General features: G+C 34.2%; 65 protein-coding genes and 1 pseudogene (1 of these 66 running past the window's edge). 46 read left to right on the forward strand and 20 right to left on the reverse strand.

Annotated features, from left to right (window positions below; translation table 11 throughout):
• Positions 1-86: 86 nt before the first annotated feature.
• Complete coding sequence (locus Q4P18_RS05565) at positions 87-1,559, forward strand: (R)-citramalate synthase (protein WP_303336597.1); 1,473 nt, start codon at positions 87-89, stop codon at positions 1,557-1,559.
• 9 nt (positions 1,560-1,568) lie between these two features.
• Positions 1,569-2,072, forward strand: coding sequence for a KEOPS complex subunit Cgi121 (cgi121, locus tag Q4P18_RS05570; RefSeq protein ID WP_303336598.1), 504 nt, complete (start codon positions 1,569-1,571; stop codon positions 2,070-2,072).
• Here cgi121 and Q4P18_RS05575 read toward each other — a convergent pair.
• From Q4P18_RS05575 to Q4P18_RS05595, 5 genes are all read right to left on the reverse strand, one after another.
• Positions 2,066-3,022 (reverse strand): DegT/DnrJ/EryC1/StrS family aminotransferase, encoded by a 957-nt coding sequence (locus Q4P18_RS05575; protein ID WP_303336599.1) that lies wholly within the window; start codon positions 3,020-3,022, stop codon positions 2,066-2,068. The two genes, cgi121 and Q4P18_RS05575, sit on opposite strands and share 7 nt — an antisense overlap.
• Before the next feature lie 5 nt (positions 3,023-3,027).
• The gene (locus Q4P18_RS05580) at positions 3,028-4,197 is read right to left on the reverse strand and encodes a hypothetical protein (RefSeq protein ID WP_303336600.1); all 1,170 of its coding nucleotides are present in this window, start codon (positions 4,195-4,197) and stop codon (positions 3,028-3,030) included.
• A 92-nt stretch (positions 4,198-4,289) separates the two neighbouring features.
• Positions 4,290-5,216 (reverse strand): glutamine-hydrolyzing GMP synthase, encoded by a 927-nt coding sequence (gene guaA / locus Q4P18_RS05585; RefSeq protein WP_303336601.1) that lies wholly within the window; start codon positions 5,214-5,216, stop codon positions 4,290-4,292.
• Between the two features lie 8 nt (positions 5,217-5,224).
• Entirely contained in the window at positions 5,225-5,494 is a 270-nt protein-coding gene (locus tag Q4P18_RS05590; protein WP_303336602.1) for a hypothetical protein, read from the reverse strand.
• Complete coding sequence (locus tag Q4P18_RS05595) at positions 5,494-6,060, reverse strand: GMP synthase subunit A (protein WP_303336603.1); 567 nt, start codon at positions 6,058-6,060, stop codon at positions 5,494-5,496. Before Q4P18_RS05595 ends, Q4P18_RS05590 begins: the two co-directional genes overlap by 1 nt.
• Before the next feature lie 163 nt (positions 6,061-6,223).
• Here Q4P18_RS05595 and Q4P18_RS05600 point away from each other — a divergent pair, with 163 nt between their 5' ends.
• Positions 6,224-6,376, forward strand: a complete 153-nt coding sequence (locus Q4P18_RS05600; protein ID WP_303336604.1) for a hypothetical protein — start codon at positions 6,224-6,226, stop codon at positions 6,374-6,376.
• Between the two features lie 36 nt (positions 6,377-6,412).
• Here Q4P18_RS05600 and Q4P18_RS05605 read toward each other — a convergent pair whose 3' ends face one another.
• From Q4P18_RS05605 to Q4P18_RS05640, 8 genes are all read right to left on the reverse strand, one after another.
• Positions 6,413-7,330 (reverse strand): NAD(P)/FAD-dependent oxidoreductase, encoded by a 918-nt coding sequence (locus tag Q4P18_RS05605; protein ID WP_303336605.1) that lies wholly within the window; start codon positions 7,328-7,330, stop codon positions 6,413-6,415.
• 131 nt (positions 7,331-7,461) lie between these two features.
• Complete coding sequence (gene gatE / locus Q4P18_RS05610; RefSeq protein ID WP_303336606.1) at positions 7,462-9,327, reverse strand: Glu-tRNA(Gln) amidotransferase subunit GatE; 1,866 nt, start codon at positions 9,325-9,327, stop codon at positions 7,462-7,464.
• A gap of 13 nt (positions 9,328-9,340) precedes the next feature.
• Complete coding sequence (gene gatD / locus Q4P18_RS05615) at positions 9,341-10,651, reverse strand: Glu-tRNA(Gln) amidotransferase subunit GatD (RefSeq protein WP_303336607.1); 1,311 nt, start codon at positions 10,649-10,651, stop codon at positions 9,341-9,343.
• Between the two features lie 9 nt (positions 10,652-10,660).
• On the reverse strand, positions 10,661-12,121 hold the full coding sequence (locus tag Q4P18_RS05620) for a 2-oxoacid:acceptor oxidoreductase family protein (protein WP_303336608.1): 1,461 nt from the start codon (positions 12,119-12,121) through the stop codon (positions 10,661-10,663).
• 12 nt (positions 12,122-12,133) lie between these two features.
• The gene (locus tag Q4P18_RS05625; RefSeq protein WP_303336610.1) at positions 12,134-13,261 is read right to left on the reverse strand and encodes a 3-methyl-2-oxobutanoate dehydrogenase subunit VorB; all 1,128 of its coding nucleotides are present in this window, start codon (positions 13,259-13,261) and stop codon (positions 12,134-12,136) included.
• Positions 13,258-13,548 carry a ferredoxin family protein gene (locus Q4P18_RS05630; RefSeq protein WP_303336612.1) on the reverse strand — a complete coding sequence of 97 codons (291 nt, stop codon included), beginning with the start codon at positions 13,546-13,548 and terminating at the stop codon, positions 13,258-13,260. The genes Q4P18_RS05625 and Q4P18_RS05630 overlap by 4 nt, the downstream gene beginning before the upstream one ends.
• Entirely contained in the window at positions 13,529-15,199 is a 1,671-nt protein-coding gene (locus tag Q4P18_RS05635; protein ID WP_303336614.1) for an AMP-binding protein, read from the reverse strand. Before Q4P18_RS05635 ends, Q4P18_RS05630 begins: the two co-directional genes overlap by 20 nt.
• Before the next feature lie 11 nt (positions 15,200-15,210).
• Positions 15,211-15,771: a helix-turn-helix domain-containing protein gene (locus tag Q4P18_RS05640; protein WP_303336617.1), complete on the reverse strand. Its 561-nt coding sequence runs from the start codon at positions 15,769-15,771 to the stop codon at positions 15,211-15,213.
• Positions 15,772-15,984: 213 nt separating this feature from the next.
• On the opposite strand from Q4P18_RS05640, the gene Q4P18_RS05645 reads away from it, so the two are divergent.
• Positions 15,985-16,356, forward strand: coding sequence for a hypothetical protein (locus Q4P18_RS05645; RefSeq protein ID WP_303336620.1), 372 nt, complete (start codon positions 15,985-15,987; stop codon positions 16,354-16,356).
• Positions 16,357-16,398: 42 nt separating this feature from the next.
• On the opposite strand, the gene Q4P18_RS05650 is transcribed toward Q4P18_RS05645, so the two are convergent.
• Complete coding sequence (locus tag Q4P18_RS05650) at positions 16,399-17,331, reverse strand: NAD-dependent epimerase/dehydratase family protein (protein WP_303336622.1); 933 nt, start codon at positions 17,329-17,331, stop codon at positions 16,399-16,401.
• A 100-nt stretch (positions 17,332-17,431) separates the two neighbouring features.
• Between Q4P18_RS05650 and ehaA the strand changes: the two genes are divergently transcribed.
• The 25 genes from ehaA to Q4P18_RS05775 all read left to right on the forward strand — a co-directional run bounded on the left by ehaA (position 17,432) and on the right by Q4P18_RS05775 (position 34,392).
• Positions 17,432-17,818 carry an energy-converting NiFe hydrogenase A subunit EhaA gene (gene ehaA, locus Q4P18_RS05655; protein ID WP_303336624.1) on the forward strand — a complete coding sequence of 129 codons (387 nt, stop codon included), beginning with the start codon at positions 17,432-17,434 and terminating at the stop codon, positions 17,816-17,818.
• Positions 17,815-18,312 carry a hypothetical protein gene (locus Q4P18_RS05660; protein WP_303336626.1) on the forward strand — a complete coding sequence of 166 codons (498 nt, stop codon included), beginning with the start codon at positions 17,815-17,817 and terminating at the stop codon, positions 18,310-18,312. The genes ehaA and Q4P18_RS05660 overlap by 4 nt, the downstream gene beginning before the upstream one ends.
• A gap of 5 nt (positions 18,313-18,317) precedes the next feature.
• Positions 18,318-18,566, forward strand: coding sequence for a DUF2109 family protein (locus Q4P18_RS05665; protein WP_303336629.1), 249 nt, complete (start codon positions 18,318-18,320; stop codon positions 18,564-18,566).
• Positions 18,567-18,578: 12 nt separating this feature from the next.
• Positions 18,579-18,851, forward strand: a complete 273-nt coding sequence (locus tag Q4P18_RS05670) for an EhaD family protein (RefSeq protein WP_303336631.1) — start codon at positions 18,579-18,581, stop codon at positions 18,849-18,851.
• Positions 18,844-19,104, forward strand: a complete 261-nt coding sequence (locus tag Q4P18_RS05675; RefSeq protein ID WP_303336633.1) for an EhaE family protein — start codon at positions 18,844-18,846, stop codon at positions 19,102-19,104. The genes Q4P18_RS05670 and Q4P18_RS05675 overlap by 8 nt, the downstream gene beginning before the upstream one ends.
• Positions 19,101-19,694: an EhaF family protein gene (locus tag Q4P18_RS05680; RefSeq protein ID WP_303336635.1), complete on the forward strand. Its 594-nt coding sequence runs from the start codon at positions 19,101-19,103 to the stop codon at positions 19,692-19,694. Before Q4P18_RS05675 ends, Q4P18_RS05680 begins: the two co-directional genes overlap by 4 nt.
• Positions 19,694-20,389 (forward strand): EhaG family protein, encoded by a 696-nt coding sequence (locus Q4P18_RS05685; RefSeq protein ID WP_303336637.1) that lies wholly within the window; start codon positions 19,694-19,696, stop codon positions 20,387-20,389. The genes Q4P18_RS05680 and Q4P18_RS05685 overlap by 1 nt, the downstream gene beginning before the upstream one ends.
• 16 nt (positions 20,390-20,405) lie before the next feature.
• Positions 20,406-21,077, forward strand: a complete 672-nt coding sequence (locus tag Q4P18_RS05690; RefSeq protein ID WP_303336639.1) for a hypothetical protein — start codon at positions 20,406-20,408, stop codon at positions 21,075-21,077.
• Positions 21,078-21,087: 10 nt separating this feature from the next.
• Positions 21,088-21,303 (forward strand): DUF788 domain-containing protein, encoded by a 216-nt coding sequence (locus Q4P18_RS05695; protein WP_303336641.1) that lies wholly within the window; start codon positions 21,088-21,090, stop codon positions 21,301-21,303.
• Between the two features lie 7 nt (positions 21,304-21,310).
• Positions 21,311-22,171: a respiratory chain complex I subunit 1 family protein gene (locus Q4P18_RS05700; protein WP_303336643.1), complete on the forward strand. Its 861-nt coding sequence runs from the start codon at positions 21,311-21,313 to the stop codon at positions 22,169-22,171.
• Between the two features lie 13 nt (positions 22,172-22,184).
• Complete coding sequence (locus Q4P18_RS05705; RefSeq protein WP_303336645.1) at positions 22,185-22,442, forward strand: hypothetical protein; 258 nt, start codon at positions 22,185-22,187, stop codon at positions 22,440-22,442.
• A gap of 12 nt (positions 22,443-22,454) precedes the next feature.
• The gene (locus Q4P18_RS05710; protein WP_303336647.1) at positions 22,455-22,763 is read left to right on the forward strand and encodes an energy-converting hydrogenase subunit EhaL family protein; all 309 of its coding nucleotides are present in this window, start codon (positions 22,455-22,457) and stop codon (positions 22,761-22,763) included.
• Positions 22,764-22,768: 5 nt separating this feature from the next.
• Positions 22,769-23,170: a DUF1959 family protein gene (locus Q4P18_RS05715; RefSeq protein WP_303336649.1), complete on the forward strand. Its 402-nt coding sequence runs from the start codon at positions 22,769-22,771 to the stop codon at positions 23,168-23,170.
• 5 nt (positions 23,171-23,175) lie between these two features.
• Positions 23,176-23,625, forward strand: coding sequence for an NADH-quinone oxidoreductase subunit B family protein (locus tag Q4P18_RS05720; RefSeq protein ID WP_303336651.1), 450 nt, complete (start codon positions 23,176-23,178; stop codon positions 23,623-23,625).
• Positions 23,622-24,746, forward strand: a complete 1,125-nt coding sequence (locus Q4P18_RS05725; protein ID WP_303336653.1) for a nickel-dependent hydrogenase large subunit — start codon at positions 23,622-23,624, stop codon at positions 24,744-24,746. Before Q4P18_RS05720 ends, Q4P18_RS05725 begins: the two co-directional genes overlap by 4 nt.
• Positions 24,747-25,787, forward strand: coding sequence for a 4Fe-4S binding protein (locus Q4P18_RS05730; protein ID WP_303336655.1), 1,041 nt, complete (start codon positions 24,747-24,749; stop codon positions 25,785-25,787).
• A complete protein-coding gene (locus tag Q4P18_RS05735) occupies positions 25,784-27,157 on the forward strand; it encodes a 4Fe-4S binding protein (protein WP_368660196.1) in 1,374 nt (457 codons plus the stop codon). The genes Q4P18_RS05730 and Q4P18_RS05735 overlap by 4 nt, the downstream gene beginning before the upstream one ends.
• A 15-nt stretch (positions 27,158-27,172) precedes the next feature.
• Positions 27,173-28,216, forward strand: coding sequence for an HAD hydrolase family protein (locus Q4P18_RS05740; protein ID WP_303336659.1), 1,044 nt, complete (start codon positions 27,173-27,175; stop codon positions 28,214-28,216).
• 12 nt (positions 28,217-28,228) lie between these two features.
• Positions 28,229-29,119 carry a formylmethanofuran--tetrahydromethanopterin N-formyltransferase gene (locus Q4P18_RS05745; RefSeq protein WP_303336661.1) on the forward strand — a complete coding sequence of 297 codons (891 nt, stop codon included), beginning with the start codon at positions 28,229-28,231 and terminating at the stop codon, positions 29,117-29,119.
• A 10-nt stretch (positions 29,120-29,129) separates the two neighbouring features.
• Positions 29,130-30,074: a carbohydrate kinase family protein gene (locus Q4P18_RS05750; RefSeq protein WP_303336664.1), complete on the forward strand. Its 945-nt coding sequence runs from the start codon at positions 29,130-29,132 to the stop codon at positions 30,072-30,074.
• Positions 30,075-30,078: 4 nt separating this feature from the next.
• Positions 30,079-30,912: a 4Fe-4S binding protein gene (locus Q4P18_RS05755; protein WP_303336666.1), complete on the forward strand. Its 834-nt coding sequence runs from the start codon at positions 30,079-30,081 to the stop codon at positions 30,910-30,912.
• A 1-nt stretch (position 30,913) separates the two neighbouring features.
• The gene (locus tag Q4P18_RS05760) at positions 30,914-31,549 is read left to right on the forward strand and encodes an HPP family protein (RefSeq protein WP_303337218.1); all 636 of its coding nucleotides are present in this window, start codon (positions 30,914-30,916) and stop codon (positions 31,547-31,549) included.
• A 28-nt stretch (positions 31,550-31,577) separates the two neighbouring features.
• Positions 31,578-32,702 (forward strand): DUF6398 domain-containing protein, encoded by a 1,125-nt coding sequence (locus Q4P18_RS05765; protein ID WP_303336668.1) that lies wholly within the window; start codon positions 31,578-31,580, stop codon positions 32,700-32,702.
• A 462-nt stretch (positions 32,703-33,164) separates the two neighbouring features.
• Complete coding sequence (locus Q4P18_RS05770) at positions 33,165-33,344, forward strand: hypothetical protein (protein WP_303336670.1); 180 nt, start codon at positions 33,165-33,167, stop codon at positions 33,342-33,344.
• Between the two features lie 121 nt (positions 33,345-33,465).
• Entirely contained in the window at positions 33,466-34,392 is a 927-nt protein-coding gene (locus Q4P18_RS05775; protein ID WP_303337220.1) for a transcription initiation factor IIB, read from the forward strand.
• 87 nt (positions 34,393-34,479) lie between these two features.
• Here Q4P18_RS05775 and Q4P18_RS05780 read toward each other — a convergent pair whose 3' ends face one another.
• Positions 34,480-34,866: a hypothetical protein gene (locus Q4P18_RS05780; protein WP_303336673.1), complete on the reverse strand. Its 387-nt coding sequence runs from the start codon at positions 34,864-34,866 to the stop codon at positions 34,480-34,482.
• Between the two features lie 104 nt (positions 34,867-34,970).
• Here Q4P18_RS05780 and Q4P18_RS05785 point away from each other — a divergent pair, with 104 nt between their 5' ends.
• Positions 34,971-35,804, forward strand: a complete 834-nt coding sequence (locus tag Q4P18_RS05785) for a DUF364 domain-containing protein (RefSeq protein ID WP_303336675.1) — start codon at positions 34,971-34,973, stop codon at positions 35,802-35,804.
• A 58-nt stretch (positions 35,805-35,862) separates the two neighbouring features.
• On the forward strand, positions 35,863-36,168 hold the full coding sequence (locus Q4P18_RS05790; protein ID WP_303336677.1) for a hypothetical protein: 306 nt from the start codon (positions 35,863-35,865) through the stop codon (positions 36,166-36,168).
• Here the strand turns inward: Q4P18_RS05790 and Q4P18_RS05795 are convergent.
• Genes Q4P18_RS05795 through Q4P18_RS05805 form a run of 3 tightly spaced genes read right to left on the reverse strand, consistent with a single transcriptional unit; the run spans position 36,165 to position 37,736 of the window.
• The gene (locus Q4P18_RS05795) at positions 36,165-36,497 is read right to left on the reverse strand and encodes a branched-chain amino acid transporter permease (RefSeq protein ID WP_303336679.1); all 333 of its coding nucleotides are present in this window, start codon (positions 36,495-36,497) and stop codon (positions 36,165-36,167) included. The two genes, Q4P18_RS05790 and Q4P18_RS05795, sit on opposite strands and share 4 nt — an antisense overlap.
• A complete protein-coding gene (locus tag Q4P18_RS05800) occupies positions 36,490-37,191 on the reverse strand; it encodes an AzlC family ABC transporter permease (RefSeq protein WP_303336681.1) in 702 nt (233 codons plus the stop codon). Before Q4P18_RS05800 ends, Q4P18_RS05795 begins: the two co-directional genes overlap by 8 nt.
• 47 nt (positions 37,192-37,238) lie before the next feature.
• Positions 37,239-37,736 (reverse strand): M48 family metallopeptidase, encoded by a 498-nt coding sequence (locus Q4P18_RS05805; RefSeq protein ID WP_303336683.1) that lies wholly within the window; start codon positions 37,734-37,736, stop codon positions 37,239-37,241.
• Between the two features lie 97 nt (positions 37,737-37,833).
• Here Q4P18_RS05805 and Q4P18_RS05810 point away from each other — a divergent pair, with 97 nt between their 5' ends.
• The 5 genes from Q4P18_RS05810 (at position 37,834) to Q4P18_RS05830 (ending at position 43,058) form a co-directional block, all read left to right on the forward strand.
• Positions 37,834-38,220: a hypothetical protein gene (locus tag Q4P18_RS05810; protein WP_303336685.1), complete on the forward strand. Its 387-nt coding sequence runs from the start codon at positions 37,834-37,836 to the stop codon at positions 38,218-38,220.
• Between the two features lie 140 nt (positions 38,221-38,360).
• Positions 38,361-38,915 (forward strand): 50S ribosomal protein L15e, encoded by a 555-nt coding sequence (locus Q4P18_RS05815; protein ID WP_303337222.1) that lies wholly within the window; start codon positions 38,361-38,363, stop codon positions 38,913-38,915.
• A 53-nt stretch (positions 38,916-38,968) separates the two neighbouring features.
• On the forward strand, positions 38,969-39,388 hold the full coding sequence (locus Q4P18_RS05820) for an RNA-binding protein (RefSeq protein ID WP_303336687.1): 420 nt from the start codon (positions 38,969-38,971) through the stop codon (positions 39,386-39,388).
• Positions 39,389-40,115: 727 nt separating this feature from the next.
• Positions 40,116-42,878 carry a magnesium-translocating P-type ATPase gene (mgtA, locus tag Q4P18_RS05825; RefSeq protein WP_303336689.1) on the forward strand — a complete coding sequence of 921 codons (2,763 nt, stop codon included), beginning with the start codon at positions 40,116-40,118 and terminating at the stop codon, positions 42,876-42,878.
• Positions 42,879-42,890: 12 nt separating this feature from the next.
• Entirely contained in the window at positions 42,891-43,058 is a 168-nt protein-coding gene (locus Q4P18_RS05830) for a hypothetical protein (RefSeq protein ID WP_303336691.1), read from the forward strand.
• On the opposite strand, the gene Q4P18_RS05835 is transcribed toward Q4P18_RS05830, so the two are convergent.
• Positions 43,055-43,267, reverse strand: a complete 213-nt coding sequence (locus Q4P18_RS05835) for a hypothetical protein (protein ID WP_303336693.1) — start codon at positions 43,265-43,267, stop codon at positions 43,055-43,057. The two genes, Q4P18_RS05830 and Q4P18_RS05835, sit on opposite strands and share 4 nt — an antisense overlap.
• Positions 43,268-43,683: 416 nt before the next feature.
• Between Q4P18_RS05835 and Q4P18_RS05840 the strand changes: the two genes are divergently transcribed.
• The 8 genes and pseudogenes from Q4P18_RS05840 (at position 43,684) to Q4P18_RS05875 (ending at position 54,693) form a co-directional block, all read left to right on the forward strand.
• Entirely contained in the window at positions 43,684-44,928 is a 1,245-nt protein-coding gene (locus tag Q4P18_RS05840; RefSeq protein WP_303336695.1) for an MFS transporter, read from the forward strand.
• Between the two features lie 80 nt (positions 44,929-45,008).
• Positions 45,009-45,323: pseudogene (locus Q4P18_RS05845) on the forward strand (carboxymuconolactone decarboxylase family protein).
• A gap of 298 nt (positions 45,324-45,621) precedes the next feature.
• Positions 45,622-46,239, forward strand: coding sequence for a 4Fe-4S binding protein (locus Q4P18_RS05850; protein ID WP_303336697.1), 618 nt, complete (start codon positions 45,622-45,624; stop codon positions 46,237-46,239).
• Positions 46,229-47,755: a glycine betaine ABC transporter substrate-binding protein gene (locus Q4P18_RS05855; protein WP_368660197.1), complete on the forward strand. Its 1,527-nt coding sequence runs from the start codon at positions 46,229-46,231 to the stop codon at positions 47,753-47,755. The genes Q4P18_RS05850 and Q4P18_RS05855 overlap by 11 nt, the downstream gene beginning before the upstream one ends.
• A complete protein-coding gene (locus Q4P18_RS05860; RefSeq protein ID WP_303336702.1) occupies positions 47,752-48,468 on the forward strand; it encodes an ABC transporter ATP-binding protein in 717 nt (238 codons plus the stop codon). The genes Q4P18_RS05855 and Q4P18_RS05860 overlap by 4 nt, the downstream gene beginning before the upstream one ends.
• The gene (locus tag Q4P18_RS05865; RefSeq protein ID WP_303336704.1) at positions 48,465-49,412 is read left to right on the forward strand and encodes a zinc-binding alcohol dehydrogenase family protein; all 948 of its coding nucleotides are present in this window, start codon (positions 48,465-48,467) and stop codon (positions 49,410-49,412) included. The genes Q4P18_RS05860 and Q4P18_RS05865 overlap by 4 nt, the downstream gene beginning before the upstream one ends.
• A 126-nt stretch (positions 49,413-49,538) precedes the next feature.
• The gene (locus Q4P18_RS05870) at positions 49,539-49,853 is read left to right on the forward strand and encodes a carboxymuconolactone decarboxylase family protein (RefSeq protein WP_303336706.1); all 315 of its coding nucleotides are present in this window, start codon (positions 49,539-49,541) and stop codon (positions 49,851-49,853) included.
• A 292-nt stretch (positions 49,854-50,145) separates the two neighbouring features.
• On the forward strand, positions 50,146-54,693 hold the full coding sequence (locus Q4P18_RS05875) for an Ig-like domain repeat protein (RefSeq protein WP_303336709.1): 4,548 nt from the start codon (positions 50,146-50,148) through the stop codon (positions 54,691-54,693).
• A 128-nt stretch (positions 54,694-54,821) separates the two neighbouring features.
• On the opposite strand, the gene Q4P18_RS05880 is transcribed toward Q4P18_RS05875, so the two are convergent.
• Positions 54,822-55,739, reverse strand: coding sequence for a CPBP family intramembrane glutamic endopeptidase (locus tag Q4P18_RS05880; RefSeq protein ID WP_303336713.1), 918 nt, complete (start codon positions 55,737-55,739; stop codon positions 54,822-54,824).
• A gap of 54 nt (positions 55,740-55,793) precedes the next feature.
• On the opposite strand from Q4P18_RS05880, the gene Q4P18_RS05885 reads away from it, so the two are divergent.
• Both Q4P18_RS05885 and Q4P18_RS05890 read left to right on the forward strand, forming a co-directional pair.
• Complete coding sequence (locus Q4P18_RS05885; RefSeq protein WP_303336715.1) at positions 55,794-56,855, forward strand: acyltransferase; 1,062 nt, start codon at positions 55,794-55,796, stop codon at positions 56,853-56,855.
• An 83-nt stretch (positions 56,856-56,938) separates the two neighbouring features.
• Positions 56,939-57,671, forward strand: partial view of an acyltransferase gene (locus Q4P18_RS05890; protein ID WP_303336717.1) — the 5' portion only. Its footprint extends 305 nt past the window's final position; the window shows 733 of its 1,038 coding nt (coding positions 1-733); its start codon is at positions 56,939-56,941; the stop codon falls past the right edge of the window.

Consider the following 57,671-nt stretch of genomic DNA (forward strand, 5'->3'; position numbering starts at 1 on the left):
TGGGAATTTCATTTCGCTGCGAGCTCATATTCTCTTTAATTACTTTACTTGTTTTTTTTTTTATTGCTATTTATTTGGTGATTTTATTGAATATTAAAGTATTGGATACTACTTTAAGAGATGGAGAACAAACTCCTGGTGTTTCACTAACTTCTTCTGAAAAATTAAGAATTGCAACTAAGTTGGAAGAGATTGGTGTAGATTATATTGAAGCTGGTTCTGCTATTACTTCAAGTGGAGAAAGAGATTCTATTAAAGAAATTACTAAACAAGGATTTGATACTGAGATTCTTAGTTTCTCAAGACCTTTGAACATTGACATTGATTTTTGTTTAGAGTGTGATGTCGACGCTGTTAATTTGGTTGTTCCAACTTCTGATTTGCATATTTTTGATAAATTAAATACTACTAAAGATCAACTTTTAGAAATGTCAAATGCCGCTGTTGAATATTGTAAAGATCATGGTTTAATTGTGGAATTATCTGCTGAGGATGCTTCTAGAACTGATATTGACTTTTTGAAAACTGTTTTTAAAAGCGCTATTGATGTTGGTGCAGATAGGGTTTGTGTATGTGATACTGTTGGTATTTTTACTCCAGAAACTTCTTATAATATGTTTAATAGCTTAAGGGAGATTGAAGTTCCTATTAGTTGTCATTGTCATAATGATTTTGGTCTTGCTGTTGCCAATACTTTAGCTGCAATTAAGGGTGGTGCTTGCGAGTTTCATTCTACTGTTAACGGTATTGGTGAGCGTGCAGGCAATACTTCCTTTGAGGAAACCGTTGTTAGTATTAATAGATTGCTTCCTGATTATGACACCAATGTTGACATTAGTCAAATTTATAATATTTCCAAGTTGGTTGCTAGGTTAACTGGTGTTTATATTCAGCCTAATAAGGCCATTGTTGGTGAGAATGCATTTGCTCATGAATCAGGAATTCATTCTGATGGTATTATTAAAAACGCTTCAACATATGAGCCTATGACTCCTGAACTTGTTGGAAGGTCTCGTAAATTTGTCATCGGAAAACATATGGGCACTCATGGTCTTGATAATAGGTTAAAGGAAATTGGTTTGTCTGTTAATAAGGTTCAACTTCAACAGATTTGTGATAATATTAAGGTTTTGGCTGACAAAGGAAAAACCGTTACCGATGTTGATTTGCAGGCTATCGCTGACGACGTTTTAAATGTTAATTTTGAGGATAGAATCAAGCTTAAAGAGGTTACTATTGTTTCAGGAAATACTGTTATGCCTACAGCTTCTGTCAAATTAACTATTGATGATGTTGAAGTTTTGGAAGCGGGTGTTGGTATTGGTCCTGTTGATGCTGCCATTAATGCGGTCAAGAAATCCATTGCTGAATTTGATGATATTGAATTGGTTGAATATCACGTAGATGCTATTACTGGCGGTACAGATGCTTTAATTGACGTTATAGTTAAGCTTCAAAAAGAGGATAAAATTATTTCTGCCAGGGGTACTGAGCCTGATATTATCAATGCTAGTGTTAAAGCTTATATTGCTGGTGTCAATAGACTTATTGAAATGTAGGTGTTTGTGTTGGTTATTGACGATTTTGATGTAAGGATTTTGGGTTTTACTGGTGTTGTGGATTCTGTTGATGATTTGTTATCTGATCTTGATGGTTTGTCTGGCAATGATGATTCTGTTGTTCAATTGCTGGATGCTGATGGGATCGCTGGTAAGAAACATGTTTTGCATGCCGTTAATCAATCTATTTTAGCCTTTGATCGTGGCGATAATTTTGCTAACGATTTGGGGGTTGAGGTCTGTTTAAGATGTTCTGCTCAAAGGCAGATTTCAAAAGCTTTCAGGCTACTTGGTTTAAAAAAAGGTAAAATGAACTTATGCGCAATATTGATTAATGGAAATAATAAAATTATTGATTATTTAAATGATAAGTTCGAAAGGAATGACGATGTTTTATTGCCTGTTAGTAGTAATTTAATAAATATATTTGATTTAATGCCTGAAGAATGTAACTCTTATGCATATGAAGATATTGTTATTGATAGAATTTCAAAACTTGCAGTTGATTATTGATTTTTAAATTTCTCAACCTTTTCTATAATCAAATCTAATTTTTCTTTTGTAAGGCAGCAGTAGTCAAGATTTTTAATTTCAATTGCCACTGCCTTTTCTTTTACTCTATTGTAGTTTGGGCATTTTGTTATGAATCCACTTTTATTTATCTCAAGTTCATGTTTCAGATTCCATGACAAATCCTTCGGTTTTTGATCTTTAATTATTACATTAAGGCCTCTTTTATCTTGATGGATTACATTGTCTAAGTTGTTTTTTAAATAGGAACATGCATTTATTGTATTCTCTAATTTTTTTTCAATATTATCCAACTCTACATCTATACCACTTAAAATAATTTCATTAGGTTTTACTATTTTTTGTTGGATCTTTGTATTTTCAAAAATTTCCCTATTGTTTGTTGAAATTATTCCACCACTTCCAGCATTTATTATTTTCGGAGAACCTGTTGAGGTTAGGATTATATCTGAATATTCTCCATTTCCCAATCTTTTCTTCCTATCTCCGATTCCTGCTGACGCGTCTTCAATTATTGTAATGCTCTTTTCTTTGCACGCTTCGGAAATTTCCTTCAAATTCTGCTCACCACTATAACCTGCAAAACTAGTCAATATCAATGAAGAATTGTTTTCAAGTTCTTCAATGTCTTCAGAATCTATTATTCCCTGTTCCGTTTTCAAGATAGTTATGTTTTTATTCAAAAGATTTGCAACTTGTTTAAATCCGTTCCATGCTCCCTGGTCAGGAATTATTATATTCTCTCCCACGCCTGACAATGCAATAAAAATGCTGGCATTTCCGCTGTTAGTCACTCTTACATTTTCATGACCAGTATGGCCTTTGATTTTTGAAACTATTGATTCCTCATAATTCTTTGAAGCTCCATTCAAAGCTACGTCAGCCATGGTTTCTTTTGTTTTCAGTGAGGGTTCTTTAAATTTAAATGTCATGTTAATCATTTTTTAAAATAAGCGTCAAGGGTTGTCTGTTTTGTATGTAGCATTTCATTTAGCAACTTTCCAGCTTTCACATATCTGCTAATAGGCAATTTCAATTTGGATCCGCAATAAGCTAAAGATTCTTTTAAGGTTTCAAATTCTTTATATGGTAGTTGCATGGCTTCCTTGATATTTTCACGAACATTAAATACGCCCAATGGGACGTATCCTTCATATGCTTCTCTCAAAACAATCAAACCTGCTTGTTTTCTTTCACGTCTAAGAGCATCCAACACAGTCATCTTGCAGGTATAGAAACATCCTCCCACTGTTGAATATTCTTTTTTACCGCTGTTCTTTTCATAATCTGTAAATAGCAATTCTTCTTTTCCTAGAAGTTTAATGAACGCTTCATACCATTCATATTGCCATTCCGTTGGAGTTAAAATAATTGTATAATAATTCTTAAGACTTCCATACTCATAAACCCTATAAGTGTCAATTTGTTCAAATTTTCTCACTTCTTTTAAAAACTCATCTGCAAGTGTGGAATCGCATGCTGTAATTGACCATCTTGTAGGCACTAGCTTTCTCCTGTTTTTGCTTCCGATAGCTCCAACTGAAAATGCTTTTTGCATAGCTGAAAATGGAACGTCCTTGTCATGAAGTTTTGTAACTGCATCGGCAGCCTTCAAATCAGTATCATAAAACGTTTTTTCCAGTTGCTTGTCCCATCTAACAGCATCTATATCAAACTTTTCAATTGCTGCGCTAGGTCCGTGAGGCATGGAATCCTCACTGAGGACGGCACCTCTTGGCCTTTTTTTAAATTGTGCTTCACTGTCAATAGACTTTGACGCAAGGGATATGTCTTGAAGCTTTTCAACAAATGGATTTTCGAGGTCATCTATCTTGATCAACTGCTTTCCTCGAACTAGATTCATTCTGTAATTGATGATGTCGTCCTGTGTTTTGTTTTCACCTATCCATGATTCCGGCGAATCCATTATATATGTATCTCCGGTTTGATTAACCATCATAGGGCCTGCATATACTTTAGGGTAAGACCATCGGCCAATAAAAACGGATGGGGGTGTGCTTCCTTCCAGGTCTTTTCCAACTTTCACTGACTTCATTTGAATGTTTTCAGTTAACTTTTTAAGATATGCGTTTTTACTTGTAATCATTTTCAATCATTAATAAGTTTGTATAAAAAAAGAAGAAATAAAAAAGGGTTAAACAAATAATTGTTTGTCCATAAAAAATATTATGAACTCATTTAAGCGAATTCAATGGTGCTTGGTGGTTTATCTGAAATAGATAATGATACATGTGTAATTTCAGAAACTTCTGAGGTGATTCTCTGGGATATCTTTTTAATTACTTCCCATGGAAGTTCCGGAACATATGCAGTCATCGCATCCACTGATTTTACAATTCTGATTACGGCTAGATAACCGAAGTCACGTTGATCACCTTTAACTCCAGTTACTTTAGTGTCTGTTAAAACAGCAAAGTATTGCCATACTTCTTTATCTATGCCTGCCGCTTCAATTTCTTCTCTAACAATCTTGTCCGCTTTTCTTTCAATATCTAATTTTTCTTTGGTTAAAGGTCCAATAACTCTAACAGCAAGTCCCGGACCTGGGAAAGGTTGTCTGTGAACAACTTTGTCAGGTAAATCTAAAAGCAGTCCAACTTCTCTTACTTCATCTTTGTAAAGATCCCTAATTGGTTCTACAATCTCTAAAACCATTCCGCTTGGAAGTGCAACATTATGGTGGGATTTGATTTCTCCATCGGTTTCAATCCAATCTGGTGCAATGGTTCCTTGAACTAAGAATTTAGCATCGGTTTTGTCAGCCTCTCTTTCAAATACATCAATGAATGTTTTTCCAATGATTTTTCTTTTTTCTTCAGGATCATCCACTCCTTCAAGAGCAGTTAAAAACTCTTCTGAAGCATCAATGTAATTAAAGTTGAGTCTGTCTTGGAAAGTATTTGTTACTTCTTCAACTTCTCCTTCTCTTAAAAGTCCATGGTCCACAAATATTGCAATCAAATTATCTCCAATAGCTTCCTGAACAAGCACGGAACATACGGAACTATCTACTCCACCTGAAAGTGCAATAATAGCTTTTTCATCACCAATTTCATCTTTTATCTTTTGGATTGAATCTTCAATAAATTCTTCTGGATTAAGCATATTTATCCCTATTCCTCATCATCTTCTTTTACTTCTGGTTCATATTCTTCAATAATGGTTTTTATCATTGCTTCCAGTCCTTCATCATGACCCTCTTCAATTGCTTCCATTATATCATCATATTTAACATATTTTTCAAGTTTTACAGCTTTAGCACCAATACCGGCAAGTCTAAATCCATATTCGTCATCACCAATTGGGATGTTTACATATTTTCTTCTTAATCCCATCTTGTTTGCCATAGCTTTATTTTTCAAATCTTCAGCGTTATCAATCATTATTCGCACCTTTTTTTGCAGATGTCATAGAAATTTTCAAAAATAATAGAACCTTTAGGAGTATGATGAACTTCAGGATGGAATTGGATTCCGTAAACATCCTTAGTTTTATGTTTAAATGATTCCACATCACAAAGATTGGATTTTGCTAAAATTTCGAAATCTTCGGGAACTATTTTAACTTCATCTTTGTGGGAAGACCAGACTTCCATTTTTGGAGCTAATTCATTAAATAAGTTTTCATCATTTAGTATATCTAATTCAACTTTAGCATAACTTTCAGTTTCGGATGTTGAAACTTCTCCACCGTATGCTTTTGCTATTAATTGATGTCCAAGACAAATTCCAAGAATTGGTATGTCAAAATGTTTAATATATTCCTCACTATTTCCTGCACCTTCAAGTGATGGTCCACCACCTAAAATCAATCCGATTGGATTTTCGGCTTCAATTTCTTCTATACTTAAAGTGTTTGGAACGAGTTTGGATGGTATTTTAAGATATTGTAAGCTACGTTGAATTCTATGGTTGTATTGTCCTTTATTATTAATAACTAGAATTGTCATTTTATACTCCTTAGTTTATATATTAATAATATTAGTTTTTATTATTATATTAATTTTTGTTTGCTGGCTTTGAATGAAACCATACATTTTATATATAATATTGCATAAACTTTAAGTTGACTTTGGTATTTAAAAAGTATTTAAAATAAAAAGGAGGAGTTTTATGGAACTTATACAATTGGTTTATGTGATTATTGCAATATTAATAGCATATGTGTTATTACAAATATTCTTCTGGTTATTGCCGGTAATAGTTGTATTGCTTATAGCATTCTTTATTTATGTTTTCCTCATGGGAAGAAAAGAAGGTTATTAAATATTTTTTTTTTTAAAATAAAAAAAGGAATGGATATTATATTTCAATGTCCTTGTAGGCGGAAGTTGCAGCTATTGCACCTTCTCCACAAGCAACTATCCATTGTTTTAAACCACCACATACGTCCCCTGCGGAGTATATGTATTTTTTATTGGTTTTTTGCCATTTGTCTGTTATGATGTGGCCTGTTTCGTCAAGTTCAATTCCTAATTCTTCCGCTATTTTTGTATGTGGCTTGTAACCGATACTGATGAAAACTGCATCTGTAGGATATTCGCTTAGATCTCCAGTTACTGTATTTTCAAGAGTTACGCTTTCAACCACTTGCTGTCCGTTAATGGAGGTGACGGTTGAGTCCATAATTGTTTTTATTCCTTTTTCTTTAATCTTTTTCTGTAATATTTTCTGAGCTCTAAATTCATCTCTTCTATGAACTACAGTTACCTTACATCCAAGATTGCTTAAAAATAGGGCTTCTTGTAATGCTGTATTTCCTCCCCCTACCATTACAACCTCCTTATCTTGGAAGAATAATCCATCACATGTTGCACAGTAGCTTACTCCCAATCCTTTGTACTCCAATTCTCCAGGAACATTCAAATGCATATGTTCACTTCCAGTAGCGATTATGATTGTTTTTGCAAGATAGCTGGCTTTATCGGTCTGAACTTCAAAGTGGTATTCCCCATCTTCTATATCTAAAACTGTGTTTACACCTTCAAATTCATGAATTTCAACGTTTTTCTCACATTGTCCCTTCATTTTTTCTATTAATGCCAAACCGGATATAAGGTCAAAGCCAGGGTAATTTTCCATTTCAGGAACTTCACGACCTACTCCACCAATGAATCCCTTATCTAACATTAGTGTTTTTGTCCCTTGACGTCCAGCATATATTCCGGCAGTTAATCCTCCAGGCCCTGCTCCAATAATTATGATATCATATTGTTCCATTTTTTCCACCTTCTATTTTCAATTATTAATTAATTAATTATTTGTTTTTATATTTAATAGTTTGAAAAATTCTTAAAAATGAGAAAGTATTCTTAATTTCAAATCAATCTTCAAAAGAAAAAAAAGTAAAATTAAAGAAGTTTTTGGATTTCTTCTTTAACTATTTTATTTACAACGCTTCCGTCTGCTTTTCCTTTAAGCTGTTTCATACTCATTCCCATTAAAGGACCCATAGCTCCCATTTGGCGTTGCTCTACCATTGAAGCATTGTTAACTACAATTTCAGCAATAATTTCCTGTACCTTTTCTTCACTAAGCAAAGTTAGGTTATTGCTTTCTGCTAAAGCTTCAATTTCAGTTTCAGGTTCTTCCATAACTGCGATTGTTAGTTTTGTAATGCTATCTTTTGCAATTTTTTCATCTTTAAGCAATGTGAAAATGCCGATAAGATGCTCATCACTTAAAACATCAATTTCCGCTCCGTCCCTTTTAAGATCTTTTAAATCATATGCAAGCAGTGAAGCAACAGGAGTGGCATCTACATCAACAGCTTCCAAAATAGTTTCAAACCTGTCAGCTACAAGATTTTTAACAAGTTGTGTTGCCAAATCATCACTTAATGAGTACTCTTCAATTATACGAGCCTTTTTCTCATCAGGAAGTTCCGGAAGGTTGTTTTTAATTTCTTCAACCATTTCCTTATCTATTTTAAATGAAGGAATATCTGTTTCAAGATACATTCTATTTGCAGTAGGTAAAGGACGCATATATTCGGTATTGCCGTCATCTAATGATTTACGGGTTTCCTCAACAACACCTTCAAATCCAAGATTTGCCCTTCTTTTAACCTCTTCAAGAGCGGAAACCGCAATGTCGTTATCATGAGCTACAATGATAAATGAATCCTGTTCTCCAATGTTCAAATGTTCTGCTACAGCATCCACTTCCTCTTGGGTTATGCCATATGCCGGAAGTTCGTCACTGTGGAAAATACCTGAAACTCCACGTTTTTTGGCATAGCTTGCAATTTCAGTTCCAAATCTTCTTCCAGGTTGGACTTCCTTTCCTATTAATCCGTCAAATCCTTTTAAGACAACAGCCTTTATAGATTCTGCTGATTTTAAGATTTTGGAATCTGTATTTTCGAATAATTCATCCAAATCGTGAATTTCTTCTAAAACTTCGGCGTTTCTGGCATTAAGTTCTTTTTTAATTTCAATCAATGCCAATTGTCTTTGAACTTCATTCTTTACGATTTCACTCATCAGATCAAGGTTTTGAACACCCTTAATTTCCACACGTGCTCCTTCAGCGATTGAAATATTTAAATCCTGTCTGATTGTACCTAGACCACGCTTTACATTGGTGCTTCTTAAAACCTGACCTATCATATATGCAACTTCACGGACTTGATCCGGATGGTGCATAGAAGGATCGGTGGTGATTTCTGCAAGCGGAATTCCAAGTCTGTCAAGTCTAAACTCTGTAAATTCATCGGTGGTTTCTATTCTTCTTGCAGCATCCTCTTCAAGACCCAAACTTTCAATTGCAACTTTTCCGTATGGTGTATCAAGATATCCGTCAGTAGCCACTAGTCCTGTTCTTTGGAATCCACCAGTGTTACTTCCGTCAATTACCTGCTTTCTCATTGTATGGAATTCGTCAACCACATGCATGTTCATCAAAGAAGCAATAATGATGGAAATCTCCAATGCTTCTTCATTCAAGTCATGTGGCGGTTCATCATCTGTTTCCACAAGGCAGGTATGATAATCATAAGCTTCATATTTAAAATTAAGCTTTCTTAAAGACTCTTGAAGAGCAGCCCTGTCAATCTGACCCAATTCACTTTGTGTAGGTCTTAAATTCCTTAGAATCAACTCATCATATTCATCATCAGTAAGCTCGGTTTTACAAGGACAGAATAATTTATGAGCAGTATTTAATTGCTGATGAATTTCAAGTCCCATTTTAAGTCCTAATTTTTCCCAATCCATATTTTACAACTCCTTAATTCAAGAAATATTTGATTGAAGATTTTTCATTAAATTCTCCAGCAACATTTGTGTTGATGATTTCTTCAACTTCTTCTTTATTCTCTGTTTGCCCTAGTGCCCAGCATAATTTAACATAGGCTGTTTCAGGTGTCATGTCCCTTCCAGATATGACTCCAGCATCTATAATTTGACGTCCTGTACTGTAAACATTCATATTTACCCTACCATAAAGGCATTGTGATGTCATTATTACAGGAATATTTTCTTCATTTGCTCTTGCTAAACTGCCAATCAAATTATCAGGGACATGTCCAAGTCCAGTTCCTTCTATAACAAGACCTTTATATCCTTTATCAATATGATATTCGATAAATTCATTGGAAATTCCCGGGAAGCTTTTAATGAAACCAACCTTTTCCTCAATGGCACTGTTTACCTTTAGCTCTTTCTCATTTCTTTTTATGTAGTCATGATGAGGATTTATTTCAATAGAATCATTTTCTATTTTAGCTATAGGTTCATAGTTTATGCTTCTAAAGGTGTCTCTTCTGGAAGTATGCATTTTCCTGACTTTTGTTCCTTTATGTAGGTAAGTATAGGAATCGTTTAAGCTGCCATGCATACAAACACTAACTTCCGCCAAATCGGATTTTGCAGCTATTACAGAATCAATAAGGTTCATATGAGCATCGCTGGATGGCCTATCTGAACTTCTTTGAGCACCAGTAATGATGATTGGAACTGGAGTTTCAAGCATAAAACTGAGTGCCGCTGCAGTATAGTGGAGAGTGTCGGTACCATGTGCGATTACAACACCGTCGCTACCATCAGAGATGTCATTTGCTATTGATTCAGCAGCTTCAACCCAATATTTTGGCCTCATATTTTCACTTAAAATGTTATATAATGCTTTTACATTGTAGTTTGCATATTCTAAAAGTTCAGGATTCGCTCTTAGAAGATCTTCTGCGGTAAATGCGGGATGCACAGCACCTGTTTTATAATCAATAATTGATGAAACGGTACCTCCTGTGGATATGATTGAAATATCCATTTTCGATGGGTCCTTTTCAATTTCATTACCACTATAACCAATATTTGGCTTATCTCCAGTTTCTATTAACTCGACAGTTGTCCCTTCGATAGCCACACCAATATTATAACCGCTGGAAAGTTTTAGTACTAAATATCCGTCTTCACTATCTTCTGATCTGTCAAGCAAGATACCTTCATAAGAAATGTTCTCTTTATTAATTTTAATGGTATCTCCGATACTTATTCCATTATTATCTAAATAGTTCTTAGCTATTTCTTTATAAGTCATAAAATCACTTTAGGAATTATTTTTTAACCATTCTGCACCAGCTCTTAAAACATCAATATTCACATCAATCACTTTTGGCTTTGATGCAAACATTTGTTTTATGGCATTTTCATAGGATTCCTGGGATAAACTATTTTGAAGCTCCATTAAAACTCCGATAAGAGCGGTATTTGCAGTTCTAGCATTTCCATGTTCTTCAGCTATTTCTACAGAAGGAACGGCAATTATATTAACATCACGGTCTGTAGTGAATTCACCGATACGTGAATCGTAGATTATGGTTCCTCCTTCTTTAACGTCTTCAGCGAATTTTTCAAGAGAAGGTTTGTTTAAAGCTATTAGAATGTCCATTTCATCTACAACAGGAGTTCCAATGGTTGTTCCGGATATTACAATTGAACAATTTGAGCTTCCTCCTCTTTGTTCTGGACCGTAGCTAGGATACCATGAAACATGTTTGCCTTCACTACATGCGGCTTGTGCTATTGTAAGGCCAGCACTTAAAACTCCCTGACCTCCGAATCCGGTAATCTTAATTGAAAGAGGTTTCAAATCCGGTTCATCAACATATCCTGAATCGTCACTTCTGTCAACATTAAAGATTTCATCTAATTTTTCAATTGAAAAATCATTTTCAGGTCTGATGATAGGTTCGGCATCTCCGTAGTTGTTCCTGAAGTTTCCAAGAGGGAATTCCTTTTCCATCTGTTTTTCTATAAATTCCTGTGCACCTAATGCATTTTGTTTAAGGTTGGTTGGACAAGGTGCAAGGACTTCTACAAACGCATATCCCTTTTGTTCTTTTTGTATTGTTAATGCATTTTTAACAGCCACTTTTGCACGTTTGATTTTTTCTGGAGTAGCTAGGGAAACACGCTCGATGTAGACAGGAGCCTTTAATGTATTGATTAGTTCACACATGTGGATCGGATAGCCGGCATATGCAGGATCTCTTCCTTCCTGACAGGTGATTGTTTTTTCACCAACCAATGTGGTAGGAGCCATTTGTCCGCCTGTCATTCCATAAACGGTATTGTTTACAAAGAAAACAACGATTTTTTCTCCTCTATTGGCAGCCTGCAATGTTTCATTTAATCCTATTGATGCTAAGTCTCCATCTCCTTGATAGCTCATTACAATAGCATCATCTTCAGCTCTTGAAATTCCAGTAGCTACTGCAGGAGCTCTACCATGTGCGGTTTGAACGTTTCCACAGTTAAAATAGTAATATGCAAATACTGCACATCCTACTGGTGAAATCATAACGCATCTGTCTTGAATTTCAAGCTCATCCATTGCTTCTCCAATCAATTTGTGTAAAATACCATGCCCACATCCTGCACAATAATGGGTTGAGGTCTGATTTGTTTCTCCTTTTCTAGGATATGAGTCATAAAGTGAATCTGGATGTTTTAAAATTCTTAAATCTAAGTCTTTGTTGTTATTTGGTTCAAAACTTTTCTTACTCAATTTAACACATCCTTAATTAACTAAGCTTGGGTCTGGTATTGACGGTTCTTTAGCCTTTTTAGTTTCTTTTTTAGATATTTCTTCATCTTCAATGCCGCCCACTTCATAAATTTTAGCTAAAACGTCTTTTAATTCAAGAAGATTTCCACCCATTCTGCTTACGATATAAGTGTCTTCAGTTCTTTCAATCATACGTTGAACATCTTCTAGCAGTTGGCCTTCGCTCATTTCTACAGAGATTATGCTTACTCCTTTATCGCCCAATGCTTTGATTTCTTTTTCAGGGAATGGGAATAGTGTTATTGGTCTGAATAATCCTACTTTAAGGCCTTTTTCTCTTGCTTTATCTACTGCAGTTCTAGCTATTCTACTACTGATTCCATAAGAAACGAGGATAATGTCTGCATCTTCAGTCATGTATTCGTCAACTATAGCTTCATTTTCAGCTATTTCCGCATATTTTTCCATTAACTCGTAATTAAAATCTTCCAGTTGGTCAAAGTCAAGATAAATTGAAGTTACAAGATTTTCCATAGTTTCTTCGTTTCCACGAACAGCCCAACTGTTGTCTATTGTTGGTTCAATAGCTTCTTTTGGGAATTGTAACGGTTCAGCCATCTGTCCTAAGGTTCCATCTGCAAGAACTACAACGGGATTTCTATATTTGTCGGCCAATTCAAATGCCTTGATTGTTAAATCACACATTTCCTGAACGCCATTTGGAGCTAAAACAATATTTTTATAGTTTCCATGACCTCCTCCTTTGACAATCTGGTTATAATCAGCTTGTTCCGGTCCAATGTTTCCAAGGCCAGGTCCTGCTCTCATAATATCTACAATAACTGCAGGCAATTGTGCTCCAGCCAAATATGTAAATCCTTCCTGCATCAAACTAATTCCAGGTCCTGATGATGCGGTCATTACTCTATGTCCTGTAGCCGCTCCCCCATAGACCATGTTGATTGAAGCTTCTTCACTTTCGGCTTGTACAAAATTTCTGTTGGCTTTCGGGAAGTATTTTGATGCTTCATGAAGAACTTCACTTGCAGGAGTAATTGGATATCCAAAGAAACAGTCACAGCCAGCATACATAGCTCCAATAATAACTGCAGTATTTCCTTTTACCATTTGATTACTCATTTGTTCTGCCTCCTTACTTTTGATTTAATAAGTACGCTCATTGGATTGCTTTTTCTTTTAAAACTATGAATCTCCAGTGCAATCGGTTCAGGACAAGTATAGTAACAATCTCTACAACCTACACATCCTTCCCCTAGGTAATATGCATATTGGTATCCTGCATCGTTGAATTCGCTGCTTATGCCAATGCAGTTTTCTTTACAAGCTAAAACGCAACGTTGGCATCCCTTGCACTCTTCTTTAGATATTGCAGGATATGGATTTCCATTATTGTTTTGATTGGTCATTTTCTCTAATTTCCACTCTTCTTATTTTTCCACTAATTGTTTCTGGAATTTCATCTACAAAATCAACTATTCTTGGATACTTGTATGGAGCTGTTGTATGTTTTACATGGTTTTGAATGTCTTTCTTAAGCTCTTCTGATGGTTCATATCCAGGTTGGAGAATAATTGTTGCTTTTACGACCTGTCCTCTAATTTCATCAGGGAACGCAGTAATAGCACAGTTTAAAACAGCCTTATGTGACAATACGGCACTTTCTACTTCGTACGGTCCAATACGATAACCTGAACTTTTGATAATGTCATCGTTTCTTCCAACAAAGTGGATATATCCGTCTTCATCTTTCCATGCAGTATCTCCGCAGTGGTAGTATCCGTCATGCCATGCTGCAGCTTGTTTTTCAGGGTCTTTATAGTATTCTTTAAATAATCCTGGTTGTGGTCCTTCACTTAAATCTACACAGATTTCTCCTTCTTCCCCAATGTCCACTTCCTGATCGTTTTCATCAAGCAACTTAACTCTAAATAATGGGCTTGGCTTTCCAATAGAACCAAGTTTTGGTTCAATCCATTCATAGGTTCCGATAGCCAAGGTTGTTTCGGTCTGTCCAAATGCTTCGTGAATTCTTAAACCTGATGCCTCATAGAATTTGTTGGACACTTCAGGAGGTAATGGTTCTCCTGCAGTTGAAACGTGGGTTAAATTGGAGAAGTCATATCCGTCAATATTTCCTTTAATGAGGAATCTGTATATTGTTGGAGGAGCACAGAAGGTGTTTACTTTGTTTTCAATAACTTTTTCAAGAAGTTTGATTCCATCAAAACGGTCATAATCGTAAATAAACAAAGCGGTTCCTGCAATCCATTGGCCGTAGAAGTTACCCCAAACAGCTTTTCCCCATCCAGTATCTGAAGTGGTATGGTGAACTCCATCCTCCACTACTTTATGCCAGTATTTGGCGGTTGGTATATGGCCTAAGCCGTAGGTGTGCTTATGAGCTACCATTTTTGGAAGTCCGCTGGTTCCTGAAGTGAAATATATTAAAAATACGTCGTCAGCCATCGGTTTATCTTCGCCGGTTGGTCTTTCAAAGACGTCACTTTCTTCTTCAATTGCCTTGTTGAAGTTGGTCCATCCATCAAAATCTCTTTCAATTACAAGTTTTTTAAGATCATAATCTAGGTCCTGTTCTGCTTTTTCGTAATCTGGGATAAGGTCATCTTCTTCAACGGTTACAATCATTTTTACATTAGCCTTTTCCAATCTGAATGTAATGTCCTTGTGTTTTAACATGTGTGTTGCAGGAATAGCTATTGCCCCTATTTTATGCAATGCAATCATTGTAATCCAGAATTCATATCTGTTTTTCAAAGTGAGCATTACCTTATCTCCTTTTTTAATTCCCATTTTCTTAAAGAGATTAGCGGTTTTATTACTTAGTCTTTTCAAATCCTCAAAGGTAAATGTGTGTTTTTCGCCTTCATCATTTACCCAGATTAAAGCTCTTTTTTCAGGGTCTATTTCTGCATACTTGTCGATTACATCAAATCCGAAGTTGTAATCGTCGCCGTATTTTAATTTAAAGTTTTCATAGAAATCTTCATATGAGTTGAAATCCACTCTTTCAACAAAATCACTAATTAAGCTTGTCATTTATCATCCCTCTACATTATCATTGCTAAAAATTTAGCCTTTTGGCCGTTAAGTGCGGACATCGCATGTCTGTGACTTGCATCAAATATTACAGAGTCCCCTTCATTGAGGATAATTTCATTGTTGTGTATGTACAATTTCATTGATCCTTCAAGGATGTAATTGAATTCTTGTCCGGCATGTGTGTTTAATGAAGGCACTGAATCTTCTTCAGGATCCACAGTAACAATAAACATTTCTGCCTTTTTATTCTTGAATTTGTCACATAAATTTTCATAAGCATATTCTTTTCTTCTAGATATGGTTATTCCTTTATCTGCACGAGTTACATCGAAAATGCTCATTCTAGTTTCTTCACCAGTTAAAAGTAAACCTAAATCTACTTGGAATTTATTTGCAAGTTCGTAAACAAAACTTGCAGGAATATCAACTTCGCCAGTTTCATATTTTTCATAAAGCTCTTCATCAATATTCATTTCTTCTGCAAAGTCAGAAATTGTAATATCAGAAAGTTCTCTAAGTTCTTTTATTCTATTTCCAATATCTTTGTTGTATTCATTCAAAATAAACACCTTAAAAAAAATTATAAAATAATAATAAATGTAAAATGTTATTTTTATAACATATTATAAATTTTAATTTTCTATTTATATAAACCTTATGACAAATCGTGATAATTATGCATGTTCCATCAAATGATTTGATTATTTTAAATGGGGTAAAATTTAATAGTTTATATACTAGAATAATTAATATTGAATTTGATACTTAAAGGAGGTTGAAAAATGTCAGATATTGATAATGTTGTAATATTTAAAAAGCAATTAGGTTTAAATTTAGAGGTCGAAGATCGTTTTGTAGGACTTAAAATGAAAGAAAACAAGATAATGGCTTTTAATTTTATCGGTCCTGAAAAACTTAAGGATGAAGTTGAAAACTACTTCTCCAAATTCAAAATGCAAGAACCAATCAAAGTGGATATAGGCAATACCGGTGACATTAACTGTTATTTCAAAGGAGTATCTCCAGTAACAGAACATACAATTGACGATATTCCAGTATACAACTTCACAGTATATTTGCAAGAACTTGAAAAAACACCAATTCCTGGTGAAGAAGAAGCTTGTGAAACCTGCTCTGGATGCGGATTCCACTAAAAGTTTTGAAAACTAATTTTTAGTTTTCTTTTTTTTTATTTTTTACAATTGTGTTTTAAACCAATTTATTGTTTCTACTAATTGGTCCTCAAAATCATCAGAATTTACTTTATAGCCAATATTTTTCATGTTTTCAACATTTGCCAGTGAGTGTTTTATGTCTCCTTGTCTTTCTGGAAGATATTCAGGTTCAATCTTGCTGCCTAACGTTTTCTTTATGATTTCATATAGTTTATTGATGGATAACTTTTCCCCTGAAGCTACATTTACAACTCCATTGTAGTCAGACTCTGCCGCCTTTATATTTGCATTTACAATATCTTTAACAAATACGAAATCTCTGGTTTGCTCTCCATCCCCATAGATTACTGGCTGTTCCCCTTCAAGAAGGGCACTTATAAAATTAGGGATTACTGAAGCGTATTGTGAATTCTTATCTTGTTTCGGGCCGAAAACATTAAAATATCTTAAAGCCACTGCATTCAAACCGTATGATTCTGTAAAACTTTTGAGATACAGTTCTCCGCTTGCCTTTGACGCTGCATAAGGTGAAGTTGGCATCAATGGCTCTGTTTCTTTTAGAGGCATGTTTGTATTTTCGCCATAGACTGCTGCTGAAGATGAGAAAACAACTTTTTCAACACCTGCATCTTTAGCGGCTGTTAATAATTTTATGGTGGCTGTTATGTTGTTCTCATTACATTCAATAGGTTTGTCTACGCTTAATGGAACGCTGGCCATAGCTGCAAGGTGGAAAACATAGTCTTTGTCTTTTAAAATTTCATTCAAATCTAATTCATTTAAATCTCCAATTATGATTTCTAAGTTTTCATGATTGGGATTTGAAAGATTTTCCATTTTTCCAGTGGATTTATTGTCAATTATTGTAACTTCATTTTCATCAATTAACTCATCTACAATGTGTGAACCTATAAATCCAAGCCCACCGGTTACTACAACTTTTTTATTTTCCATAATACCACTATAAAATTAGTTTAATTATATAATAATATGAAGTAATAATATTTATATATTTTTAAGGCCTAATTTAAATATCAAGGAGGAGTCTTAATATATGTTTAATTTAATTTTTGAGAGTTTCAATTCTGTTATTTTTACAGGAACATCTAATGGGATTTATACAGTTTTAGGCTCATCAAATTTAATAATTGATTATTTAATTGTTATTGCTGTATCAATTATTGTAGCTTTATTACTTAGACTTCCATTGCTTCCTGATAAACCTTACAGATATTCGTTTAATGTAAGTGCATTATATCCGACTCCAATTATAGCTGTAGGTATTTTATCTTTCTTTTTCATTTTGAACTATTCATTCTGGTCTGAAGGAAAAATCCTTGCTTTAATTATTGGTATTTGCTCTGCATTGTTTGTAAAATATTTATTTTTTTACATATTTCCAAAACCTCCAGCTGAACAACTAGAGGGGGCTGGAAAATGAATACTATTATTGGAATTATAATTGCGGCAGTTATTAGCTGGCTAAATTTTGTCATAATTGATACTTATTTCGGTCTTCCTGAACAACCTGGTGTTAAAGGGGCTGAAAATATTGGGGAATCAATTAGTGAGAGAGATGGAGATATTGCAGGTGGATTTTTCCAAGGAAACATTCTTTGTTCTCCTGATGCATCTGCTGGAACTTTGATTGCAACTATTGGTTATATGCTTATGGGGATTCCTGGAGGGTTATTTGCAGCATTAATTATTTTCATTGGAAATAGGTTATGCGCCGATCCAGGTTATGCTGGTACTTTAGGATCATTTACAATTACTATTATCTTATATTTGACTTCATTTGTGGGTTTAACACCTGAAATGTTCATTACAGGAATGATAATAGCTATTTTAACTATTCAAGGAATTGATCAGGTTGCTGCTTCCAAACTATTGGGAAAAATTGCAGAAAGGTTTAATAGGCATGCTGAAGAGTGATTAAAATGTATGAAGAGATTATCGGAGTAATTATTATATTCGTTGCTTTAAGGGCACTAATTACAAAAAATAAGGCTGAACGATTGCTATATATAAACGTGATTGGTTTTGGTGTGTCTGCTCTTATTGCATTGGTTATTGCTACACCTTTTGCTCTTATTGTTGCGGCGGCATTTTTCATTTGTTCTACTATTAGTGCAAATGCAATTGCATATTGCTTAAAAAGATTGGATAACGAGGTATTATTGGATTAGTAGGGGATTATAATGGAAAATATGGTCGTAACAATTATTGCAATAGCTTTAATGTTAATAGGTTCATTCGGTATCATATTATTGAAAAAACCTTTTGATAAGGTCATAATGTTTTCAATCCTTGATGCTGGATTTGTTTTAGCTGTTGTTCTATTCAAATATTTGGATGTGGCGTTGTTTATTGCAATAGCCGATCCAATTGCAACTATTGTATATTTGGTGTCTATTGTTAAAATTAAAGAGATAAGGACTAAGAAAGTTGAAAGTGGTGAGATACATGATTGATGTTCAATTATTCTTTTATTTTGGTATCTTTTTAGTTATTGTAGGAAGTTTAGCTACAGCATGGGGTCCTGGTGTTAACGATCCTGTTGTAAGGGTATTCAATGCAGAGGTTGCATCAATAGGTGTTTCACTGATCTTATTGTCATATAATCATATGCTGGCACTTTTTACTCTTGTAGCTGCAAGTGTGGCAATGTCTTTGATCTTATTTAGGGCTATTATTCGTCTCGAGGAAATGGGGGCTGATTTATGAGAATTTCAAGGTTATGGAATAAACTTGCCGACCCTAAAAACATTCCTAGATTGTTTGCTTTTGCATTGGGTGTTATTTTGATAGTTGGTTTTGTTGTTCCAATGGATTTAAACGTTGATCAGATTTATGTAAGGTCAGCTCCTCAAGTTCAAGTTGACGAAGGGTTAGCTATTGCACCTTATGATAGGGGTGGTGAAGTTTTAAAAGAACCTGGTATATCCATGGCTCAATATCCTGAAAATGCGCCGGAATTAGGGATGATTAACTCTTATATGACTCCTTTAGCACTTTGGGTTTCATCTATTTCACCGTATTTCGGGACAACAATCTACTCCTCTCCAGGTGGTTTGATAGATGAGATTTTGTATTATACAAGAGGTTTTGATACAATTTTGGAATCCTCCATTTTGATGATGGCGTTCATTGTAGCTTCCTGGCTGGCTGTAAATTACACTATGGATAGGAAAAATCAAAAGGAAGAAATTCATAGGGACGTTAAAAAAGCTATTGCCGATTCAAGCAGAGTAGCTAGTGAAGTTAGAGTTAACGATATTAAGGCTCGTAATAAACAAAATAGGAGGGAGAGATAATGATTTTAGTACCTGCCCATGTTCCTGAGGTATTTGTCACAATGTATCTTCCTTCAATTTATGCAGCATTGATTGTAGGATTTATAGCTACAATGGCGATTGCTTTAAAAAGGGAAGAAATTCATATATTGATTCTTACTGATCTTGTAGGTTTTGCAATGATGATTGTGGTGTCTGCTGTCGGAACCGACCTTGCGGAATCCTTGATTTTACCGGGATTGGTAGTTGAATTGGCTGAAATCATGGCAATTTCTGAAATTTTACTTTCAAGGGAAATGCATAAAATTGAAGCCAATCCTCATAAGAAGCTTAAAAAGTCAGATTCATTATTCCCAGTGCCGTTTGACTTCGATTTAGAAATAATGCATACTGCACCTAATTTCATAGCTTTAATTTTAATAGCTTATGGTATATTCTTAACAGGATTTACTGGTGGGGCAGTTGCTGGTGCCGGAATGACTTTCTATGCATTGTCCAAAAAAGCAAGAGGTCTTCCAATTGTAACAATAGACGGTCTTAGTGGAATTTCTGGAATTTCCTGGTGTTTGTGGATTATTGGATTTGCAGTTTTCTTCTTGGCTCCAAGTTATTGGTTGATTGCATTATTGCTTGCAGCATGTGGTTTATTCTTGAAAGTAGCTTCAAAAGTAGGTTTGATTGGAGTGCTTATGAACGAGGATATTGATAGGAAATAATTGAGAGGTTTTTAACATGGATATTACAACACTTGGTGGAAATTTACTTGGAACTATTCCTTTTGGTGATATAGTATTGTATGTAACACCTTTCAATTTGCTTTTATTTGCAATATTGTTGGCATTTACAATATTGATTGCTATTAGTAATACAGAAACTCAAGTAGAGGCTACATTCGGTTCTCTTAAAAATACTGATGTGGCTGTTGGTAAAAAAGAATTTAAACAAAGAAGATTTTTATCTGTAATTTGTGGTATTGCTTCTGCAGGGGCAATGATTACTGGAGACCTATTTAACTTTACTTTGTTCATGGCTTTGATAGGTATTTTAAATATAGGTATTGTATCTGCAGTAAGACAGGTTAGTGTTCTTAACTCAGCATTCAATTATGGTTTGATAGCTATGATGTGTAGTTTGCCATTGTTTGGTGGTGCGGCCATTATTTTAGCTTCAACAGGAACATTAAGTTTATTTGCTTTATCTCAAATTCATGCAACACCTATGGTAACATTCGGTGCGGTTTTAATGTTATTGGGTGTTTTAGGAGAAAGTGGTGTGGCACCGTTCTTTGCATCAAAAGCTGAAATGTTTAGGACTGCAGGATCACCATTTTTAGTAATTATACATTTAAGCTCATTGTTTATTATTATAAGGGCTATTGAGATTTTATTGTTGGTTTTGTTATGAGGTAATAATTATGATTAGTCAGAAAACAATTTCTAGTATATTGTTAATCTTATCCACATTAGCTATTCTATATGCTTTAATATTTCCAATTTCAGTTTGGATGGTTTATGCTATAGCTATTATTTGCATTCCTTTATGGATTTTGTGTTTGGGATTAGTTACAATGGCAAAACCAAGAAAAGGCGATAAAGAGGGAAGGGTCAAAGAACCGTTTACAGGATATTAGTGATATTATGTATTTAATGGCGGAAATTTTAATTAATGTAATCATAGCATTTCTTGGAGGAAGTCTTTTATTGGGATTACATAGGAAAATCATGGCTCGTGTTCAAAGAAGGCCTGGACCTCCAATCATTCAAAATTTATTGCACTCTTTGAAGTTTTTCTTTAAAGAAACAGACACTCCGAAAACAGCGGCCATGCCATTCTATATGGGGATCATATTCATATTGGCTGTTGTATGGGTTATTGGGGTTATTGCAGGGCCAGTAACTGAAAATTCACTTTTGATTCTATTTGGTGTTTATGCGGTTTATAAAATTGTAGAGCATAATGCAGGATCAAGTTCAGGTTCTCCTTACGGTAAAATGAGTTGTGTAAGGGCTGTTTTGTCAGCAGCAACCGAGCTTCCTTTATTTGGAGCTATCGTTCTAGTTTATGCTAAAACAGGCACAATGAACATTGCAAAGATTATTGGCTATCAGTCTGTTCATGGGCCATTGGTAGCAGTAATACCTCTTGCTGCATTAATGTTTTTCACTTTATTGTTAACAAAGTCACCTTATTCTCCTTTTGCCATTACTAAAGGGAAAGATTTGGTTACTGGGTATGAAACAGAACATTTTGGTGTATTGAGAGGATTTTTAATGTTTTCAGAATCTGTTGCATGGTTTGTTTTGTGCTGGTTGTTCTTAACCGTATTCTTCGGACCGATTTCAATATTGTGGTTGGTTGTTGGTTTGGTTTTAATTTCAGTCATTACTGGATTTATAAATGCTACAACTCCTATGTTAAGTCCGAATCATGCTGTGATGGCTCAGATTACAATTTGTTTCGTGTGTTTTGTTGGAACAATTATAATGATGATTATATAAGGTGATGGTGAAGATGAATAAAGATAATGCAATTGTATATTTCTGTTCCTTGGTTGCTTTGGGAATCATTTTTATTGGATTTACAGTAAGCTATTTCCAAAGAATGGTGGCCCTTCCTATAATGGCAATTGGAATAATTTTATTTGCTTTAGTGATGGTTGTAAACAGGGGACATTGGGCACATCATCTTGAGAATTTGGAGAAAGTATTTTTCTTTATTACAATAGCGGTAATTTGCATATTGTTTATAATGCATTTTAAACCATTCTAAGGAGATTATTGGATGATTGATTATTTGATTTACTTATTAACATTTGTCATAGGTTCCATTGCTGGACTGTTATGGAGTTATAAGATTCATTCAGAACCTTATGTTATTATGGGTATTGATACAAAATCACTTGTTGTTGCTGTAATAGGTTGGATTTTGGTTCTTAATGCTTATTTCTCATGGATATTGTTGGCTATCGGATTCTTCTTAGTAGGTTTCGTACTTTGTGAAAGGCCAGGATATGGTAGAAAAGAAACAGTGATTGGAATTGTGGTTGGAGGAGTGATTTATTTAATATGTCACTTAATTCTAATGGTGTGATTAATATGAATGATGAAGAACGTTTGATATTAATGAAACAAAGAATTATTCAAAGTTTCAGATGGCATAAAGATATAATTGTTCCAATAGCGGATGAATTTGGAATAACTGAAGAGGAAATGGCAGATATCTTTATGAATGCCTTGGATATGTCTTCTCTTGAATCACTGCATTCAACATTGGATTCTGCTGAATATATTGCTCTTAAAGGACAGATTTATATTGATTTAAGATTATGTTGGTTATCCAGAACTTTGGAATTAGTTACACCTGAACAAGCGGAGGATATTCAGATAAGATTGGCCGATGCTGTTTATGATCATGGAAAACCTTATGAAGATGCATTGGAAGAAGGTAGAGCAGAAATTTTGGAAATCTTAAGAAATACTAGTATTAAAGAGGAGTGAATACAATGTTAAATACTATTAAGGATATTGTAAGAAAAAGCTCAATTCATGTTTGTATTGTAAATTGTGGGGGATGTAATGGTTGTGATGTGGAATTAGTTGCATTATTATCTCCAAGATACGATTTAGAGCAATATGGTATTTATGTTCACAACAATCCTCGTGAAGCTGATGTTCTATTGCTTACTGGAGCAGTTACAGAGCAATGGGTAACTGACCTTAAAAGAATTTATGATAAAGCACCTGAACCAAAGATTGTTGTGGCAGTTGGTAATTGCCCTATTTCTGGGGATGTATTTAATCAGGAAGGTGGGAAAGTTCATGCTCCTGCATCAAATTTCATACCTGTGGATGCATCTATTCCAGGTTGTCCGCCACGTCCAAGCGAGATTTTAGAAGCTATTCTTGCTGTTGGACCAGATGCTATAGCTCAACGTGGGAGGGAAGATGGATGATATTACCTATTGGACCAATTCATCCAGGTTTAAAAGAACCTTTAAGGCTTAAACTTCAAACTGAAGGTGAAAGGGTCATTAAAGCTGAAATTGAATATGGTTATGTTCATAGAGGAATTGAGAAAATAATTGAAGGTAAAAATTGGCAAAAAGCTATTTATTTATGTGAAAGGGTATGCGGTATCTGTTCTTATGAACACACTCAGACTTTCGCAGAATCAATTGAAAGGATTTCAGGAGTGCAGGCACCGTTAAGAGCTCAATTTTTAAGAGTAATTACCAACGAACTTGATAGGATTCAAAGTCATTTGCTTGCTAATTCAACATTTTTCAAGTGTCTCGATCATGAAACATTATTCATGCAAGTTCTGGACATGAGAGAATACATTATGGATTCTATTGAATTGCTAACTGGAAATAGGGTTAATATGGGTTGGAATGTAGTTGGTGGAGTTAAAATGGATGCCGATGAAAGATTTTTCAATCCTATTCTCGAAAATCTTAAAATTGTTGAAAAACAATTGCCTCTTACTCGTGAATTATATGCAGAAGGGCCTGTTGTGGCTTTAAGGTCAAAAGATGTAGGAAAAATGACCAAAAAAGAAGCTATTAAAGGAAGAGCAGTAGGGCCTATTGGAAGAGGATCAGGAATAAAATACGATTTTAGAGAAGAGCATTACACTTACAAGGACCATTTCGATTTCAAACCGATCTGGAGAAAGGAAGGAGACAATTATGCAAGAACTTTAAACAGGTTTGATGAAATTCCAGAATCCATTAGCTTAATAAGGCAAGCTATTGACAACATGCCTAAAGGAGATATAAGAACTCCTGTAGATATTAAAACAGGATTCGTAACTCATAAAAATGAGGCTCCTCGTGGTGAAGTTACCTATATGGTTGAAACTAACGGTAATCTAATAAAAAATATTTCCATAAGGACTCCTAGTATTTCCAACATCGATGCTTGCGCTAAATATATGTTGAAAGATGTGGCAACCATTGCTGATGCTGTTGCAACTTATGCTTCTAGTGATCCATGCATTGCATGTGCTGAAAGGGTAGCTATTACTAATGAACATAATCAGACAGTTAAAAAAGACTTATTTGAGGTAATTTAAATGTCTTCTCTAATTTGGTACATTTATGATTTTGCAAGAAAGGCATGGGTGGATAAGTTTTCCAATGCATACACTCGTCAAAATATTATGGATAAACCTCAAAGGTTCAGAGATTTTCCAAAGGTTAATAAGGAGTACTGTATAGCTTGTGGTGCATGTACTGCTTCATGTCCGTCTCCTCATGCAATTATCCTTGTCAGGGATGAAGACGGCGAAGAAGGACAAGGACTTACCTATCCTGTCATTAATAATGGGGCATGCATTCGTTGTGGTTTTTGTGCTGAAGTTTGTCCAACCGATCCTAAAACATTGGAATGTGGTGAAAATCATCTTATTAAGCCGGAATTCAACATAATTCCTTCCAAAAGACAGTACATAGTTGATGATTATCTTTGCATTAGATGTAAAAAATGTATGAAAACATGTCCTGTTAATGCAATATCTGTTGTGGATGACAGAATTGTAGTGGATCAACTTAAATGTATTCATTGTAATGAATGTGTTGATGTTTGTCCTGTGGAAGGTGCAATGAAAGCAGTAATTGTGGATAATTTGCAAGATCAAAAAGATTTAATTGCTCTTGTTGTGACTTTCTTGGAGAACTTTATTGAATCCAAAACTGATGATTTAAGAAGCCTTAAAAAGGATTCATTATTGCAATATGAAGTTCCAATCACTGAAATTTGGGATCAGGCACTGGAGATAATTCCTGATGGTGAAATTGCTATGGAAATTATTAGGAAAGCAGTTAATAGAATGAAAATAAGGATTATTGATTGGGATTCTGAAAAATGTAAAAAATGTCAATTATGTATTCCTGAATGTCCTACTGATGCAATTAGTTTCGATGAAGAAAATGATATTGTTGTTAGGGACTCTGAAAAATGTTTAAGATGTAGTATTTGTTATCAGACCTGTCCTTTTTCAGTTATTAAGTATTTCCTGGCTAAATTTGCACTTGAACAGAATGAAGATGGTGATGAAGTAATTTACGTTAGTGTAAGAAATTCTAATTTATCTAATGATATTGTGGTGGACTGATATTAATGATTGATAGTTATACAAAGACTCCAAGACCAATTAGGGATGTGGATATTGAATATTCAATAGATCAAAGTAAATGTGATATTTGCGTAGACAAGCCATGTCTTGCCTCTTGTCCTATTGAAGCGATATTGCTTGATCCTGTTGATGGCCATACTAAAATCAACAGTACATGTTTTGGTTGTGTATTATGTCGTAATGCATGTCCTTATGATGCAATTACAATTCATAAGCATATGGCTCCACCAATCAAAGAAAACGTTCCAAACATTAATTCTAAATTATGTAAGGCTTGTGGGGCATGTGTGCAGGCTTGTAAAACTGGTGCTATTCATATTAATGCCACAGGCTCTGGAGAAGCCCACAGTGAAATAGATCCTGAAAAGTGTATTCGTTGTGGATATTGCTTCAGGGTATGTCCTACAGATGCAATCAAGTATGGTGAGCTAATTCCAAAAACTGTAAAGGGTGGAAAAGCTATTGTTATTCGTGAAAATGATTGTATTGGGTGCATGACATGTACTCGTGTTTGTCCATCCATGGGAGCAATCGAGGTTAGTAAAACAAGCAGATTGCCTTATATCAATCCATCTTATTGTGCTAGATGTGAGGAATGTATGCATTCCTGTCCTTCTGGAGCTATTAAATACTCTTCACGTAAAAGGGCTTTTTCAACTTATGCTGACATTAAATACTTTGATATTGTTTCTGAAATTGTTAATAAAGACATGAAAAAGCTTTCTTTCAATATTGTGGGCCTTAATGATGTTTTATCAAACATTGCAAATAATTTGATGTTGCAGTTTGATGATGAGCCTGCTGTGGAATATAGGGAAGTGGAAGTTTCTAAAATATTGATAGAAAAAGAATTGGGATTGGTTCTTGATAGCAGTATTGAAGTGGATAAATTTGGAAATATTCTTGACAGCAAGCTTGTTAAAAGACATATTGATGTCATGGCTTCAAAATGTATTGCATGTGGTGAATGTTTAAATGTCTGTCCTGTATCTGCAATTAGGTTAAACCCTCCAAATCCTATTGAAATTCAGGACAACTGTGTTTACTGTGGTTTATGTGCAGATATTTGTAAATTTGATGCTATTAAGGTTTATGATGACTATTATTACAGCAAAGACGATAATCTCTACTTTGCCCGTCGTTATGTTGACGGAAAAAGGAAAGGCAATTTCTCATTGTCTGATTGCAAATGCCAAGTCTGTACAATCTGTGTTAAAAATTGTCCAACTGCTACACTTTCCTGCGAGGATGAAAAAATCCTCTTTGATGAACCTAAGTGTATTTATTGTAGGGAATGTGAACAGATATGTCCTGTGGACGCCATTGTTATAAAGTTTGATGAAGAATAAGTTGGAGTTGTAAAATTGAAAGCAAAATCTTACATCACAGATTGTGAAGGGCCATTGTCTTTAAATGATAATGCCTATGAATTGGCAGACCATTTTATTGAAGATGGGGGAGAATTGTTTAAAACTCTTAGCTTATATGATGATTATTTGGTTGATGTTGTTAAGAAGGAGGATTACAAGGCAGGCAATACATTAAAGCTTATACTTCCATTTTTCTTAAATGAGGGCATTACTAATGATGATATGGTTGAATTTTCCCGAAACAACATTTTTATCTTGAAGGATTCTGAAGATTTAATTAATCACATTAAAAATACAATGAATCATTATATAGTTAGTACTAGCTATGGTCAATATATTGAAGCACTCTCTCAATATATGGACTTTCCATTTGAAAATACATTTTTCACAGATGTAGATATGGATATGACCATTACAAATAATGAAAAGGAATCGATTAATAATTTCAAAAAACAGATTCTTGAAAACCCCGAAAACTACGAATTGTTTGATAAAATATTCTTTGAAGAAATTCCGAAGATGGGCTTCTACAACTCAATAAAGGATATCGAAGTTGTTGGAGGGGAAGGTAAAAAAATAGCTATTGAAAGAATAATCGAAGACGAAAACATAGACCAGAACAATATCTTCTACATTGGAGACAGCATCACTGATGTCGAACCATTGGAATTTGCAAAAGACCATGGTGGAATCAGCGTTTCATTTAATGGAAACAAGTATTCACTTAAGGCGGCGGAAATCGCTATCGTATCTCCATCTGCAGCTGCAAGTCTTCTGATTGCAGATTTGTATAATAGAAACGATAAGGATGCTGTTTTAAAGTTCATTGGGGAATATAACCAGTCAGAAAATATTGAAGAATTGTTAAATAGATATAATATTGATGATTCGGTAAAAAGCAAATTTTTAAATACTTTTTCAAATAAAACTTATCCGCTTATTAAAATTATAACTGATGATAATTTTGATGAAATTTTAGATATAAGTAGTGAAATGCGAAATACAATTCGCGGACAAAATATAGGAGAATTAGGATAAAGAGGTAATAATATGGATTATAGTCACGTGGAAGACACTTATTTCGAAGCTTTTGAAGGAAAATATGTAAGGGCATTAATAACTGCTCCAAATATGGAAATTTTAAAAAAGGCAGCTTATGATTCAACTGCAACTCCAAGTGCGGTAATTGGTAGAGTTGAAGGTGGAGTTGAAGGGTTTTTACCGAAAAGTGAAACTCCTGACGGCCGTTATGGTGCAGTAGTGCAATACTGGCTCGGTGGAGATGATGTGGATAAATTCGCATTTGAATTATCTTATAGATTAAGGCAGGATATTCTTGTAAAACCGTTCACACGTGTTTTTGATTATGCCGATAAGGTTTCTGACGAATATATTGAAATGATGGATATTGTGGGCCACTGTGGAGATGGCTACGAATGGATTATTGAAAAATACAATAGGAGAATGATTAACGTTCCGATTGCAGTTCCTGACTTCCAAATCGAAGAGAAATTCACATTGAATGATGGGATTATGGGCGCTAACTTCTGGTATTTGTGTTCAACACAGGAAGCGGTTTTAAGAGCAGGTAAAAAGGCTCTTGATGCGATAATGGCTGTGGAAGGAGCTACAACTCCATTTGACGTATGTTCTGCAGCTTCAAAACCGGAGACTAATTTCCCGGAAATCGGACCAACCACAAACCATGTTTACTGTCCGTCATTGAAGGATAGACTTGGAGAGGAGTCCAAGGTGCCTAATGATATTAATTACATCCCTGAAATCGTAATTAACGCAACTGACGAAAAGGCAATGAAAGAAGCTGTAAAGGCAGGTATTGATGCTGTTTTAGAATTTGAAGGCGTCCTTGCAGTATCTGCAGGTAATTATGACGGTAAACTTGGAGATAAAATTTATAATTTACTTGATTTGTTAAAATAGGTTTAATAATATGAGAATTCTAGATAACGATATTGATGTGGATGTAATAGGCTTCGGTGCTTTAAACGTTGATAAGCTTTTCAGCGTTGAAAATATTGCATGCAAGGATCAGGAAAGTTTTGTAAAATCACAAAAAGACACACCTGGCGGCTCTGCAGCTAACACCATAATAGGCCTTTCCAGATTGAACAGGAAAACATCCATCATCGGTAAAATAGCTGAAGATGATGAAGGTGAAGTTATTGAGCTTAATTTAGCTTTCAATGGTGTTTATACAAATAATTTAATTTACTCATCAGAAGGCAGTACAGGTAAGGTATTGGGTTTTGTTGACAGTGAAGGAAATCGTGCACTTTATGTTGATGCCGGTGTAAATGATGAGATAAAAATAGCCGAAATAAATCCGAGAAATGTCAATGTTTCCAAGATAATGCATTATACTTCATTTGTGGGGGACAGCTTTAAAACTCAAATAGAGCTTTTGGATGATTTAAAGGAGGACATGATTTTAAGCTTTGACCCTGGAATGATCTATGTTGAAAAGGGTTTGGAAGCACTAAAACCAATATTGGAAAGGACCAATATCCTTTTGATTAACGAATCCGAATTAAGAATTCTTTACGATGATTTAGAGGAATCATCCATAGAGGAACTGGCTAAAAAGGTTTTGGATTCTGGAATAGAAACCGTTGTTGTTAAAAAAGGAAGCGAAGGAGTGTATGCAACCACTTACACTGAAAAATGCGATGTTCCTGCCTTTAAAAGCAAGGTTGTAGACACCACTGGTGCAGGAGACAGTTTCAACAGCGGATTTTTATATGGCCAGTTAAACGGATTCAATTTGGAGCAGTCTTGCATATTGGGTAACTTTACAGCAAGCAAGGCTATTGAAGCTATTGGAATGGAAAATTTCCCTACTGAAGAGGATTTAAAAAAATTGATTAACAGTTGGTAATATTATGGACATATCTTTTGATAAAAAAATAAAAAGTTTAGAACATAGCGTTTATTTGAAATCTGTTGATTTGGAAGACAATAACGATGATTTTAAATTTGAATTGGGGGATTTCCAATCTGAAGTGGAATTGATAGCTATTGGTTCTGATTGTGTTAGATGCAATCTATGTGTTGAGGTATGTCCGGTTGATGCAATCGATGAGGCCAATCTTTTTAAAATAGCTGAGATACGACAGGATGACTGCGTTAAATGTGAAATCTGTGTTCAAACATGTCCAATCACATGTATTAAAATCATTAAGAACCTTGTTGAATTCAGTGCAGATGAAGGGGATGTTGTTAAATATTACCTCTCTGAAAGAACCATTCCCCATAGAATCATTAGGATGGAGGACATAGCCATTGATTATGAGACATGTAATGCTGAGGGGGACGTTCCTAAATTCTGTCCGACAGGTGCATATACCTTTGAATTTAAGGAATACTTCGAAGATCATGATATTGAAGTTGATATTGCTCTTGAAGAGGATACTCTTTATCCGGTCATTGATAAGAAACTATGTATTGGATGCGGTGCCTGTCTTGTAACTTCAATCGGCGACTTTATAACTTTAAAGAGGTATGTCGGATCTTTGATAAATACCAAAAATCTTGAAATTAATCAGGATATTTGTGTAAACTGTTATTTATGTGAAGAAAATTGCCCTACAGATGCAATCAAACTTGAAAATGGAGAAGTTGTTTTAGATGATGACAAATGTATAAGATGTATAGAATGTACCAGCTGCTGCCCTGTAGGTGCATTAAAACTTGTAAAAGAAGAGGAGGATGAATAAAATGAGAGCTAAACAATTGATGGATACAAAATTTGCATATATTCATGCTAATGATGCAGTGGAAGATGTTGCAAAGGTAATGGAAGAAATTCGTAGATTCACTTGTCCTGTTGTAGACGAAGACATGAAATTGATAGGTTGGGTAACTTCCTTTGACATTACAAGGGGACTGCGTGAAGGCATAGATAAAATTTCAGATGTCATGAGTTCCGCTGATGAGGTGGAGACAATAAACGAAAATGCACCGGCAAGATTGGCAGTAATAATGACTGCAGACAATCATTATGTCGCAGTGCCAGTTTTAAATGACAATAATCAGGTTGTCGGTATTATAAGATCATGCGATATTGTAAAGCTATTGTCAGCACTTTACGATATTAAGGTATCAAGCATATATGAAGCTATGCAAAAGCAGCTCAAGGGAGTAAGCTGGGAAGACTTAATGGAAGCTTCCGCTGCAGTTTCCAGAAGGGCTACTGGAAGAAAAATCACTCCTGAGGAATATGAAAACAACATAAACAATTCAACATTCGGTGAAGCTATTTGGGCAACTGGAGGTCTTGAAAACTTCTTCGCAGGCTTGATTTCTGTTGGTGAATTAGTTTTAGCACGTCGTGTTGGAAGAGCGAGAAAATAATTATTTTACCTTTTTAGGAAGTTTTAATGTGGTAGATGGAAAAATTTTAGAAAAGCAAAATCAATTGATTGAATTGGTATCTAACTTTTGTGATGAGGAGTTAGACGAAGGATATAAAAACGCATCCATATCTTTAATTGAAAAAATGGGTGAAATGGAAGATGTTCCTTTCAAAAGAGGAAAGCTTGAAATCTGGGCAAGCGGAATAATCAACGCTTTAGGCCAGATCAATTCCCTTTTTGACAAGGATTTAGAGTTTAATAAAACTCCTGATGACATTTGCAATTATTTCCAGACCAAAAAACCTACTGTATCTCAAAAATCAAAACTAATTAGGGACATGTTTGATTTGGATGAGGACGGAAAAGAATTTTTAATAGGTGATGATGTTGAAACAGAAAGTTCATCAGATTCAGATTCTGAAGGTTTGTTGGTTCCTGCTGACAATGAGGATGGTCTTGATGACCTTTATAAGGAAATGGTTGGAAAATCCATTAGTATAGCTGATAAGGAAGATGTTGCAGGTTTGAACGAATCAGATTATGGTGTTGGCAATTACCATAGTAATTTCAGTTCGTTGGAGGAGTATGAATTTGCAATTGATCATTTCAAGGAAATGAAAGGTGAAGATTATTTCGCTGAAAACAAGGGCAAGTTTTGGCAGCTTTTAGAAACAAGGTATTTCATGCAGAACGTAATGGATTATGCAAATTTACTTTGGCGTGTTGGTAGAAAGCAGGATGCTGTTGTTAATTTGGAATATCTTCTTGAATTAAATCCTGGGGATCATCAGGGAGTTAGGGACCTTTTAATTAACTATCTCATTAATTTGAATAGGTTGGATGAAGCTGAAAAGTTAATCAATCTTTATGATTTTGAATCTACTGCAAACTGGGACTATTCAAAATTGTTGATAGCTATTAAAAATAAGGAAGGCAAGGATGTCATTCGCGAATTGTATGATGATGCGTTTTCCAACAATCATCATGTGGTTGATTTCATCCTCTCTAAAAAGCAGTTTGGGGAATGTCCTAGAACCTATGTTCTTGGGGATGAAAACGAAGCTATTGTTTACATGTTCCTGTCCGAAAACAATTGGAAAGACAAGAAGGCTTTAAAGACTCTAAAGAAATTGTCTAAAAACAAGTTTTAGATTCATTTCTTCTATTTCGGATATTGGTTTGAATTTAAGGTTCCACCAATATTTCTTCCAATTTTAATTTTTGAAACTAATTTATCGAAAACTTTATATATGTCAATAAACTAATAGTATGTAATCGGTCGAAAGCCGATTTGATTATATGTGATATTGGTTGTGATGTAATATTTTAACCACAAAATAACAACATTTATATAATATTAAACACATATATTATAATGTAGGCGATTGCTTCCTACTGATTTTGTAGATGTCTAATTTATGCTAAAGATATTATGACCTGACGTAATAGATGATGAACAGCTTTCAAGAACAATCAACGATTTATTTTTTTTTAAACAAATGTTGTTTTTTGGCTGTTTTGGCTTTGAACTGATTTGTAATGATGTGTTAGCTTGGCTCATCGTTAAAATCAGGCGAATTGGACATGGTGAGTAAATAAAATTTAAAGATACAATGTCAATCTATAATACCCACATTCAAAAACAGAACGAAGTCCTTTGTATTGTTGCAAACTCAATAGGTTATTTTCATGTAATGTCTGAAAACGTTCCTTCCCTTAAGGATTATAATGCGGAGCTTTCCAGATACATGTGGACCCTTAACCTTGTTGATTTAAGGAATATGGAATCCTAACCTTTTATTTTTTTATTAGGCATGGTGTTAATTGAAATTTTTTCATGATAGAGGATAGAAAATGGTTTTAGATGCAAAAAGTATTTCAAGGTATTCAACTGATAAATCAAATAAGAGAATTATGCAAGAGAATGTTTATGAAAACAACCGCAAAAAATGTCCTGATTGCGGATCTGAAAATCTGTATGCTGATGGCAGAAAGGCTGAGGTCTTTTGCTTGTCCTGCGGTTGTGTTTTGGATGAAAATATTATGGATCAGGGTCCTGACAAGAGATCATATTTTTCTTATGACGCAAAGACAAATTCCAGATGGGGAGCTCCAACCTCCGGTAGAACTCATGACAGGGGAATGTCCACCACTATTGGCAATCTGACTCGAGATGCAAATGGGAGGACAATTCCTGCAGCCAATAGGGCCAAGTTTTTCCGCTTAAGAAAATGGAATAACAGATGCAGAGTCTCCAATGGAAGGGAACGCAATCTGGCTGTGGCCCTCTCTCAGCTTGACAGATGTTCCTCTAATCTAAGCCTTCCGAAAAGCATACGTGAGGATGCATCTTCAATATATCGCCAGGCTTTTGACAATAATTTGATTCGAGGTAGAAAAATCGAGGAGGTTGTTGCAGCTTCAATTTATGCGGCTTGCAGAAGATGTGGAGTTCCAAGAACTTTAAATGAGATTTCTGAAGTTTCATCACTTTCAAGAAAACAGATCGGGCGCAATTACAGGCACCTATCAGGCAAATTGAATCTGAATGTAAATCCGAGTTCGCCTAAGGATTATGTTCCAAGATTTGCAAGCAGTCTTGAACTGTCCGGTGAAATTCAGGCAAAAACCATGGATCTGATTCAAAAGGCTTCAGACAAGGGGTTGCTTACTGGGAGAGGCCCTGCAGGTATTGCTGCTGCTGCGTTGTATGTTGTATGCAATTTAATGGGTGAGAGAAGAACTCAAAGGGAAATAGCGGAAATAGCTGGAGTTACTGAAGTCACCATAAGAAATCGCTACAGGGAATTGTCAGAAGTTTCATTGGGAATCTCTATATGATTCCTTCTTTTTTTTTAGCTATTTATGTTCATCTAAGGAATTTTTGATGAAAATGAATTTTGTAAGGAATTGGAATTGGGAGGATTTTTATCCGTACCCAAATGTCGCTATGTTCCCTTTAGGGTCGTAAATCCTGAAATAGCCGTCCTCATAGCTGACCCTTTTGTATCCCTCACCATAATATTCTGTTGAAACAGGCTTTACAGGTAATTCCCTGTCGGAATAGGACTGTGTCTTTTCATTCCAAACCTTGTCTGATGATTGTGAGCTGGATTTGGAACTTGATGTGCTCTGCTGTGAAGTTTCGCTTACTGCATCTTCAGTTATGTTTTTAATCGGTTCTGTTGCATTTGTCGTGTTGTCAATAGCTTCAACAGCAGCATTGTTTTCATTTGAAATTATCAATGCTCCTGCAACTATGCAACAGCCGACGATGACGGCTGCCGCAATTATTATCATTTCATTGGTTTTCATGGTACTATTTCTGTTAGCACATGATATATAATTGGCCCTTTTCACAACATTTAATTACTTTTTCCGACCAATGATATTACATATAGTACATATCGGTGATATTTATGGGTGAAGACTTATTGTTAAAAAACACTATCGAAAAGGTCAAGGACTTTTTGAGTGATGAAATAAAAGAGATAACTGTTGAAAGGGCAGTGATAGGCCTGTTTTTTACAGGGGTTAAGCTAAATGTTGGCGAGGGAGGTGTCTGTTTTACACCAATTAAGGAAATTCCTGAAGCCGTTTGTTGTCCAAGTTCAGCCAGGGCAATGCCAATGTCAGGTAAGCTAAGTGGGAGAGGTGTTGAAAAGTACTTGAAGGATATTTTCAGTGGAAACATAATGCGTAGGACTTTGGGAATAGCTACTTTAAATGCGCTTAGTGCTTATTGCTGGAGCAAGGGTATTGATAGAAACTATGAAATAATTGAAGGAAAAGATGCATTTGATGATATTGTTTTTGAAAATGGTGAAAAAACTGTAGTTGTAGGTGCATTGGTTCCTGTTTTAAGAACACTTATTGCAGGAAATCATGATTTCAGAGTTCTTGAGATGGATGCATCAACACTTAAGGGTAAGGAATTGGATCATTTTTCACCTTCACAGGACTATCCTCTTTATGTTCCTGAAGCAGATCACATTATAATAACGGGGGTTACAATTCTAAACGATACATTGATGGATATCTTGAAGGAAGCTAAACCGGGGGCGGAGATTCTGGTAACAGGTCCTACAGCAAGCATGCTTCCAGACGCGTTCTTTGACGAGGGAGTGACTGCAATGGGCGGAATATTGGTTACCAAACCTGATGAATTGCTTGATGTAATTTCAGAAGGCGGTTCAGGTTATCATTTCTTTGGAAAATCTGCTGAACGTCTTGTTATTAGGAAGAATGAATAATTTCTTCCATTTTCTTATTTTAACACAATTTTTATATACTATTTAATAACAAAATAGTATGTTAGAAATAATTAGTATAATATTGTTCATAGCTCAAATCATAATATCCTTTTTATTGATTTACGAAGCTTTGAAGAACAAGGGTGAAAACTATATTCTTACAGTAATGGCAGGTATTGCATTTTTACTATTGGGATTATGCGGATTGTTTATAAACGTTTATATGGCTGTGATTTTGGTAGTTTTCATGATTGCATATTCAATATTGATAATCAGAGCTAAAAATGTAATGAAATGGGATTTGATCATTTATGTTGCCATATTATTGCTTGCAATAGCTAGGGAAGCTATCATATTATTTTAAACAAAGACCAATTGGATGAGAACCATATAAACAGCAGTTCCTCCAACAATGCTTAAAATAATGTTTTCTTTCCAATACTGCAACACAGCTACAATTGCACAAGCTAAAGCTTCTGGAATTCCAAAGGGGGAAGTTACAATCGAAACTGTACGTAAACAGTAAATTATGAGCATTGCTATGATTGCCTCTGGCAAAATGTCACCAAGATAAAGGATGATTTTAGGAGTTTTTTCAGGGTCGTGGAAAATCAAAAATGGAGTTTCCCTTAATAGGATTGTTACAATTGACATTATGGCAATAGCTATTGCTGCCATCATCGGTTCATTCACAGACCTCTCCTCCAACATTTTCTAGTTTTTCACGGAACAATAGCAATGCAAATGTAATCATAAGCATGGCAGGTATGAGAAATCCTTCGCTACCGAATATTATTAAGCAGACAACAGAGCATGCTATGCCGATAATGGCAGGAATGTGGTTGTCTGTGGCTTTCCATTGTGACACAAAGGCAGCTACGAAAATTGCAGTCATCGAAAATTCAATTCCGGAACTGTTGAAGGGCAAGATTTCTCCCAGAAGGTTCCCTATAATCCCTCCAACAATCCAATAGCACTGATTGAACATTGAAAGGAAAAAACGATATTCGTGCTTGTTGGTACCTTCAGGATAATGCCCGTCACATAATAGTGAATAAGTTTCATCAGTTAAAGCGAATGCAAGATAGGCCTTCTTTTTTCCAGCTCCTCTATACTCCTTAATCATTGAAATGCTGTAGAATAAATGGCGAGCGTTAACTGCAAATGATGTTATGATGATGTTTATTATTCCTGCCCCTCCTGCTATGAGGCCCACTCCAACATATTGCAATGCACCTGCATATATCAGAACTGACATTGCAAAGGCCCAGAGAACACCATAACCTGCATCACGAAGTAGAACACCAAAACCAATTCCCAAAAGTAGATATCCTGCCATTATTGGAATGGATGTTTTAAACGCTTCTTTAACTGCAGTTTTTCTCATGATTCACCAAATAAAGGAAGTTTTTATATTGAAAAATATGAATTGATTTATTTTTTATTGCTTTCCATTATGGAATGAACGCTTTCGATGAAGCCAATTTCATCTTTCAAGTATTTGGAATCTTCCTCTGCAATTATCTGCTTGCATAATTCCATTGTTTCTTGATAGGCCTCTTCATTCTCTTGTTCAAGATATAATGTTAACTTGGCTATTATTGCCTCATCCTTCCTGTCAGTTCTGTTTTCTATCAATTCATCAAAAATAGCTATTGCATCATCATATTTTCCAATTTCGGTGTAAACCTGACCCTTCTTAAGTTTTGCATCATTATTTTCAGGATCCAGGCTCAATATTTTGTCATAGCAAATCATTGATTCGTCATTGTGTCCTGTTTCAAACAGTGCAACTCCCATCAAATCCCATGGCCTGATGTCGGTAGGTTCAATTTCAATGGCCTTTTCGGTTAATTTCAAGACCTTTTCAATGTCATCTTCTCTAAAGTATGCGTGTTCTGCCTCTTCCATGATTTTGTCGATTTCGCTCATCTTGCTCTCTCCTTTATTTGAATATATGATTTATGATTAATATATATCGTTAGTTTTATAATATTATGTATACATATTTTACATGAGATTTTAATAAATGAATAACAAACAACTGTTGATAATCGCTGTAGCCATCATTTGTGGCTGTTGCATAATTGCAGGTGCTCTGGTTTATTCCAGTAGGATGGCTGATGCAAATGCCGCTGCAATTAACAATACTGCAAATTCAAGTGAAGAAATTAAGAATGTAACTGAAGACGTCCAAACACAGTCTTCAGGCAGCCAATCATCATCCAACGGCAAATCCGGCGACGGCTCCTATAAGGAATGGTCTGACCAGGCAGGAGGATACATTACAATAAATGGTTATGATGATTTGGGTAATGGGTACAAATCTTACAATTATAAGGGTTCCGATGGTGTGACCTATTATAATATCTATGATTCAAATGGTCGTGAATGCACTGAGGAATACTACAACTAAATAAAATAACCATCATGTTTATAAATAATCAAAACATATTATTTACTATCGTTAACTTATTAACGATTAACAACTTTTTTTGGGATGAATTCCCTGGATGTGGCCATTAAGGCTGAACGAAAAGGTGTTTAAATATGTCAATGTATAAATATATTAGAGATGCATGGAAAAACCCAGATGAGTCCTACGTACGTGAACTCATGTGGCAAAGAGCTCCTAAATGGAGAAGAGAAAAAGCTGTTCAAAGAATTGACAGACCAACTAGAGTAGACAGAGCTAGAAGCTTAGGATACAGAGCTAAAAAAGGTTTTGTTTTAGTAAGAACTAGAGTAAGACGTGGTGGAAGAAGAAAATCACGTTTCAAACATGGTCGTAGGCCTAAAAGAATGGGTGTAAACAAAATTACTCAAGCTAAATCTATTCAAAGAATAGCTGAAGAACGTGTAGCTAAAAAATATCCAAACTTAGAAGTTTTAAACTCCTACTGGGTATGGGCTGACGGTAAATATAAATATTATGAAGTAATTTTAGTTGATCCACAAAGTCCTTCCATTGTTAACGATAAAAAGATCAATTGGATCTGTTCCAACAAACACACTAACAGAGCTCTTAGAGGTTTGACTAGTGCTGGACACAAAGGACGTGGATACAAAAGCAAAGGAAAAGGTAGTGAACAAGCAAGAAGACAAGGTTAGTCTTCTTTCCTACATTTTTTCTTTTTTTTAAATAAACTTTTTTTCTGATTAAAATGATACACAACATTCGTTTTCGTGAGTTCGTCTATGAAGATGAGGATTTGGATGAACTTAAACAGGCAATACTTAATATCTTTCCCGATGCTGAAATAGAGGTTGAAGAAGCTGAAGGAATGACTGAAAATAAAATTCTGATTTTATCTGGCGTTATTGATAAAAAAAGACAGACCAAAGAATTTTTCAACAAGCTATTGGAACTTGATGATGAGATTTTGGACAAGCTTGTGGATGATCTTGACAGAAAGGTTGATGAGAATGGTAACCTTTTCTTAAGACTTTCAAAGGAAGATGCTGTTGATGAGAAGATGACCATTGTGGATTCTGGAGATTCAATTCACTTAAAAATCAAAATCGCCGCATATCCTGCAAAGAAGGATGTGGCCATTAAAAAGTTAAAAGAAGCTATTGAATAATTTTATTCTATTTTTTCTATCTTTTTGTTTATTTTCAGATTTTTTCAAATAATCTTTACAATATTCTTGTTATATTTCTATTTTTTCTATCTTTATTCATTTTAAACGATTTATCTATTTTTTTTGGTTTGACTAAATTAATTTCATTTTTTTTAGGAATGCTTAAAATTTATTTAATTTTTTCCACCAATAAAACGAATTTGTTTAATAAGTTCAATGAAATTTAATAATTTCTGACTTTTATCAACTTTTTTTTAATAATTTTGAATAATCTTCAGAAAATGTCTATTTTAACTAAATAAACCCAATTCAAACTTATTTTTGTTATTGGGGTAATATTTATATAGTTAATTAGATATATAAAGGTATAGATTGGTATTTTAAATTATGTTTATTATATTGATCTGTTTTTTTATATATTTCCCAGCTCGAATATAAGTCACTGTCAAAAATTAGTGTGTTTACAAGTTGCAATTTTATGGGCTATGTTTCTTGATAAATTCATGCGTTTTTTGTTTTAGCATAGCTAATCGAATCACAAATTTTTGATTTAAACAATATTCAAAAATAAAGATTGGAAATCTATTCTAATTTTGTCCAAAATTTTTTTATAAATTTCTAATCGCCCAAAATTTTTGAATGAACCAAATTTAGAAACTGTCTTTGACCTTAAACGGTTAGGAACAACCCGATATTTTAATCAAAAGTTAAAATAGGAGGTTGGAAAATGAAATTAATGAAAAAAGAGGTTCAAACAAAAAAATCAAGCGAAAATGTTACAAGAAGGATGAGAGAAGATGAAAAAATTAATTATGCTGCAACTCACGACGTTGGTGAGGTTCTTTCCAATTTAAACTCGGATTTAAACGGATTAGATACATTTGGAGTAGATGATAGTAGAGACAAATACGGCGACAATAAAATTTCCTATGGTGAGGAACAGTCCCTGATTAGCAAGATCGCCGATGCATTCATTAATCCGTTTACTTTAGTACTATTATTTTTAGCAGGAGTATCTGCATTAACAGACATGGTATTCCCATTTTTTGAACTGTTTGGAAATACCGTAGGTGATTTTGACTGTTTAACAGTAGTCATTATTGTTGTCATGGTATGCATCTCAGGTGGATTGCGTTTTATTCAAGAACAGAGAAGCGGAAATGCCACAGAAAAGCTATTGTCAATGATAACAACAATCTGTGATGTAATACGTAATGGAAAACAGGAAGAAATTGATCTTGATGATGTGGTAGTCGGAGATATTGTCAAATTGTCTGTAGGGGACATCATACCTGCAGACATGAGGATTTTGGAAGCTAAAGACTTATTTATCAGCCAATCATCTCTTACAGGGGAAAGCGAACCAATCGAAAAGGTAGCTACTGTTGACACCAAGCACGATGCGATAACAGAATACAACAACATTGCTTTTATGGGGAGCAATGTAATTTCAGGATCAGCTTATGGTGTTGTTGTGGCTGTAGGTGACAATACCCTATTCGGTAGCATGGCTGCTGAAGTAGGAAAGGAACATGTTGAAACAAGCTTTACAAAAGGAATAAACTCAGTGTCATGGGTTCTAATAAGATTCATGCTGATCATGGTCCCTGTTGTATTCTTCATAAACGGATTCACTAAAGGAGACTGGCTCCAGGCATTCTTGTTTGCAATTTCCATTGCAGTGGGTTTGACTCCTGAAATGCTTCCGATGATAGTTACAACCTGCCTTGCAAAAGGTGCAGTTGCAATGAGTAAAAAGAAAACTATCATTAAAAATTTAAACTCAATTCAAAACTTCGGAGCTATCGACGTTTTATGTACAGATAAAACAGGCACATTGACTCAGGACAAGGTAATTCTGGAATATCATTTGGATGTTATGGGAAATGATGATGACCGCGTACTAAGGCACGCTTATCTAAACAGCTATTTCCAAACAGGTTATAAAAATCTAATGGATAAGGCCATCATTGAAAAAACAGAAGAACAAGAAAATGAAAATCCAAAATTGCTAGATTTATCAGAAGCATATGTTAAAGTAGATGAAATTCCATTTGATTTTACACGTAGGAGATTGTCCACTGTAGTTAAGGACAAAAACGGCAAAACACAAATGGTTACAAAAGGTGCTGTTGAAGAGATGCTAGATATCTGTTCATCAGTTGAATATAATGGTAAAGTTGAAAAATTAACCGAAGATTTAAAAGAAAAAGTGTACAATCAAGTTAACAAACTCTCTGAAGAAGGATTCAGGGTAATTGCACTTGCACAAAAGAACAATCCGTCTCCTGTAGGGGAATTTTCTGTTGATGATGAATGTGACATGATTCTAATGGGATATCTGGCTTTCTTAGATCCTCCTAAAGAATCAACAGAGGAAGCTATCAAAGCCTTAAAAGAATATGGCGTAGTTACCAAAATCCTAACAGGAGACAATGAAAAGGTTACAAGGACTATCTGTAAAAAAGTAGGTATGGAAGTCCGCAACATGGTTGTCGGAAGTGAGATTGATGCTTTGACTGATGAGGAATTGGCTGAAATAGCTCAGGAAACTGATGTATTTGCTAAATTAACTCCTGATCAAAAATCAAGGGTTGTAACTGTTTTAAGAGAAGCAGGACATGTTGTCGGATACATGGGTGATGGAATAAATGATGCAACAGCAATGAAGGCATCAGACATTGGAATTTCTGTAGATACTGCAGTGGATGTTGCAAAGGAATCCGCTGACGTTATCTTGCTTGAAAAGGACTTGATGGTTTTGGAAGAAGGAATCATCGAAGGACGTAAAACATATGCAAACATGATTAAGTACATCAAAATGACTGCGTCCTCAAACTTCGGAAACATGTTTTCCGTATTGGCCGCATCTGCACTGCTTCCATTTTTACCAATGTTAAGCATTCAAATCATTTTATTGAACTTAATCTACGACTTGTCATGTACTGCAATGCCATGGGACAATGTTGATAAAGAGTTCCTACAAATCCCTAGAAAATGGAATGCATCATCAATTGGCAAATTCATGATTTGGATTGGCCCTACAAGTTCGATATTTGACTTTACAACCTACATTTTCATGTATTTTGTATTCTGTCCGATATTCGTATCAAACGGTATTCTCTTTACAGATCTCCCAGCACATTTCTCAGGTGCAGAACTGGCCAGGGTATCAGCATTATACATTGCAATGTTCCAGGCAGGATGGTTTGTTGAATCAATGTGGAGTCAAACATTTGTTATCCATATGTTACGTACACCAAAACTTCCATTTATACAAAGTAGAGCATCCTTGCCGGTTACAGTATTGACATTTACCGGAATTATTGCATTGACACTCATTCCATTCACTCCATTTGGAGTAGCTTTAGGAATGACTGCATTGCCAATGTCTTACTTCATTTACCTGATACCATGTATATTGCTGTACATGCTGCTAGCTACAAGCTTGAAGAAGGCATTCATACGCCATTACGGAGAACTATTATAGGGAGGTAATAAAATGGAATGGAATAGTATTTGGTTAAGCCTTTTTGGAACAACAGATTATTTAGGATTTAACATGGGATTCTGGGTCTCCTTAGTTGTTGTTGCATTGGTGGTCGTTATAATGAACGTAGTATTCTGGAACATGAAACCTTATAGTGAAACACAGTCAAAAGAAAATTAAAAATGGTTTTTATCAACCATTTTTCCTCCATTTTTTTTATTTTTCCCTATTTTCATACCAATAAAAAATGTTTTGAGAGGAAGATAAATGATGTTGTCCTCCCTTTCGATATTTTGGGTTGTATTGGATATGATTATTCCATATTCTGATTTGTAGTTGCTTATGGCTTTTGATATCTGTTTTTTACTTTTTTTACTAATGAAAGACATTCTCGTTTACCTCACACTTTTTTTATTTGCTGTTTTTATAATGAAAGTGATGTAAACGACAGTAGATATTAATGTTGTTTTACTCTACACTTTTTTCATATACTTTTGCAATATTTTTTTTAGTAAACCTCTTATTTTTGAAACAATATGATGGTTTACCCAATATTTTTTTATAAATATCATTTTAGAAAATATTATTAATGAATATTTTTCATAAAATTGTTCTAGTTTTTGGCAAATTAATGTTTAGTTATATGCAAGAGTTAGATTTTTTCCAATAATATTCAAATAGCGAAAATATTGGAATTTTCACTAATATTTTTGAAAGAGCCATTGTTGTATCTCGCAACATTTATATATTTCTTTTTTCTAATATTTTAATTGTTGACAAATGCAACATTTATGAAATAATGTATATGAAGAAATTTGTATTTGGAAGACTTAAATCAAAAAATAAAAGAAAATATTTAAGAATGGTTGGTATAATGAGAGATAAATTGAGTATTATTATTTTTTTATTAGCTTTTGGTACATTTGGTATTTTAACTACTGAAATGGGTTTTGTAGGAATATTGCAATTAGTTGCAACAAAATTCAATGTATCTGTAGGTCAGGCTAGTCTTTTTGTAAGCTTATTTGCATTGGGAGTAGCTATTGCAGGAATTATAATGCCATTAATCTTTTCTAAATTTAATTATAAAAAATCTCTGCTTTTGGTTTTGTTAATTTTTGTTATTTCCAATATTTTATCAATATTTGTAACAGATTTTAATTTAGCTTTAATAATTAGGGTTATTCCTGCTTTTTTTCATCCGATATTTTGTTCATTTGCACTTACTTTGGCTGCTGATTTAGTTAATCCTGATGAATCATTAAAAGCAGTTTCAAGAGTAATAATGGGTGTTTCTGCAGGAATGGTTCTAGGAGTGCCTATTATTAACTTTTTAGCATTTAATGGATCTTATCAAATTGCAATGTTGTTTATGGCTATAATTAATGCAATATCATTTATAGGATTGCTTATTTTCATGCCATCTATAGAACCAAAAGAATCAATTTCTTATGGTGATCAGGTATCTGTAATTAAAAAACCAGTATTTTTATTATCTATTTTAGGAGTAGTATTTTTAACTGCAGGTCTTTATAGTGTTTATAGTTTTATTTCCGTTTATTTAAGCGATGTAAGTCATATTGTTGGATTTGTTTTAACATTTGCACTATTTTTATATGGCCTTACAAGCATTATTGGAAATTATATTGGTGGTCATTTGCTATCTTTCAAACCAATTAAAACAGTTTTTGCATTTCCTTTTGTATTATCTGCAATTTATCTATTGATTTTTGGATTTAATCAATTCGTTGTAGTTATGTTAATAATTATAGCAATTTGGGGAGTTATTGCAGGACTTGGGAATAATATCCAACAGTATTGGATTGTATCATCAGCACCTGAAGCACCGGAATTTGCAAATGGAATATTTTTATCAAGCGGAAATGTAGGTATAACTATAGGGACTGGATTAAGTAGTATGTTAATTGCAGGTATTGGAATTGATTATATATTATTTGGAGGTATTTTTTGGTTAATATTGGCACTTATAAGTGTGGTGATTAGAAATATTTTCAATAAAAGGTTACATAATACAAATCAATCCTACTAAATTTTACCAATTTTAAATACAAGACCTTTAAATACTACATTGGATTAATAATAATTAAAAATTTTTAAGGAGATGAAATTATGAAAGGTGGAGTTTTCTACGGTAAAGGTATTAGAGAGTTAAAATAGGAAGAACCAGATTTATACACACTTGCAGAATCAATCAGCAATGTTTGTTATAACGGTCAAGTTCTTGACTACAAAACACAAAAATTAATAGCCATTGGAATTGAAGCTTCCAAATCAGATGCAAGAGTTATTAAACAACAAATGATCAGTACCATGCAAGAGTTAGGTGCTACAAAAGAAGAAATAATGGATGTTTTAAGATTAGTTCTCATCACATCTGGAATGCCTGCTTTCAATAAAGCATTTAAAATCTTTAATAGCATCTAAATATTATTACTTTTTTTTATTTGGGGGTGTTCGCTAGATGTGGGTTTTGAATTTTGGTGCGAAAATTTTTTTGATTAATTTTTAGTTATTTTTCCATATTTCTTTTTTGTAATTTTGATTTTGTATTTTTTTTTGTTTTGTTATTTATATTTTTAGTGGTTTTTATGTGGTTAAATTATATATTTATTGTATAAATGTTATATTGGGTATAAGTTGTGATGTAATGAATTTTTATTAATATTTTAAGTATCTATTTGATACTTGTCATTTTATATATATGATTTTATGAAATATTAATATGGATTTGCAAACATGTTTGAAATTATTGAGAGAAATAAAAGATGTGGCTTTTGCAACTGTTGATGAAAATAATCATCCTCAGGTTAGAATAATTGATGTAATGAATGTTGAAGATGATAAAATCTATTTTTTAACTGCCCAAGGTAAAGATTTTTACAATCAGCTAATCAATACCAAAAAGGTTGCAATTGTTGGTCTTACTAAAGATTATGAGTCAATCCGTGTTAATGGTAATGTTCATCTTTTAGATAATCAAAAAGAAGAAATAGATAAGATTTTTGAATTAAATCCTTCAATGAATGATGTTTATCCAGGTAACTCAAGGTATATTCTTCAAGCATTTTGTGTTTATGAGGGAGAAGTGGAATACTTCAATTTGGTTAAAGAACCTATTTTTAGAGAAAGCTTTTCGTTAAACAATTACAAAATAGCTGAAAAAGGATTTTTAATAACTGATGAGTGTTTAAAGTGCGGATTATGTTATAAGAATTGCCCTCAAAAAGCAATCAAAGATAATCCATATAAAATCCAACAAGAACATTGTCTCCATTGTGGATTATGTTATTTTAACTGTCCAAATGAAGCTATTATGAGGATAGAAAATGATAATAACTGATGTATTTAATTTAATAAGCTCTCAAAGAGACTTTTTTATAAACTTAACAATTCAACATTTACAGATTTCTTTAATTTCCATTGTATTGGCTATTATAATAGGATTGGGGTTAGGGATAGCTGTTGGAGAATATAAAAGGAATAAATGGATTTTAGTAGTTGTTAATTTGATTTATACAATTCCTTCCATCGCATTGTTTGGTTTTCTAATTCCAGTTACAGGTATTGGTGATGTTAGCGCAATCATAGCTTTAACAGTTTATGCTTTGCTCCCGATGGTCAGAAATACATACACCGGAATTACAACAATTGATAAAAATATTTTGGAAGCTGCAGAAGGAATGGGTGCAACTAAATTTCAAATTTTATACAAAATCAAACTTCCTTTAGCAATGCCTCATATAATATCAGCTATTAGAAACATGGTTATAATGACTGTTGCTCTTACAGGTATTGCAGCATTTATTGGTGCTGGAGGACTTGGTGTTGCAATTTACAGAGGAATTACAACTAATAATATAGTTATGACAGTTGCAGGAAGTCTTTTGATAGCTATCCTAGCAATAGTTTTAGATCTTATTTTAGGCCAAATCGAAAAGATATTTGATTATAACAGGAAAATTAAAGTCAATAAAAAGTATTTATTGGCTGCACTTATTGTGATTATTCTTTTAATTGGAGGCAGTCTTTATGCAAACTCTCAAAATGACACGATTCATGTTGCAACAAAGCCAATGACGGAACAGTATATTATGGGTTATATGCTTAAGGAAGTGATTGAGGCAAATTCAGACTTAAAAGTTGATCTTTCTACAGGAATTGGTGGTGGAACAAGCAATATTCATCCGGGAATGCTTAAGGGAGATTTTGATATCTATCCGGAGTATACAGGAACCGGTTGGATGGAAGTTCTTAAAAAGGATGGGATTTATAACGAAGAACAGTTTAATACTCTTCAAAAAGATTATAATGAACAGTACAATATTACATGGGTTAATGATTACGGATTTGAAGACACCTACGGAATAGCTGTTACTGAAGAAGTGGCTGATAAGTATAATCTTAAAACATATTCTGATTTAGCTAGTGTATCTAATCAATTGACTTTTGGAGCAGAGTATGATTTCTTTGAAAGAGAGGATGGTTATGATGCTCTTAAAAATGAGTATGGGATGAATTTTAAGTCAACTCAAGATATGGATATTGGTTTAAAATATGATGCTATTAAATCAGGGCAAGTAGATGTAATCAATATATTCACAACAGATGGTAGATTAAGTGATTCAAATGTGGTTGTTTTAGAAGATGATAAGCAATTCTACCCATCATATGAGTGCTATAATATTGTAAGGATTGATGTGTTAAATGAACATCCGGAACTTAAAAATATTTTATTAAGTCTAAATAATACAATAACATCTGAAGATATGGCAAAAATGAATTATGAAGTAGAAGTAGAGAAAAAAGAGCCTCAAGATGTAGCTCACAAGTTTTTAGTAAGAAAAGGGATAATATGAGTAAAATAAAATTTGAAAATATTTCCAAAAAATATGGGGATAAAACAGTTGTAGATGATTTTAACATGGAAATTAACGAAGGGGAGTTCATAACAATAATTGGAAGTTCGGGAAGTGGAAAAACTACTGTTCTTAAGATGATCAATGGTTTAATAAATCCTACAAGTGGAAACATCTATATTGATGGGGTGGACATTTCAAAATTAAACAAAGTTGATTTAAGACGTAAAACAGGTTATGCAATTCAGGGAAATGTTCTTTTTCCTCATCTTAATGTTGAAGAGAATATAAACTTTGTTTTGAATTTGGATAAAAATAATTCATTAAATGTAGCTAAGGATTTAATCAAAACAATTAATTTGGATGAAGATCTACTTGAAAGAATGCCCTATGAATTGTCTGGAGGTCAGCAGCAAAGGGTGGGAATTGCAAGATCCCTTGCAGCAAATCCAGATATCCTTCTTATGGACGAACCATTTGGGGCTATTGATGAAATAACAAGAGAGCAGTTACAGGATGAGATAAAAAGGATTCATAAAAATAAAAACTTAACAATAGTTTTCATCACTCACGACATTAGGGAAGCTTTATATTTAGCAGATAAAGTTATAGTGATGAACAATGGAAAAATAGAACAGTATGGCACTCCCGAAGAAATCATTAATAATCCAAAAACAGATTTTGTTAAAAAGTTAACGAGGAGAGTTTCATGAAGGCAGTTGTATTGGAAAAACCATGTTTGGCTAATGATTTAAAAGTATCAGAAGTTCCAAAACCTAAAATAAAACCTGGAACTGTTTTAGTTAAAATAAAGGCATTTGGTATTAATAGATCTGAAATTTTTACAAGGCAAGGATTTTCACCATCTGTTAAACTTCCAAGAATTATGGGTATTGAATGTGTAGGGGTTGTGGAAGATCCTGGAGATAGCAATTTTTTAAAAGGAGATAAAGTAATATCTATGATGGGTGGTCTTGGTCGTCAATTTGATGGAAGTTATGCTGAGTATACATTAATTCCTAAAAATCAAGTTTATTCAATTCAAACAGATTTGGATTTTACAACTCTTGCAGCTATTCCTGAAATGTATTATACAGCATATGCATCATTATTTAATGCATTGCAACTTAAATCTGGAGAAACTTTGTTAATCCGTGGAGGTACTAGTTCTGTTGGAATAGCAAGTATACAGCTTGCAAAAGCATTAGGAGTTTATACAATAGCTACCACAAGAAACAAGTCTAAAGTTGAGTTACTTAAACAATTAGGGGCTGATGAAGTAATAATTGATGAAGGAATTTTGAATTGTTCTAAGAAGGTTGATAAAATCCAAGAACTTATTGGTACAAAAACTCTTAAGGATTCTCTTAAAAATGTAAAACAAGGGAGGATTGTTTGCATGACTGGAATATTGGGTGGGGAATGGGAATTCAATTCGTTTCTTCCAATGGAAGATATTCCATCTGAAGTCTACTTAACTTCCTTTGATAGTGAAGTAATCAAACAACAAGTTATCGATAATTTATTGAAATTCATAGGCGAACATTCAATTAAACCAATTATCTCAAAAGTTTTTAGATTAAATGAAATATCACATGCACATGAACTAATGGAAAGTAATAGTTCCAATGGAAAAATTGTTGTAGAAGTTGATTAGTTCACTTCCAGATAATTTTTATTATTTAAATATAAATAATAATATAAAAGTTGGCATATTATAACAATACATTTAAATACTACATTGGATTAATAATAATTAAAAATTTTTAAGGAGATGAATATTATGAAAGGTGGAGTTTTCTACGGTAAAGGTATTAGAGAGTTAAAAGAGGAAGAACCAGATTTATACACACTTGCAGAATCAATCAGCAATGTTTGTTATAACGGTCAAGTTCTTGATTATAAAACTCAAAAATTGATAGCTATTGGAATTGAAGCTTCCAAATCAGATGCTAGAGCTATCAAACAGCAAATGATCAGTACCATGCAGGAATTAGGTGCTACAAAAGAAGAGATTATGGATGTTTTAAGAGTGGTTCTCATCACTTCTGGAATGCCTGCTTTCAACAAGGCTGTAAAAATATTAAATAGTATCTAAATACTATTTTCCTACTTTTTTTTAAATTATTGTTTTCTTATTTTTTATTGGCTGGTTTTTGGTGATATTGTACAGATTCACATTATAATATTTTTTTCTTCAACTTGTGGCCATATCAATCTTTTTAAATAAATTTATAATATTTTAACACCAAAATAATAATGTTAGGAATTAATACGTATTAATTTTATAATTGTAAAAATGATTATTAAATTGTTTTTTTCCTAATGACTTTAAAATCGATTATTAAAGAGGTGAAAAAATTCTTAATAACAGATTTAAAGTCTTTTTAGTGCTAATTTGTGCTTTAGTAATCTTATTGGGTTCTATTGCAGCCATTAGTGCAGAAGACTACTCTGTTAGTGGGAATTTTACAAATCTAAATAACGCAATTAGCCATTCGAGCGCTGGCGATGTTATTAATGTGGAAGATAACATAACCTTGCAGAATAGTGAATCAAGTTCATATGGGAATGGAATCAAAATTGATCATTCTATTACAATTGAAGGAAATGGACATGTCATTGATGCAAAAAGTGCAAATAACAAGAGAGCTTCCGTTTTCTCAATTAGCAATAGGGCGAATGTTATTATAAAGGACTTAGTAATTATGAATGCATTTAGACAATCTATGGGTGGGGCCATAACCGTTGCAAGCGGCTGTACTTTGACCCTTGTTAACTGTACTTTCATAGCTAACGAAGGTGTTAATAATGGTGGTGCTATCTATTCGACCGGTTCCTTAACAGTCAAAGGCTGTAATTTTGAGAACAACACCATAAAACAGGGGACTGCTTATGGTGGTGCCATTTGTGTTAGGGGTGCCAATCTAAATGTATCATACACAAACTTTACTAATAACTACTGTAGTAACACCGCAGGAGGCAACGACAGTTCCAACGGAGGAGCTGTTAGTTACTATAACGGTAATTTCATACAGTTAAGCAATTGTAATTTCATTAACAACACTGCTCATGGTACTAAGCTTTCAACAGCTGTTGGCGGTGCAGTCTATGTAATCGAAACCAGATTGGTCAACATTACTGACTGTAACTTTACAGGTAACTCAGTAAACTGTGAAAGAAGTGATTATTTAAGAGGTATTTCACGTGGAGGGGCAATCGCCGTATATGATGACAAGAATCATAAGGACTATTTCCAATATGTGACCAATTGTAGATTCATCGGCAACCATGCCGAAGACGCTGCTGGTGCACTTAGAAGTACTGGTTTTTTAACAATCAATAATTCTTACTTTGCTCAAAATTATTTGACAACACCAGATCCTGATGCAAAATTGGGGCTTAACGGTACATTTGGTACAGCTATTGCAAACGATAGGGGAGGAAACCTTTACATTGCAAATACAATCATTGAAAATCACGAAGCCAAAAACAACAATTCATATGGTACTGTTTTCTATCACGACAACGCAGACATCATTTTCGAAAATGTTACCATGAGAAACAATTATGCAAGTTATGGAGGAGCTATTTATAACTACAACGGTGATAAATCAACATTCAACATCACCGATTCAAGATTTATAAATAATACTGCACTTCACGGAGGAGCAATCTTTAATGCAGGTCAGGTATTGAAAATAAACAATACAGACTTCATTAACAACACCGCTCTTTTGGAAGGAGGAGTTATTTCATCTGATGAAGTTAACAAGACAAGTAGTACAGCAATTTTAGAGGTTAATAACACCAGGTTTATTAACAGTACAGCAAAAACCGAAGGTGGAGCTGTATATGCAAACCAGGGTTCTCCTATTTTCATCTTAAATTCTTACTTCACCAACTCCACTGCAAATGCAGGGGGTGCAATATACTCCAAGAACAACAAAAACATTATTATTGACAACACCACTTTCGTCTATAATAATGCTAAAACTAACGGTGGGGCAATACTTGCTTCAAACGATTCAGTAATTAATTGTTCATTATCTACATTTAATGACAACAAAGCTAATGTTGGTGGTGGTATAAGTGCATCTTCAGATTCTGAGGTTAATTTGATTGAATGTGCTTTTAATAGGAATTCAGCTACCTTTGATGGGGGAGCTATTTCAGCTAATGAAAGTTCCATTATCAATGTCGTTAACTCAACTTTATTGGACAACAACGCAACCCATTACGGAGGAGCTATCGCTGCATCCACTAAAGTATTGGTTAACATGTCCAATGCTGTATTTAAAAACAACACTGCCCTACGTGGAGGGGCGGTCTATGAAAATGCAGATTCAAGTTTCATTGGCGTCAATTCCACTTTCATCTCAAACCATGCAACCGAGTATGGTGGAGCTATTGATGGATCTTTAAATGTAGGGATATACCTTTACAATTCCACATTTAACAAGAATACTGTCGATGATGACGGTGGAGCAATCTATGCCAATGTAGGATCTAAAATTCACATAGAAAACACCAACTTCACTAACAACAGCGCAAATGGTGCAGGTGCAAATAGTACTGGTGGAGCTATTTCAGGTTATAAAAATGTCTATATAGATATTTCCAATTCCAATTTTGAAAATAATAGTGCAGAATACGGTGGTGCGATTGGAGGGGATTACAACTCAGTAATCGACGTCACCAATTCCACTTTTATTAAAAACAATGCATCTGTTTTGGGAGGAGCTATTTCAGCTACTGAAAATGTTAGGTTTAACATTACTAACTCTACCTTCGATAGGAACGCCGCCAAAAAGGGTGGTGCAATAAGTGGAGACTACAACTCCCTCATTGACGTGCAGAAGTCCAAATTCACAAACAACTCCGCAACAACTGATGGCGGAGCCATTGCAGGACTTGAAAACGTAAGGGTTGTAGTTTCCGATTCAGTATTTGAAGAAAATACTGCTGTCAACGGTGGAGCGGTCAGCGGTGATAAGGATTCATTCATTAACATAACCGAATCTAGCTTTGAAAACAACAGAGTATCACAAAACGGTGGAGCAATTAACGGAGCTCAGGTTACCATTAGCGATTCTAATTTAACTAAAAACAAAGCTGGAGAAAACGGTGGGGCCATTTATAGTTCAGCTAATTCTTATATTGGCTACAACAATTTTAATAATAATTCCGCATTAAATAATGGGTCTGCAATTTATTCCAGCGGAGACAAAACAATAGTTAAAAATACTATCAACGAAGAGGACGTTGAAGGGTTCTCTTCAATCTATCTTACAAATGACGAATATACTAGAAACGCTACTCTGACTCAAAACACCATATATACCAATCTGATTCCGATTTACAATGATGGAAACCTGATTGTAAGTCCTACAAAGCTGGTGATTATCAACAATGAATCATACGTTGTGCCGATCAACAGAACTCAAGCCCTTTGGGCACATTTATATGATGACAATGACAACACAATAGGATCCAGTTCAAACGTAATCATTACAGTATGGAATCCTGAGAAAAACTTCAATGCTAAGTTTGACAGATTTTCATTGGATTTCGATTCAGCTATTCCATTTAAGGTGGAAAAGGTTGGAATATTCCCAGTTAACGGATACTATAACAATGCTGTGTTTGATAACCAAACAATATTGCCTGGTTTAATTTCTACAGGCAATATTCCTACTGATGTAGTTATTAACATACCTAATCACAAATACAACCAAACTACCAGAGGTACAGTAAATCTGACCAATGAATACGGTTACAACATGTCTGGTAACGTGACTGTTGTTATTGACGGAACCATAACAATAATTGTTCCTATCTATGATGGGCTTGGATATATTGTAGTAAATGATACTTTGATGGTTGGAAATCACTCTGCTACTGTTAAGTTCGCAGGTGATGACGTATTCTTGCCTTCCAACAATGATACAACATTTAATGTAACTAAATTGGATACAAAAGCTACAATTACTGTTCCCAATATAGTTGAAGGGGACAATATAACCGGTACTATTACCTTGGTCGATGAATATGACAAAAACATAACTGGAAATGTTACAGTTAATATTGCTAACTTCCCTCCTTTTGTTGTGGAAGTTATAAACGGTATAGCTAACTTTACTCTCAATGAAACATTGCCTCAGGGCATTGGTTACGATGCACATGTTCATTTCAATGAAACCGAAATCTACAACCCCTCTGTAAACGACACAACATTTACAGTCGGCAAGATAAAAACTGACGTATCAATATTCATCCCAGATCACAAGGTGGATGAAAAGGTTACTGGTGTTGTTGACCTAATAGATGCAAATGGAAACAGGATTAACGGAACAGTTTCCGTATCTATCAATGGAACACAATACAGCGTAACAGTAACAAACGGAAAAGGAACACTTTTAGTAAGTGGCCTATATGCAGGAAATTACACAGCTAATGTGGAATATCCTGGAAACAGCAAATACTATTCATCTGCAAACAATACAGTATTTACTGTTTCAAAACACAAAACCCCGATTAACCTAACAGTTAATCAAACTGATAAAGACATTATTATATTTGTAGAAATTCCTTCAGACATTAATGATAATGTAACAATCACTGTAGACGGAAAACCTTATGTTGTTCCTGTTCAAAACGGAACCGGAAAACTCGTTCTTCCAATGCTTCCTGAGGGAAACCATACGGTGGCTGTTGAGTATGTAGGAAATTATAAATATTTAGAAAACAGTACAGACACTACTTTTACTGTTTCAAATGGAAATCAAGGGGATAATGGTACACATAGCAATGTTTCAGCAAAAGACAAAGCTATGGGAGAGAATGTTGAACGTGAAATGTTAAAAACAGGTAATCCAATGGTTCTATTGCTATTGGCTTTATTTGTTTTACCAATAAGAAGAATACTTAAAAAATAGTTTTTGGGAATTTCTTCTAACAAAAAAGTTTCAGGTTGTTGAACGTCACATAAAAAAGAAAAAACATGGGATATGTTTTATTGAAGGTTTTAAATGGATTTTCAATGGATATATTCCATAACTCTTTTTTATACTATAATAGTATATACTATTTCTATTACAAAAAATAATATGAAAAGAGCCATCCCTACATTTAATAAACTTGTTTTCAATGGATTTTCAATGTTGTTCTTGAATTTTCCAAATATTCTGCTCCATTTTATTATATAGGCCAATCCAATAACAAGAACAATTGCCAATATTAGGAAGTAGGCAATGTTAACTCCAATTCCAAATATTGTGTTTCCAAGTGATTCAATCAATGACTGGACAGCTAATGTCACTACAGACCCGAATGTGTTTGTTAGCATATGCAGGATGATGGGATAGATGATCTTTCCTGTTTTTATGTATATGCAGGCAAAGAAGCCTCCAAGGAAAAACGCATAGAAGAATTGGTTTAAGTTCCCATGGAAAAGGCCGAACATTAGTGCAGATAAAATTATTGAGATTTTGGCACCATATTTTATGGTTCTATCTATCAAAAACTTTCTAAAAAATATTTCCTCAAAAATCGGAGCTATTAACGATATTAAGATAAGATTTACCATTATGCTGGAACTGTTTATAAGGTTTACAATCGGATTTATAACTTCAGTATGTTTGAATACTTCAATAATTCCGGTTATTGAAAGTCCGATAATGTTTCCGATATACATCAATGCGAAGGTAATGCAAAAACATATTGCAAATTTCCTTAAGCTTAGGCTGTGCCTTTCAATGTCGGTTTTTTCTATTTTCTTAAGCAATAGGTATAGGACTGGGAATGGCACTATATATTGGCAAACGAAGCTGATGGTTGTTGTTATGTTAACGTTGGTCAGTATCTCCGGATTGAATTTGGAGACAATGACTGCTATAAATATTTGCGAAACGATTGCCAATATTCCCATTGTCAAATAACTAAATCCTATTCTTGAAAAATCTTTCTTTGCAATCTGCTTCATCAATACACCACAATTCTATAATAAATATATATTAGTTGTAACAAACTTTTATATATGTTTTATAATAAGGATAGTAAAAGGATTTTATGGGTTGACTGGTTAAAGGTTTTTGCTATAATTGGAGTTTTAGGTCTCCATTCCTCAACTCAATTTTTCGATCCATCTATTCTTTATTCTTTCAATTGGTATGTGGGAGTATTTTTCGAATCCTTGTGCAGATATGGGATTATTCTATTTTTAATGGCATCCGGATTTTTGATTTTAAGAAAGCCCGAGCCGATTACAAATTTCCCAAGAAGATTTAAACGTGTTTTCATACCTTTTGTATTTTGGCTCTTTGTCTATGGAATTATTAAGTTTTACATGATAAACCATTCATTCAATCCTGTAGGCATTGTCATTTACCTGCTTGAGGCTTTTTTAAATCCAACTAACGTTTCTATCCAGTTCTGGTTTGTATATATGATAATTGGGCTTTATCTTTTTGCACCGATTTTGTCAAAATGGCTTGAGAACTGTTCCGTTATGGAAATTGAATATTTCCTGGTTATTTGGGTTTTCGTATCAGTTTTCCAGTTTCTCAATGTTGACACAATCATTCTCGATTACCTTAGGTATTTCTCAGGAGCTATAGGCTACTTTATTTTGGGTTATTATTTGGCCTTTAAGGATTCAAGATATCTTCAAAGCAGAAAATTCGGTTTATTCCTGTTCCTTTTAGGTACAGCTATCTGTTTTGTAGGTACAACAGTTGGAAGCATTGTCATTGGTGGACCTTGTTACCTCTTCTTTGGTGTTGGCGAGATAACTCCTAACGCTTGTTTGCAGGGTATTGGCTTGTTCATAATGATTAAGAACACAGATTTCGGGAAATTGTCTGACAGGATTAACAGCTTTGCTGTTTTGATAAGTTTGGAATCTTATGGCGTTTACTTGTGTAATATTTTAATCATTGAGTTTCTGGAAAAATTCGGAATCTTTTCAATTTCCGGAAATGCTCTTGTAGCTATACCTGGAGTATTTGTCATTAGTTTCATTATTGCAAATGTGCTGATTTATGTCATGAGCAAGTTGCCTTTCTTGAATAAATTCACCGGATTTAAATCAATTTTGTAATAATTTACTAATAGTTTATATATTTTAAAATCAAAAATAATAACTGTATGTTTTATAATAAGGATAGCAAAAGGATTTTATGGGTGGATTGGATTAAGGCACTTGCCGTTTTTGCAGTTGCAATAATTCATGTATCTGGAAGATACCTTGAAGAAAACTTATTATTTACATCAAACTGGTTTATTGCTGTAGGTTTCGAATCATTAACAAGGTATGCTGTCGTATTCTTTATTTTAGCTTCCGGATTTTTGATTTTAAGAAAGCCAGAACCAATAACTAATATTCCTAGGCGTTTTAAACGGATTTTTGTTCCTTTTGTTTTTTGGATGTTTATTTATGCAATTTGCTATTATTTTTTAATTGATGGATATTCCGACGTTTTCGGATTCGTTAAATATTTCTTCTACGGTTTCATTGATCCGACCAGTGTCTGTCTGCTGTTCTGGTTTGTATATATGATTATTGGTCTTTATGTTTTTGCACCTATTCTATCAAAATGGATTGAAAACTCTTCTTTTAAAGAAATAGAATATTTTTTAGCCGTTTGGATTGTTGTGATGATTTTGTATTTGGCAATGACACTTACAGGTTATGACACTATAATCTATGACTATCTAAGATATTTTGGTGGGGCTATAGGCTACTTTATTTTAGGTTATTATTTGGCCTTTAAGGATTCAAGATATCTTCAAAGCAGAAAATTCGGTTTGCTGCTGTTCATCATTGGAACTTTTATGTGTTTTGTGGGAACTGTTGGTGTGGCATACATTACAGGCGTTCAAACATTTGCATTCATGTCCGTTGGAGACATTACTC

The sequence above is a fragment of the Methanobrevibacter sp. genome (assembly GCF_030539665.1).
Taxonomy (GTDB): Archaea; Methanobacteriota; Methanobacteria; order Methanobacteriales; family Methanobacteriaceae; genus Methanocatella.

Bases quoted from the DNA above. Each gene is read 5' to 3' on its own strand.
- Q4P18_RS05625 (WP_303336610.1), bottom strand. From the start codon at position 13,261: ATGAGTAATCAAATGGTAAAAGGAAATACTGCAGTTATTATTGGAGCT.
- Q4P18_RS05575 (WP_303336599.1), bottom strand. From the start codon at position 3,022: ATGACATTTAAATTTAAAGAACCCTCACTGAAAACAAAAGAAACCATG.
- Q4P18_RS05665 (WP_303336629.1), top strand. From the start codon at position 18,318: ATGTATGAAGAGATTATCGGAGTAATTATTATATTCGTTGCTTTAAGG.
- Q4P18_RS05745 (WP_303336661.1), top strand. From the start codon at position 28,229: ATGGATTATAGTCACGTGGAAGACACTTATTTCGAAGCTTTTGAAGGA.
- Q4P18_RS05775 (WP_303337220.1), top strand. From the start codon at position 33,466: ATGCAAGAGAATGTTTATGAAAACAACCGCAAAAAATGTCCTGATTGC.
- Q4P18_RS05675 (WP_303336633.1), top strand. From the start codon at position 18,844: ATGATTGATGTTCAATTATTCTTTTATTTTGGTATCTTTTTAGTTATT.
- Q4P18_RS05590 (WP_303336602.1), bottom strand. From the start codon at position 5,494: ATGATTGATAACGCTGAAGATTTGAAAAATAAAGCTATGGCAAACAAG.
- Q4P18_RS05830 (WP_303336691.1), top strand. From the start codon at position 42,891: ATGGAATGGAATAGTATTTGGTTAAGCCTTTTTGGAACAACAGATTAT.
- mgtA (WP_303336689.1), top strand. From the start codon at position 40,116: ATGAAATTAATGAAAAAAGAGGTTCAAACAAAAAAATCAAGCGAAAAT.
- Q4P18_RS05860 (WP_303336702.1), top strand. From the start codon at position 47,752: ATGAGTAAAATAAAATTTGAAAATATTTCCAAAAAATATGGGGATAAA.
- Q4P18_RS05780 (WP_303336673.1), bottom strand. From the start codon at position 34,866: ATGAAAACCAATGAAATGATAATAATTGCGGCAGCCGTCATCGTCGGC.
- Q4P18_RS05635 (WP_303336614.1), bottom strand. From the start codon at position 15,199: ATGACAAGCTTAATTAGTGATTTTGTTGAAAGAGTGGATTTCAACTCA.
- Q4P18_RS05690 (WP_303336639.1), top strand. From the start codon at position 20,406: ATGGATATTACAACACTTGGTGGAAATTTACTTGGAACTATTCCTTTT.
- Q4P18_RS05800 (WP_303336681.1), bottom strand. From the start codon at position 37,191: ATGAGAAAAACTGCAGTTAAAGAAGCGTTTAAAACATCCATTCCAATA.
- Q4P18_RS05790 (WP_303336677.1), top strand. From the start codon at position 35,863: ATGTTAGAAATAATTAGTATAATATTGTTCATAGCTCAAATCATAATA.
- Q4P18_RS05580 (WP_303336600.1), bottom strand. From the start codon at position 4,197: ATGATTACAAGTAAAAACGCATATCTTAAAAAGTTAACTGAAAACATT.
- Q4P18_RS05820 (WP_303336687.1), top strand. From the start codon at position 38,969: ATGATACACAACATTCGTTTTCGTGAGTTCGTCTATGAAGATGAGGAT.
- Q4P18_RS05715 (WP_303336649.1), top strand. From the start codon at position 22,769: ATGAATGATGAAGAACGTTTGATATTAATGAAACAAAGAATTATTCAA.
- Q4P18_RS05870 (WP_303336706.1), top strand. From the start codon at position 49,539: ATGAAAGGTGGAGTTTTCTACGGTAAAGGTATTAGAGAGTTAAAAGAG.
- gatE (WP_303336606.1), bottom strand. From the start codon at position 9,327: ATGGATTGGGAAAAATTAGGACTTAAAATGGGACTTGAAATTCATCAG.
- Q4P18_RS05730 (WP_303336655.1), top strand. From the start codon at position 24,747: ATGTCTTCTCTAATTTGGTACATTTATGATTTTGCAAGAAAGGCATGG.
- Q4P18_RS05725 (WP_303336653.1), top strand. From the start codon at position 23,622: ATGATATTACCTATTGGACCAATTCATCCAGGTTTAAAAGAACCTTTA.
- ehaA (WP_303336624.1), top strand. From the start codon at position 17,432: ATGTTTAATTTAATTTTTGAGAGTTTCAATTCTGTTATTTTTACAGGA.
- Q4P18_RS05805 (WP_303336683.1), bottom strand. From the start codon at position 37,736: ATGAGCGAAATCGACAAAATCATGGAAGAGGCAGAACACGCATACTTT.
- Q4P18_RS05695 (WP_303336641.1), top strand. From the start codon at position 21,088: ATGATTAGTCAGAAAACAATTTCTAGTATATTGTTAATCTTATCCACA.
- Q4P18_RS05770 (WP_303336670.1), top strand. From the start codon at position 33,165: ATGTCAATCTATAATACCCACATTCAAAAACAGAACGAAGTCCTTTGT.
- Q4P18_RS05605 (WP_303336605.1), bottom strand. From the start codon at position 7,330: ATGGAACAATATGATATCATAATTATTGGAGCAGGGCCTGGAGGATTA.
- Q4P18_RS05705 (WP_303336645.1), top strand. From the start codon at position 22,185: ATGAATAAAGATAATGCAATTGTATATTTCTGTTCCTTGGTTGCTTTG.
- Q4P18_RS05815 (WP_303337222.1), top strand. From the start codon at position 38,361: ATGTATAAATATATTAGAGATGCATGGAAAAACCCAGATGAGTCCTAC.
- Q4P18_RS05850 (WP_303336697.1), top strand. From the start codon at position 45,622: ATGGATTTGCAAACATGTTTGAAATTATTGAGAGAAATAAAAGATGTG.
- Q4P18_RS05710 (WP_303336647.1), top strand. From the start codon at position 22,455: ATGATTGATTATTTGATTTACTTATTAACATTTGTCATAGGTTCCATT.
- Q4P18_RS05810 (WP_303336685.1), top strand. From the start codon at position 37,834: ATGAATAACAAACAACTGTTGATAATCGCTGTAGCCATCATTTGTGGC.
- Q4P18_RS05595 (WP_303336603.1), bottom strand. From the start codon at position 6,060: ATGACAATTCTAGTTATTAATAATAAAGGACAATACAACCATAGAATT.
- Q4P18_RS05755 (WP_303336666.1), top strand. From the start codon at position 30,079: ATGGACATATCTTTTGATAAAAAAATAAAAAGTTTAGAACATAGCGTT.
- Q4P18_RS05840 (WP_303336695.1), top strand. From the start codon at position 43,684: ATGAAGAAATTTGTATTTGGAAGACTTAAATCAAAAAATAAAAGAAAA.
- Q4P18_RS05680 (WP_303336635.1), top strand. From the start codon at position 19,101: ATGAGAATTTCAAGGTTATGGAATAAACTTGCCGACCCTAAAAACATT.
- Q4P18_RS05685 (WP_303336637.1), top strand. From the start codon at position 19,694: ATGATTTTAGTACCTGCCCATGTTCCTGAGGTATTTGTCACAATGTAT.
- guaA (WP_303336601.1), bottom strand. From the start codon at position 5,216: ATGCTTAATCCAGAAGAATTTATTGAAGATTCAATCCAAAAGATAAAA.
- Q4P18_RS05630 (WP_303336612.1), bottom strand. From the start codon at position 13,548: ATGACCAATCAAAACAATAATGGAAATCCATATCCTGCAATATCTAAA.
- Q4P18_RS05760 (WP_303337218.1), top strand. From the start codon at position 30,914: ATGAGAGCTAAACAATTGATGGATACAAAATTTGCATATATTCATGCT.
- Q4P18_RS05785 (WP_303336675.1), top strand. From the start codon at position 34,971: ATGGGTGAAGACTTATTGTTAAAAAACACTATCGAAAAGGTCAAGGAC.
- Q4P18_RS05865 (WP_303336704.1), top strand. From the start codon at position 48,465: ATGAAGGCAGTTGTATTGGAAAAACCATGTTTGGCTAATGATTTAAAA.
- Q4P18_RS05700 (WP_303336643.1), top strand. From the start codon at position 21,311: ATGTATTTAATGGCGGAAATTTTAATTAATGTAATCATAGCATTTCTT.
- Q4P18_RS05835 (WP_303336693.1), bottom strand. From the start codon at position 43,267: ATGTCTTTCATTAGTAAAAAAAGTAAAAAACAGATATCAAAAGCCATA.
- Q4P18_RS05645 (WP_303336620.1), top strand. From the start codon at position 15,985: ATGTCAGATATTGATAATGTTGTAATATTTAAAAAGCAATTAGGTTTA.
- Q4P18_RS05600 (WP_303336604.1), top strand. From the start codon at position 6,224: ATGGAACTTATACAATTGGTTTATGTGATTATTGCAATATTAATAGCA.
- Q4P18_RS05750 (WP_303336664.1), top strand. From the start codon at position 29,130: ATGAGAATTCTAGATAACGATATTGATGTGGATGTAATAGGCTTCGGT.
- Q4P18_RS05720 (WP_303336651.1), top strand. From the start codon at position 23,176: ATGTTAAATACTATTAAGGATATTGTAAGAAAAAGCTCAATTCATGTT.
- Q4P18_RS05885 (WP_303336715.1), top strand. From the start codon at position 55,794: ATGTTTTATAATAAGGATAGTAAAAGGATTTTATGGGTTGACTGGTTA.
- Q4P18_RS05660 (WP_303336626.1), top strand. From the start codon at position 17,815: ATGAATACTATTATTGGAATTATAATTGCGGCAGTTATTAGCTGGCTA.
- Q4P18_RS05670 (WP_303336631.1), top strand. From the start codon at position 18,579: ATGGAAAATATGGTCGTAACAATTATTGCAATAGCTTTAATGTTAATA.
- Q4P18_RS05880 (WP_303336713.1), bottom strand. From the start codon at position 55,739: ATGAAGCAGATTGCAAAGAAAGATTTTTCAAGAATAGGATTTAGTTAT.
- Q4P18_RS05650 (WP_303336622.1), bottom strand. From the start codon at position 17,331: ATGGAAAATAAAAAAGTTGTAGTAACCGGTGGGCTTGGATTTATAGGT.
- gatD (WP_303336607.1), bottom strand. From the start codon at position 10,651: ATGACTTATAAAGAAATAGCTAAGAACTATTTAGATAATAATGGAATA.